Source organism: Shewanella sp. 553, from assembly GCF_059338375.1.
Genome location: NZ_CM181701.1, coordinates 2,766,740 through 2,824,410 on the forward strand (window position 1 = coordinate 2,766,740; position 57,671 = coordinate 2,824,410).

The 57,671-nt window shown below is 46.2% G+C and carries 46 protein-coding genes and 2 tRNA genes (2 of these 48 running past the window's edge); 15 read left to right on the forward strand and 33 right to left on the reverse strand.

The window, feature by feature from the left end:
* Window positions 1-369, forward strand: the 3' end of a protein-coding gene (locus AC5YBZ_RS12275) for a U32 family peptidase (protein WP_494521231.1). Its footprint begins 537 nt before the window's first position; 369 of the gene's 906 nt are visible here — the last part of the coding sequence; its start codon lies beyond the left edge, outside the window; it ends in the stop codon at window positions 367-369.
* Here the strand turns inward: AC5YBZ_RS12275 and AC5YBZ_RS12280 are convergent.
* Window positions 366-1,070, reverse strand: coding sequence for a DUF998 domain-containing protein (locus AC5YBZ_RS12280; RefSeq protein WP_494521230.1), 705 nt, complete (start codon window positions 1,068-1,070; stop codon window positions 366-368). The two genes, AC5YBZ_RS12275 and AC5YBZ_RS12280, sit on opposite strands and share 4 nt — an antisense overlap.
* A gap of 375 nt (window positions 1,071-1,445) precedes the next feature.
* Here AC5YBZ_RS12280 and AC5YBZ_RS12285 point away from each other — a divergent pair, with 375 nt between their 5' ends.
* The 3 genes from AC5YBZ_RS12285 to AC5YBZ_RS12295 all read left to right on the forward strand — a co-directional run bounded on the left by AC5YBZ_RS12285 (window position 1,446) and on the right by AC5YBZ_RS12295 (window position 5,668).
* Complete coding sequence (locus AC5YBZ_RS12285; protein ID WP_494521229.1) at window positions 1,446-2,999, forward strand: methyl-accepting chemotaxis protein; 1,554 nt, start codon at window positions 1,446-1,448, stop codon at window positions 2,997-2,999.
* 652 nt (window positions 3,000-3,651) lie between these two features.
* Window positions 3,652-4,929 (forward strand): YjiH family protein, encoded by a 1,278-nt coding sequence (locus AC5YBZ_RS12290; protein WP_494521228.1) that lies wholly within the window; start codon window positions 3,652-3,654, stop codon window positions 4,927-4,929.
* A gap of 334 nt (window positions 4,930-5,263) precedes the next feature.
* Entirely contained in the window at window positions 5,264-5,668 is a 405-nt protein-coding gene (locus tag AC5YBZ_RS12295) for a CBS domain-containing protein (RefSeq protein ID WP_494521227.1), read from the forward strand.
* 108 nt (window positions 5,669-5,776) lie between these two features.
* Here AC5YBZ_RS12295 and AC5YBZ_RS12300 read toward each other — a convergent pair whose 3' ends face one another.
* Window positions 5,777-7,135 (reverse strand): NCS2 family permease, encoded by a 1,359-nt coding sequence (locus tag AC5YBZ_RS12300; protein WP_494542965.1) that lies wholly within the window; start codon window positions 7,133-7,135, stop codon window positions 5,777-5,779.
* Window positions 7,136-7,656: 521 nt separating this feature from the next.
* Here AC5YBZ_RS12300 and torE point away from each other — a divergent pair.
* Genes torE through torD form a run of 4 tightly spaced genes read left to right on the forward strand, consistent with a single transcriptional unit; the run spans window position 7,657 to window position 12,224 of the window.
* Window positions 7,657-7,827: a trimethylamine N-oxide reductase system protein TorE gene (gene torE / locus AC5YBZ_RS12305; RefSeq protein ID WP_494521225.1), complete on the forward strand. Its 171-nt coding sequence runs from the start codon at window positions 7,657-7,659 to the stop codon at window positions 7,825-7,827.
* A gap of 39 nt (window positions 7,828-7,866) precedes the next feature.
* Window positions 7,867-9,045, forward strand: a complete 1,179-nt coding sequence (torC, locus tag AC5YBZ_RS12310) for a pentaheme c-type cytochrome TorC (RefSeq protein ID WP_494521224.1) — start codon at window positions 7,867-7,869, stop codon at window positions 9,043-9,045.
* A 13-nt stretch (window positions 9,046-9,058) separates the two neighbouring features.
* Window positions 9,059-11,545 (forward strand): trimethylamine-N-oxide reductase TorA, encoded by a 2,487-nt coding sequence (torA, locus tag AC5YBZ_RS12315; RefSeq protein ID WP_494542966.1) that lies wholly within the window; start codon window positions 9,059-9,061, stop codon window positions 11,543-11,545.
* A 28-nt stretch (window positions 11,546-11,573) separates the two neighbouring features.
* The gene (gene torD / locus AC5YBZ_RS12320) at window positions 11,574-12,224 is read left to right on the forward strand and encodes a molecular chaperone TorD (RefSeq protein WP_494521222.1); all 651 of its coding nucleotides are present in this window, start codon (window positions 11,574-11,576) and stop codon (window positions 12,222-12,224) included.
* Between the two features lie 56 nt (window positions 12,225-12,280).
* On the opposite strand, the gene AC5YBZ_RS12325 is transcribed toward torD, so the two are convergent.
* Window positions 12,281-13,504 (reverse strand): DEAD/DEAH box helicase, encoded by a 1,224-nt coding sequence (locus tag AC5YBZ_RS12325; protein WP_494523773.1) that lies wholly within the window; start codon window positions 13,502-13,504, stop codon window positions 12,281-12,283.
* 148 nt (window positions 13,505-13,652) lie between these two features.
* Window positions 13,653-16,652 carry a TMAO reductase system sensor histidine kinase/response regulator TorS gene (torS, locus tag AC5YBZ_RS12330; protein WP_494521220.1) on the reverse strand — a complete coding sequence of 1,000 codons (3,000 nt, stop codon included), beginning with the start codon at window positions 16,650-16,652 and terminating at the stop codon, window positions 13,653-13,655.
* 99 nt (window positions 16,653-16,751) lie between these two features.
* Between torS and torT the strand changes: the two genes are divergently transcribed.
* Window positions 16,752-17,840 (forward strand): TMAO reductase system periplasmic protein TorT, encoded by a 1,089-nt coding sequence (gene torT, locus AC5YBZ_RS12335; RefSeq protein WP_494542967.1) that lies wholly within the window; start codon window positions 16,752-16,754, stop codon window positions 17,838-17,840.
* Here the strand turns inward: torT and torR are convergent.
* Window positions 17,837-18,547 (reverse strand): two-component system response regulator TorR, encoded by a 711-nt coding sequence (torR, locus tag AC5YBZ_RS12340; RefSeq protein ID WP_494521598.1) that lies wholly within the window; start codon window positions 18,545-18,547, stop codon window positions 17,837-17,839. The two genes, torT and torR, sit on opposite strands and share 4 nt — an antisense overlap.
* Window positions 18,548-18,901: 354 nt before the next feature.
* Between torR and AC5YBZ_RS12345 the strand changes: the two genes are divergently transcribed.
* A complete protein-coding gene (locus AC5YBZ_RS12345; RefSeq protein ID WP_494521219.1) occupies window positions 18,902-19,270 on the forward strand; it encodes a PilZ domain-containing protein in 369 nt (122 codons plus the stop codon).
* A gap of 247 nt (window positions 19,271-19,517) precedes the next feature.
* On the forward strand, window positions 19,518-20,003 hold the full coding sequence (locus AC5YBZ_RS12350; RefSeq protein WP_494523774.1) for a mechanosensitive ion channel family protein: 486 nt from the start codon (window positions 19,518-19,520) through the stop codon (window positions 20,001-20,003).
* 247 nt (window positions 20,004-20,250) lie between these two features.
* Here the strand turns inward: AC5YBZ_RS12350 and radA are convergent, their stop codons facing one another.
* Entirely contained in the window at window positions 20,251-21,624 is a 1,374-nt protein-coding gene (gene radA / locus AC5YBZ_RS12355) for a DNA repair protein RadA (RefSeq protein WP_494521217.1), read from the reverse strand.
* 198 nt (window positions 21,625-21,822) lie between these two features.
* Between radA and AC5YBZ_RS12360 the strand changes: the two genes are divergently transcribed.
* Window positions 21,823-24,225, forward strand: coding sequence for a PilZ domain-containing protein (locus AC5YBZ_RS12360; RefSeq protein ID WP_494521216.1), 2,403 nt, complete (start codon window positions 21,823-21,825; stop codon window positions 24,223-24,225).
* Window positions 24,226-24,236: 11 nt separating this feature from the next.
* Here AC5YBZ_RS12360 and AC5YBZ_RS12365 read toward each other — a convergent pair whose 3' ends face one another.
* Both AC5YBZ_RS12365 and serB read right to left on the reverse strand, forming a co-directional pair.
* On the reverse strand, window positions 24,237-25,175 hold the full coding sequence (locus tag AC5YBZ_RS12365) for an alpha/beta fold hydrolase (protein WP_494523775.1): 939 nt from the start codon (window positions 25,173-25,175) through the stop codon (window positions 24,237-24,239).
* A gap of 268 nt (window positions 25,176-25,443) precedes the next feature.
* The gene (gene serB / locus AC5YBZ_RS12370; protein WP_494542968.1) at window positions 25,444-26,430 is read right to left on the reverse strand and encodes a phosphoserine phosphatase SerB; all 987 of its coding nucleotides are present in this window, start codon (window positions 26,428-26,430) and stop codon (window positions 25,444-25,446) included.
* 78 nt (window positions 26,431-26,508) lie between these two features.
* On the opposite strand from serB, the gene AC5YBZ_RS12375 reads away from it, so the two are divergent.
* Window positions 26,509-27,252 carry a YtjB family periplasmic protein gene (locus AC5YBZ_RS12375; protein ID WP_494521213.1) on the forward strand — a complete coding sequence of 248 codons (744 nt, stop codon included), beginning with the start codon at window positions 26,509-26,511 and terminating at the stop codon, window positions 27,250-27,252.
* A gap of 208 nt (window positions 27,253-27,460) precedes the next feature.
* Here AC5YBZ_RS12375 and deoD read toward each other — a convergent pair whose 3' ends face one another.
* The 10 genes from deoD to pnp all read right to left on the reverse strand — a co-directional run bounded on the left by deoD (window position 27,461) and on the right by pnp (window position 41,157).
* Complete coding sequence (deoD, locus tag AC5YBZ_RS12380) at window positions 27,461-28,171, reverse strand: purine-nucleoside phosphorylase (protein WP_494521212.1); 711 nt, start codon at window positions 28,169-28,171, stop codon at window positions 27,461-27,463.
* Between the two features lie 95 nt (window positions 28,172-28,266).
* A complete protein-coding gene (locus tag AC5YBZ_RS12385; RefSeq protein WP_494521211.1) occupies window positions 28,267-29,484 on the reverse strand; it encodes a phosphopentomutase in 1,218 nt (405 codons plus the stop codon).
* An 11-nt stretch (window positions 29,485-29,495) separates the two neighbouring features.
* Entirely contained in the window at window positions 29,496-30,827 is a 1,332-nt protein-coding gene (gene deoA / locus AC5YBZ_RS12390) for a thymidine phosphorylase (protein ID WP_494521210.1), read from the reverse strand.
* A gap of 177 nt (window positions 30,828-31,004) precedes the next feature.
* A complete protein-coding gene (gene deoC / locus AC5YBZ_RS12395; protein WP_494521209.1) occupies window positions 31,005-31,778 on the reverse strand; it encodes a deoxyribose-phosphate aldolase in 774 nt (257 codons plus the stop codon).
* A 457-nt stretch (window positions 31,779-32,235) separates the two neighbouring features.
* Complete coding sequence (locus AC5YBZ_RS12400; RefSeq protein WP_494521208.1) at window positions 32,236-33,150, reverse strand: nucleoside-specific channel-forming Tsx family protein; 915 nt, start codon at window positions 33,148-33,150, stop codon at window positions 32,236-32,238.
* 385 nt (window positions 33,151-33,535) lie between these two features.
* Window positions 33,536-34,795, reverse strand: coding sequence for a NupC/NupG family nucleoside CNT transporter (locus AC5YBZ_RS12405; protein WP_494521207.1), 1,260 nt, complete (start codon window positions 34,793-34,795; stop codon window positions 33,536-33,538).
* A 178-nt stretch (window positions 34,796-34,973) separates the two neighbouring features.
* Window positions 34,974-35,795: a TatD family hydrolase gene (locus AC5YBZ_RS12410; protein ID WP_494521206.1), complete on the reverse strand. Its 822-nt coding sequence runs from the start codon at window positions 35,793-35,795 to the stop codon at window positions 34,974-34,976.
* A 226-nt stretch (window positions 35,796-36,021) separates the two neighbouring features.
* Window positions 36,022-37,608, reverse strand: a complete 1,587-nt coding sequence (gene prfC / locus AC5YBZ_RS12415) for a peptide chain release factor 3 (RefSeq protein ID WP_475514531.1) — start codon at window positions 37,606-37,608, stop codon at window positions 36,022-36,024.
* Between the two features lie 426 nt (window positions 37,609-38,034).
* Entirely contained in the window at window positions 38,035-38,925 is an 891-nt protein-coding gene (gene nlpI / locus AC5YBZ_RS12420; RefSeq protein ID WP_494521205.1) for a lipoprotein NlpI, read from the reverse strand.
* A gap of 129 nt (window positions 38,926-39,054) precedes the next feature.
* Entirely contained in the window at window positions 39,055-41,157 is a 2,103-nt protein-coding gene (pnp, locus tag AC5YBZ_RS12425) for a polyribonucleotide nucleotidyltransferase (protein WP_494521204.1), read from the reverse strand.
* Between the two features lie 193 nt (window positions 41,158-41,350).
* Between pnp and AC5YBZ_RS12430 the strand changes: the two genes are divergently transcribed.
* Window positions 41,351-43,384 (forward strand): putative bifunctional diguanylate cyclase/phosphodiesterase, encoded by a 2,034-nt coding sequence (locus tag AC5YBZ_RS12430; RefSeq protein WP_494523779.1) that lies wholly within the window; start codon window positions 41,351-41,353, stop codon window positions 43,382-43,384.
* A 68-nt stretch (window positions 43,385-43,452) separates the two neighbouring features.
* On the opposite strand, the gene rpsO is transcribed toward AC5YBZ_RS12430, so the two are convergent.
* The 14 genes from rpsO to rlmE all read right to left on the reverse strand — a co-directional run bounded on the left by rpsO (window position 43,453) and on the right by rlmE (window position 56,983).
* On the reverse strand, window positions 43,453-43,722 hold the full coding sequence (rpsO, locus tag AC5YBZ_RS12435; protein WP_119978316.1) for a 30S ribosomal protein S15: 270 nt from the start codon (window positions 43,720-43,722) through the stop codon (window positions 43,453-43,455).
* Window positions 43,723-43,818: 96 nt separating this feature from the next.
* Window positions 43,819-44,766 carry a tRNA pseudouridine(55) synthase TruB gene (gene truB / locus AC5YBZ_RS12440; RefSeq protein ID WP_494523780.1) on the reverse strand — a complete coding sequence of 316 codons (948 nt, stop codon included), beginning with the start codon at window positions 44,764-44,766 and terminating at the stop codon, window positions 43,819-43,821.
* Window positions 44,766-45,188, reverse strand: a complete 423-nt coding sequence (gene rbfA / locus AC5YBZ_RS12445) for a 30S ribosome-binding factor RbfA (RefSeq protein WP_475514535.1) — start codon at window positions 45,186-45,188, stop codon at window positions 44,766-44,768. The genes truB and rbfA overlap by 1 nt, the downstream gene beginning before the upstream one ends.
* A gap of 52 nt (window positions 45,189-45,240) precedes the next feature.
* A complete protein-coding gene (gene infB, locus AC5YBZ_RS12450) occupies window positions 45,241-47,901 on the reverse strand; it encodes a translation initiation factor IF-2 (protein WP_494542969.1) in 2,661 nt (886 codons plus the stop codon).
* A 26-nt stretch (window positions 47,902-47,927) separates the two neighbouring features.
* Entirely contained in the window at window positions 47,928-49,427 is a 1,500-nt protein-coding gene (gene nusA, locus AC5YBZ_RS12455) for a transcription termination factor NusA (protein WP_494521201.1), read from the reverse strand.
* Between the two features lie 27 nt (window positions 49,428-49,454).
* Window positions 49,455-49,910 carry a ribosome maturation factor RimP gene (gene rimP, locus AC5YBZ_RS12460; RefSeq protein ID WP_110458239.1) on the reverse strand — a complete coding sequence of 152 codons (456 nt, stop codon included), beginning with the start codon at window positions 49,908-49,910 and terminating at the stop codon, window positions 49,455-49,457.
* Window positions 49,911-50,068: 158 nt separating this feature from the next.
* Window positions 50,069-50,145, reverse strand: a tRNA-Met gene (locus AC5YBZ_RS12465).
* 104 nt (window positions 50,146-50,249) lie between these two features.
* Window positions 50,250-50,335: transfer RNA gene (locus tag AC5YBZ_RS12470), tRNA-Leu, on the reverse strand.
* Window positions 50,336-50,452: 117 nt separating this feature from the next.
* The gene (gene secG, locus AC5YBZ_RS12475; protein WP_494521200.1) at window positions 50,453-50,797 is read right to left on the reverse strand and encodes a preprotein translocase subunit SecG; all 345 of its coding nucleotides are present in this window, start codon (window positions 50,795-50,797) and stop codon (window positions 50,453-50,455) included.
* Between the two features lies 1 nt (window position 50,798).
* On the reverse strand, window positions 50,799-51,581 hold the full coding sequence (gene tpiA / locus AC5YBZ_RS12480) for a triose-phosphate isomerase (RefSeq protein ID WP_110458241.1): 783 nt from the start codon (window positions 51,579-51,581) through the stop codon (window positions 50,799-50,801).
* Window positions 51,582-51,762: 181 nt separating this feature from the next.
* Complete coding sequence (glmM, locus tag AC5YBZ_RS12485) at window positions 51,763-53,094, reverse strand: phosphoglucosamine mutase (RefSeq protein WP_494542970.1); 1,332 nt, start codon at window positions 53,092-53,094, stop codon at window positions 51,763-51,765.
* A 133-nt stretch (window positions 53,095-53,227) separates the two neighbouring features.
* A complete protein-coding gene (gene folP, locus AC5YBZ_RS12490; RefSeq protein WP_494543723.1) occupies window positions 53,228-54,013 on the reverse strand; it encodes a dihydropteroate synthase in 786 nt (261 codons plus the stop codon).
* Window positions 54,014-54,301: 288 nt separating this feature from the next.
* Window positions 54,302-56,299: an ATP-dependent zinc metalloprotease FtsH gene (gene ftsH / locus AC5YBZ_RS12495; RefSeq protein ID WP_494521198.1), complete on the reverse strand. Its 1,998-nt coding sequence runs from the start codon at window positions 56,297-56,299 to the stop codon at window positions 54,302-54,304.
* 54 nt (window positions 56,300-56,353) lie between these two features.
* Window positions 56,354-56,983 (reverse strand): 23S rRNA (uridine(2552)-2'-O)-methyltransferase RlmE, encoded by a 630-nt coding sequence (gene rlmE / locus AC5YBZ_RS12500; RefSeq protein ID WP_110458245.1) that lies wholly within the window; start codon window positions 56,981-56,983, stop codon window positions 56,354-56,356.
* Between the two features lie 91 nt (window positions 56,984-57,074).
* On the opposite strand from rlmE, the gene yhbY reads away from it, so the two are divergent.
* On the forward strand, window positions 57,075-57,374 hold the full coding sequence (yhbY, locus tag AC5YBZ_RS12505) for a ribosome assembly RNA-binding protein YhbY (protein ID WP_110458246.1): 300 nt from the start codon (window positions 57,075-57,077) through the stop codon (window positions 57,372-57,374).
* A 62-nt stretch (window positions 57,375-57,436) separates the two neighbouring features.
* On the opposite strand, the gene greA is transcribed toward yhbY, so the two are convergent.
* On the reverse strand, window positions 57,437-57,671 hold the end of the coding sequence (greA, locus tag AC5YBZ_RS12510; protein WP_494542971.1) for a transcription elongation factor GreA. 242 nt of this gene lie beyond the right edge of the window; 235 of the gene's 477 nt are visible here — the last part of the coding sequence; the start codon falls outside the window, past its right edge; its stop codon occupies window positions 57,437-57,439.

Here is a 57,671-nt window from a genome sequence, read left to right on the forward strand (position 1 = left end):
CGCCAACAAGGATTAACCAAAGATAGCTGCCAAACCATCTGTATTGACTATCCGCAAGGTGTATTGGCGCAAACCCAAGAAAACCAGCCGCTGCTACGCCTTAATGGCATTCAAACTCAATCGGCCAGTTATATTGACTTGAGTGATCAGCAACAGGAGATGCAGCGCCTCGGCGTCGACTATTTTAGGGTTTCCCCTAGTAGCTTAGCTTCAATAGAGTTAGCTAATAACTTGTTTATTGACAATAAGTTAAAAACTAACCAGACAGCTAATAGCGTCAATATCACGAGTGCCGATGTCACCACTAACAATAACTTAACCTGTAATGGATACTGGTTTGGACAAGCGGGATTTGAGCAAGGGCGCTAGTCGCGCGTAGGGCGCTGAGTCCACACCAAGGCCGCGCTCCAACCAAGAAACAGCAGTAACGCTAACCACTCAACGATGGCGGGCCACCAAAATTCAGGGCGTGGCTCGATCATCATCATTCCATGGTAAAATGCTTGGCCATTATTGCTTAGGCTATTATCCACTTGAGCAAAAAAAACAAACAAACCAAACACGGCTAAACACAGCAAACTCAACACACCGCAGCCTCGATAAGCAAAACGCTTAAGGGGCTTTATTGCCAACCTTGCACCCTGCCATACATACCCCAAGTAACAAGCGATACTCAGCAGCGAACAATAAAAGAAAGACTCGATACCTAAGGTGTGTAAATGGTGCACATTGATGGGAAATAAACCTGTAATGGCCAGCGCCAACAAGGCTAATATCAGCAGTAACAGACAAGGGTACAGCAGCGGGCTGTCGCTATATTGCAATGAAAACAAACAAAACAACACCAAGCTCAAACTACCAAAAAATAACCCACCGTTAAACACTACCGCTAATTGAGAATGACCATATTGGCCCAGTTCACTTAATGAGAAATTAAAAAAGCTAAAACCATTACCATTAAAATCATTAAATCCCAACGCCGCCACTATTAAACTAAGCACATGCACAGTAATGCCCAGCATGCCAAATCTAAACCCCAATGTGGGTAATTTACGCTGTGATGAATTCATAGTCCGTTGATAATGCAATGCTGTCGTCCTACTAGGTTATATGGAATTAGAATTTTATGCCGAGCTTTGGCGCATATTTCTGATAACAATTTTAGCAACATTATTAGCCTATTCTGCGACTCGCTCACAAATAACCTTATAATATAAAAGGGTAAACGAATATACGTGACATCATCACTGAGTCAATATTTTTATTAGAGCAAGATCATAATCTTAGCATTTATTTTACGCGCCACGTCTCACTAAAAATAGATTTGTGAGGCAGCTAACAAATTGATGGCATGCCTGTTAGAATTCCCATGAATTTTTTATTACGCCACCAACCACTTCGCAAATAACAAGCTGGAGATGGCGACTTGCTGAAGACCTCCCTACATGAGCACAACTAGACATCATGATCTCCCCACCTCGATGCGCGAGGTAAAACTTGCAGATAAAGACGAGCTCATTTCGAGCACTGATACCCGTGGCGTGATCACTTACGTTAACCAAGCCTTTATCAACATCTCAGGTTACAGTGAATCAGAATTGGTGGGCCATAATCACAATCTGGTGCGTCATCCCGACATGCCTGCGGCGGCATTTGCCGATCTTTGGCAAAAACTAAAAGCCGGCCAATCTTGGCGCGGTATGGTGAAAAACCGTTGTAAAGATGGCTCATTTTACTGGGTCGATGCTTTTGTCTCCCCCTTATACGAGCAAGGCAAACTCATAGGTTATCAATCTGTAAGGGTAAAACCCGATGCAAAAAAAATCAGCAGCGCGCAGGCCCTATATGAGCAAATTAACCAAGGTAAAACGGTCAAGGATCCACTTTCATTAGTGCAAAAGCGCATCGTTTCTGCGGTGGTTACCACCCTAGGGCTGGCGATGGCGGGCTACTTCTTAGGCTGGCAGACCATTTTAGTCGGACTGGTATTGATCGGATTGAATCTGGCCATCTTTTACGATGAGGCCTTTCGGGTGCCAACGCAGTTAATGGCGATGAAACAAGAGTATGACTCGGTCAGCCGCTTTGTGTATTGCGGAAAAGACTCCTCCTCACTACTAACATTTCAGATATTGATGAAAGACGCCAAGATGCAGGGCGTGTTAGGCAAAAATCAAGATAGCGCCGATAAGATCACCGACATCACCAATCAACTGATTATTGCCGTGAATCAAACTCACAGTGGCATCGATAAAGAGCATCAAGAAATTGAGCAGATGGCCAGCGCTATGGAAGAGATGGGGGCGACCCTTAATGAGGTGGTGAGTAATATTCAGTCGACCTCAAACCATATCGATGACACTTATCAAATTTGTCACGATAATCGCACCATGATGCAGCAAAACAGCCAAGATATCGACTCGCTCACTCAAAGCGTCACCCATGTAGCAAAAAATACTCAGCAGCTGCATCAAGAAGCTCAACATGTGGCCAATGCCATGGGCGAAATCGATGCCATCGCCGAGCAAACCAACTTATTGGCACTCAATGCCGCCATTGAAGCTGCCCGAGCAGGCGAACAGGGGCGCGGCTTTGCGGTCGTTGCCGATGAAGTCAGGGCGCTATCGAGCCGCACTCAAGAATCGACAACCAGCATATCCCAAAGCGTCGACAAAATGTTCAAGATGCTCAGCGACTGGAGCGAAGAGATGCGTCAAAGCCAGCAATTGGCCGAACACTGCGCCCAGCAAACCGAATCTTCGGCGATAAAGCTGGATGAACTCTATACATCAATCAGCAGCATTCACGAATTTGCCCAGCAAAATGCCGTCGCGGCGCAGCAGCAGATGCAAGTGGTACAAGAACTAAATCAGGGAATTAATCAGATCACCCAGGCATCGAATAATAATCTGGTTGCACTACAGAGCGTTGAAGGCTCCATTTCTGAGCTGAAAATTAATGCGGATAAAGCCAAAAGCCTAAGGCAGACTTTCGGTTAACTGGCGGACAAAATCCACTAAACTTGGCGCGCGAATATCTTTATCCCGAGCGAGCATTAAGTCGATAAAAACGCAGCACTGAAACGTGCTAACTATTGACCACATACGTTATTAACCGCTCTATATTAGCCGTGTATTTACCGCAAACAGCGCCTAATCGACAGTCGATTAGGCGCAAAACTTGTCGTCATAGCCCCTTAAGTCCACAAATCAAATGCTTTAGCATCATCATGTTAGCGCCGAACTCACCCAATTAATGCCGCTCTCAACCGACAACAGCTGACGCTAGAGCAAACTTAATAAAACCAATCAACAACAAACACTTAACCCAATTGCAACCAGAAATTACATAGTGCAAAAGCGATAATTTTGAGTACAATATAAATAGTCATTAAGTGCAAATAACTATGCTATTGCAACCAGTCACAAGATTGCGCATTAAATGGTTTTACATCACTGGACTTAGGCGGTAACCTCCGTCGATTAGATGAATGGATATTCATTGTAAATAAAATTATGGATTTAATTCTTATTTCTTGCCGTTGTACAGACAGCGTAATTTAAGGCAAAAAAAGTGGCTATAAAACAAAAAACTAACATAAAAACGTTACTTACATTTCTCATCCCTTCGCTGATCGGCTTATTACTGTTTATGACACCGATTAGCTATCAAGATGCGATCACCATCCCCATCGCTATCGTATCAAAAGGATTACAAAGCTTATTAGGCGATGCACTAACCGCCATAGTGACCTTTATAGTGGTCATTACCGCTATCGCGACCATTATCTGCAAATTACTCAAGCCTAACGCTTTAAAGCAGCATCACTTTATCAATGCATTGCTTGACGTAAACCCAATGTGGGCAATCGTTCGCATCATTGGTGCGGTCTTCATTGTATTGACTTATATGGGCATAGGCCCCGAAGCGATACATTCGGGTAATACCGGCGCTTTGGTCCTCAACGACCTACTGCCCGTGCTATTTTGCGTATTTATTTTTGCCGGTATGTTATTGCCATTACTGCTTAACTTCGGCTTGCTAGAACTATTTGGCACCTTGTTAACCAAAATTATGCGCCCAGTATTTAACTTGCCAGGTCGCAGCGCCATTGATTGCATGGCCTCTTGGCTTGGCGACGGCAGCGTTGGCATATTGATGACCAGTAAACAATATGAAGCCCGCCTTTATACTCAGCGAGAAGCGGCTGTGATAGGGACTACCTTTTCGGCGGTTTCAATCACCTTCTCATTGGTGGTGATTTCGCAGGTTAAATTGGAGCACCTGTTTGCACCATTTTACTTAACCGTCTGTTTAGCAGGTGTGGTTGCAGCGATTATCGTGCCTAAGTTACCGCCACTGTGCTGGAAAAAAGATCTCTACATCGACGACACACCACGTCACCCAGACGATGAAGTCGTGCCGCACGGCAAGGGCGTGTTTGCTTGGAGCTTTGAGCAAGCAATGAACAAAGCGGCGCATGCACAAGGCGTGTCGCACACCTTAAAAGATGGCCTCAAAAATGTCATCGATATGGTATTTGGCGTGATCCCGGTCGTCATGGCTATCGGCACCATCGCATTGATGATCGCCGAATACACGCCGCTATTTAACTACCTTGGCATGCCATTCATCCCACTACTTGAGTTACTGCAAATTCCTGAAGCCACTGAGGCCTCAAAAACCATCGTAGTGGGTTTTGCGGATATGTTTATCCCCTCGATTTTGGCCAGTACTATCGAATCAGATATGACTCGCTTTATTATTGCCGCCCTGTCGGTCACCCAGCTTATCTATATGAGTGAAGTGGGCGCCTTGCTGATAGGCAGTAAGATCCCGGTCAATATTGTCGAGTTATTTGTAGTGTTTATTTTAAGAACCCTAGTGACCCTGCCTGTTATCGCGGGTGCCGCGCATCTGATTTTCTAATACATTCGACACATAAAACCTAACATCAGCCTAGGATCGCCTAGGCTGATGTCCCCTTCACCTCGATAACACGCCTCAATTTGGGCCCTGCCGTCATAGTTAAGAAACACCATGCAATGGCTAGTCTCTCAATCTGTTAACACTCTTTATCTGCCTAACGCCAACAGACTAAGGCTCAGTGTGACTGACTCATCTCCTGTTGGTGAATGACGCACAGCAACACTTGCCGCAGGTTATATCACGGTAGTAAGCCTTTGCATATTTCAGCAAAATCGTTGATTTGTTGAACGGTTAATTGTCTGTTATAAATAACATCAACATGAGGGAGTAGACTATGAGCGTCACCGTTGCCGATATTATGAGTACCCGAGTCGCCACTATCGACATGGATGACCGTCTTACCGTAGTCAAAGAGATTTTTGACAGTGCGCCGTTTCATCATCTATTGGTGATTGAAAACGATAAACTACAAGGGGTGTTATCTGAGCGAGATTACCTGCGCACATTAAGCCCCCATATTGGCGCCATCAACGCAACCGAACGTGATGCTGAAACCCTGCAGCGACGCGCACACCAAGTGATGACGCGCAACCCTATCACCACCACAACAGATTGCTCCTTACAAGCGGCGGCTCATTTGTTGTTGCAACATAATATTGGCTCACTGCCAGTATTATCTCAGGATAAGATTGTCGGCATCGTCACCTGGAAAGATCTGCTGCGCGCTTACAGCCAATAAAAAAAGACGAAAGGATATTTCGTCTTTTGGGGTCCTTTTTATGCGCTGCGCTGAGGGGCAATTCAGCTACAGCAACAAATTTAGGCAGGTTATGATATGGATAAGCGCTTAAATTGCCCAGCCACCGAGATAGAAAACCGCCAGACCGATAGTGATCGCTAACACACCCGGCTTGATGGCACGCCATTCGCCGCTGCACAGTCTGCCTATCACTAAGGTGACAAAGCCCAACATGATCCCTGTGACAATGTTACAGCTTAAAATGATAAACACTGCGCAAGTTAGTCCAGCCATAGCATCGACTTTATCGTTAAAATCAAGCTTGGTCACATTGCTCAACATCAACAATCCGACATACATTAGCGCAGGCGCTGTGGCGTAAGCAGGCACTAAATAACTCAGTGGTGCCAAGAACATCATCAGTAAAAATAGCACACCGACAATGGTCGCTGTCAGGCCAGTTTTACCACCAGCGGCGGTCCCTGCAGCCGACTCGATATACACAGCAGCGGGCGCGCCGCCCACAGCACCAGCAAAGATGCTGCTCACAGAGTCAGAGGTGAGCGCCTTACCACCACCAACAATATTATCGTCTTTATCGAGTAATTCGGCTTGACCCGCCACCGCACGGATAGTGCCTGTGGCATCAAAAATCGCTGTCATCACTAACGCGAGTACGATAGGTAATACTAAGGGGTTTAACGCCCCCATTATATCGAGCTGACCGATCAACGATTGTTCAGACATCAGATCCGGCAAAGCAAACAAGCCTTGATAGGTCACCGAAGGGTCAAACATAAGGCCAAATAGCGACAGCGCGATAATCACCAACAAAATGCCACCTGGCACACCACGGCGCTCAAGGCCAATGGTCGCCGCCAAGCCAATAACGGTCGCAAGCACAGGTAAGCTATGGATATCGCCCAACTTCACCGGTAAACCCGCATCGTTAGCGACGATAAGCTGCACACTGTTAGTGGCAATAAGCAAAAGGAATAAGCCGATACCGATACCCGTACCGTGGGCAATCCCTTTAGGCAGGTTGGTTAGTACCCACTGACGAATCCCCGTCACGCTCACTAACGTAAACACTATCCCCATTAAAAAGATGGCGCCTAACGTGACCGGAATCGAGATCCCTTGGCCTAATACCATGCTAAACGCGGTAAAAGCGGTTAATGAGATGGCACAGCCAATCGCCATTGGCAGGTTAGCCCACAGCCCCATTAACAACGAACCAAAAGCGGCGATTAAACAGGTCGCAATAAATACTGCGCCAGCATCAAAGCCAGCGGTACCAAGCATATTAGGCACCACTATGACCGAGTAAACCATGGCCAAGAAGGTGGTAAACCCGGCAATCACTTCTTGTTTTATGCTACTGCCACGGGCAGAAATAGTAAAAAAACGATCCAACATCGAACTTGTAGGTACAGCAGGGGTATCGAGAGTCTGTTCAGACTTCATAATTATTTACCTTTATTGTGCGCTTAGTTTGACAAGGTTATGGCAGTGAGGATCCCGTTCAACACTATCGGATTAAAGAACCACAGAGTACTTATGATGTACCTTATTGTGCGCGGCATAATGAGGGAACAAAAATGCAGCACCTAGCGAAGCTCGGCATAATCGAGCGCCAACACAACCTTGATTGGCGCGAATTTTACAGGAAATCTGGCGCGATAAACTAGCGCAAATTAACAAATCAGCAGATATTTATCACATAGGCCAAGGCTTCCTGTACCTGTTGTGATTAAAGCAGCTTCTGCACACCTGATCGTAGCGATTTTTTAGATGCACATGTCAATTTAATCCATTTAAAACCAGATGATTAACAGTAACAGTGGGCAATTGCTGTGATGTTCAAAATTAATTTTCATATTTTTTCATAAGTTGTCGATGTTCATTCATCCCAAGTGTGACAGCCGTTAACAACCCTCCTCTAATATTGTAGCCATAGACAAAGATCACCACTAAGAGAGCAGATCATGGCAGAGCAAGAGTTAGCGACTAAACCCAGTCAGGTGAAATCCAAAGAACTTAAGGCGCTGGGCTTCATCATTTTTTTACTGTTTCCCATTTTAACGGTCAGCGGCATAGGGGCTTATGGCTTTGTCATTTGGATGATCCAAGCGTTCGGCGGCGTCGTCTCACACTAAGTTAAATAATTACCTGATCTATTTTTTAAGGATGCTGTTATGAAGTGGTTTATTACTATCTGGCGTACGCTCAACAAGCCCGCCAAGTACCTCACCTTAGGTACCATCAGTTTATCTGCCTTTCTCATGGGCATTATTTTCTGGGGTGGTTTTAACACCGCACTGGAAATGACCAATACCGAAGCCTTTTGCATTAGCTGTCACAGCATGGAAAGTAAGCCTTACCAAGAGCTGCAACAAACGGTGCACTGGTCAAATCACTCAGGGGTGCGCGCCACCTGCCCTGACTGCCATGTACCACACAACTGGACGCGTAAAATTGCCCGTAAAATGGAAGCCTCTCACGATGTCTGGGGTTGGTTACTGCAAACGGTCAACACAGATGAAAAATTTGAAGCTAAGCGACTTGAAATGGCCAGCCGCGAATGGAAACGATTCGATCGCGATGACTCGCTAGCCTGTAAAAATTGCCACGACTATGCCTCAATGAAATGGGAAAGCATGTCAAAACTGGCGCAAAAACAGATGAAACGCGCAGCCGAAATGGATCAAAGCTGTGTCGATTGCCATAAAGGTATTGCTCACAAACTACCTGATATGGGCACCTCACGTGCACCTGAACTCATCGCCCAAGTGGGCTCTGGCGAAAGCAGCCTACAAGTGGGTGACACCTACTTCACCGCACTGACTAAACCACTCTATTTTAATGGCACCACAGATGTCGAAGCCGGCACATTGAATATCGCCACTAAAGTGACCGTACTCGAAACCCAAGGCGATCGCGTTAAAGTCGGCATCGACGGCTGGCGTAAGAAAGTGGGCGCGGGACGGGTGATCTACTTCGATTTTGGTCTCAATATCTTGTCGGCGCAACTGTCAAAAGAAGCCGCACTGGAAGAAGGCGTCATGGAGGTGTTCGAGCAGAAAGAAGATCCGATGACAGGGCTGCAATGGCAACGAGTCGAAGCCAAGATTTGGACCGAAAAAGATTTCCTCGTCAAAGATTTACAACCCCTGTGGGACTACGCACGTGAGACCTACTCCACCAGTTGTAGCGTCTGTCATACCCAACCAGACGAAGCGCATTTCGATGCCAACACTTGGCCAGGCATGTTCCAAGGCATGATAGCGTTCGTCAACATGGACCAAGACACTCAAGCGTTAGTACAAAAATACTTGCAAGAACATTCATCTACTTTCGATAAGTCGGCGCACTAAAAAGGATATCAACATGAACAGAAGAGATTTTCTTAAGGGCCTTGCAGCCACCTCTTATGTGACCCTCAGTGGTGCGTCAGTATTGGCCCCCCTTAATGCCCTCGCCAACACAGGCGCCAATGATGGCTGGTTAACAACCGGGTCGCACTTTGGTGCATTTAAGATGAAGCGTAAAAATGGCGTTATCGATCAGGTGATCCCATTTGACCGAGACCAATATCCAACCGATATGATTAACGGTATTAAAGGCTTGGTCTACAATCCATCTCGGGTTCGTTACCCTATGGTGCGCTTAGACTTTTTGCTTAACGGCCACAAGAGTGACACCAGCCAACGTGGTGATTTTCGCTTTGTACGTGTGACCTGGGATAAGGCCTTATCACTGTTTAAAGATTCACTCGATGAAGTGCAAACCAAATATGGTCCCTCAGGCCTACACGCTGGCCAAACGGGCTGGCGCGCCACAGGCCAACTGCACTCTTGTACCAGCCATATGCAACGCGCTGTGGGTATGCACGGTAACTTCATCAAAAAAATCGGTGACTACTCAACCGGAGCCGGTCAAACCATCATGCCTTATGTGCTCGGTTCGACCGAGGTTTATGCACAGGGCACCTCATGGGAGCTGATCTTACAAGAATCCAACACCATTATTTTATGGTCAAATGATCCCTATAAAAATCTGCAAGTGGGTTGGAACGCCGAGACTCATGAGTCATTTGCTTACCTTGCGCAACTTAAAGAAAAAGTGAAACAAGGCAAGATCCGAGTGATCAGCATAGATCCTGTGGTCACCAAAACCCAAAAATACTTGGGTTGTGAGCAGTTATATGTCAATCCGCAAACCGATGTCGCCTTAATGCTGGGTATCGCCCATGAGATGGTGAGCCAAAACCTGCATGATAAACAGTTTATCGAAGGCTATAGCTTAGGCTTCGATCAATTCCTCCCCTACCTTATGGGTGAGTCAGACGGCGTAGCGAAAACCCCCGAGTGGGCCAGTAAGATCACCGGCGTTAGCCAGGAGATCATCCGCGATCTGGCTAAAGTGATGACTGCGGGGCGCACCCAAATTATGATGGGTTGGTGTATTCAACGCCAACAACATGGCGAGCAACCCTATTGGATGGCCGCCGTACTCGCCACCATGATAGGCCAAATTGGCTTACCGGGCGGAGGTATCAGCTATGGTCATCACTATTCGGGTATTGGTGTGCCCTCATCGGGTGCCGCGGCGCCGGGCGCGTTTCCGCGTAACCTAGATGAAGGCCAAAAGCCGTTATTTGATAACAATGACTTTAAGGGCGCCAGTAGCACTATCCCGGTAGCACGTTGGATTGATGCCATTTTAGAGCCTGGGAAAACCATTGAAGCTAATGGTTCTAAGGTTACCTATCCAGACATTAAGATGATGGTATTTTCCGGTAATAACCCTTGGAATCACCACCAAGATCGTAACCGCATGAAACGTGCATTTCACAAACTCGAATGTGTCGTCACCATAGATACTAACTGGACAGCCACTTGCCGCTTCTCTGATATCGTGCTGCCAGCCTGTACTACCTTTGAGCGCAACGATCTAGATGTGTACGGCAGTTATGCTAATCGCGGGGTCTTGGCGATGCAAAAGATGGTTGAGCCATTGTATGAAAGCTTGTCAGATTTTGAAATTTTCACCCGCTTTGCCACTCTGATAGGCAAAGGTGAACAGTATACTCGCGGCATGAGTGAATTTGACTGGCTCAAAAAGCTGTATAACGACTGTAAGGCCGATAACGATGGTAGTTTTGCCATGCCTGACTTTGACACCTTCTGGAAGCAAGCTTATGTCCACTTTGGCGAGGGCGAACCGTGGACACGTCACGCTGACTTTAGAGACGATCCTGAAATCAATCCACTGGGTACACCTTCGGGCTTAATTGAAATATTCAGTCGTAAAATAGCGCAATATAATTACGATGATTGCCCCGGTCACCCCACCTGGATAGAAAAATCAGAGCGCAGCCATGGCGGCCCTGGTTCGGATAAACACCCGATTTGGCTGCAATCATGCCACCCTGACCATCGCTTACATTCGCAGATGTGTGAGTCAGAGCAATACCGAGAAACCTATACGGTTCAGGGTCGTGAGCCAGTGTTTATCAATCCACTCGATGCCAAGCAGCGCGGCATTAACGATGGCGATATTGTGCGGGTATTTAACGGCCGAGGTCAGTTACTGGCTGGTGCGGTGGTGTCTAACCGCTTCCCTCAAGGGGTGGTGCGTATCCAAGAAGGTGCCTGGTATGGCCCGGTCGGTAAAGATGGTAGCAAGCAAGGCGGCAACGAAATTGGCGCATTGTGCAGCTATGGTGACCCCAATACCTTGACCCTCGATATCGGTACCTCAAAATTGGCCCAAGCCTGCTCGGCCTACACCTGTTTGGTCGAATTTGAGCGCTACCAAGGTAAAGTGCCTGAGGTCAGCTCGTTTAGTGGCCCTATCGAAACGGCAATTTAAGACAATGGCCAACGCCAAGGAGACAGCAATGAATAACAGCAACGCACAGGACAATAACGTTAATCAGGGCAGAGCCATGGTCTATCGCTTACTGTCGGCATTATTTGCTAAAGAGGTCGACCAGCCACTATTGCATGAACTGACCAGTGCGCAGGCGCAAGCCTTCTTGGCACAGCTGGCAAGCGATCCACTGTTGGGCGCCGATGTGGCTAAGATCAACGCGGTATTGTTAGGTTTAACCACAGATAAAGCCCTACTGGAACTGGCTGCGGACTATTGCGGCCTGTTTTTGGTCGGCACTAAACATAGCGCCAGCCCATACGCTAGCCTGTATATGGCCAATGATAAGCAAGACGATGATGACGTACTGCTGTTTGGCGAGCAACATCAACAGATGCTCGACCATTTAGAACAGAGTCAGTTACAGGTTCAGAGTGAATTCCCTGAGCCTGCAGATCATCTGGCGGTGATCTTAGCCTATGTTGCCCATCAGGCTGAACGAGCCGATAGCACCACACAACAGGCGTTTATCAACAATTACCTTAATAGTTGGTTAAAGACGTTTAGCGACAAAGTGAGCCAGTGCGATAATGGTCAGTTTTATACCGCATTGGCCCATTTAACCACCCATTGGGTCAAGGTTGATTGTGAAACGCTAGCCGCATCACAATCGCATTAAATCAGCACAACACGAAAAAAAGCGCCGCTTCTGCGGCGCTTTTTTATAGGTACTGTTCAGCCGCGACCACGGCGTTTAGCGCGGCGTTTCTGCGCCGACTTCCCCTGCTTACCCGCCAACGGCGCCATTTTAGTCAGATCGGGCTCAAACCCTGGCAACCACTGCTGCGGCAAACGCTTGTCTAATAGGGCTTCGACCTCTTCGAGCAGTAAGGCATCCTCCTCCTCGCTATACAGGGTAATAGCCACTCCTTTTTGTCCGGCTCGCCCAGTACGGCCAATGCGATGCACATAATCTTGCGCCGCAAACGGTAACTCATAATTAACCACATGATCGAGCGAGGCAATGTCGATACCACGAGCGGCCACATCGGTCGCCACCAACACATTAATATCGCCAGCCTTAAATGCTTGCAACACTTGCTCTCGCCCGCCTTGCGACAATGAACCATGAAGTGCCCTAGCCATGATACCCGCATCAATTAAGCGCTGAGCTAACTTATCGGCAGCGATCTTTTTACGACTAAACACCAAAACCCGCTGCCACTGACCTTGACGAATAAGATGGCTGAGTAGAGCGAACTTATTATCACTATCGACCGCATAAACCCGTTGTTCTATGTCGCGCGCCGCACTATGAGGGGCGTCGACCTCGATACGTTGGGGGCTGCGCAGCAGATTGCGACTAAAGCTCAGCACACTATCGTCAAGGGTTGCTGAAAATAACAAGGTCTGGCGAGTGCTTGGCAGCTGCGCCATCACGGCGTTTATCTCATCCATAAAGCCCATATCCAACATGCGGTCAGCTTCATCAAACACCAGGTATGAGACCGCGTCCACACTCAATCCGCCGCGGCGTAGGTGGTCGAGTAACCGTCCTGGGGTTGCAACTAACAGGTCAACACCTTGATGTAATTGGCTTTGCTGAGCATCGATACTGACACCACCATACACAACGGCGCTGCGCAATGACGTCATCTGCGCAAGGGCTTGTACACTCGCTTGCACCTGCAGCGCCAGCTCGCGTGTTGGGACTAAAATGAGCGCCTTAATCGCCACGGGTGAGTGACTCCCGTCATCCTGCTGCGCCAGCAGCTGTTGCAATATCGGCAACACAAATGCGGCGGTTTTACCTGTGCCCGTTTGCGCCGAGGCGAGTATGTCTTGCTGCGCTAAAATGGCCGGGATGGCGGCGGCCTGAATCGCCGTTGGCTGAGCAAAGCCTAAGAGTGTCAGCGCGCGGAGTAATGATGGATGTAAATCTAACTGAGCAAATTGCATTCAAATCAACCTGTTGCTTGCAGATACAAGCGTAAAAACAATAAGTAACGAGTAAGAGACAATCAATAAGCGTCAAGTTTACCAGATTTACGCCCGCTGTAAGCCACCTCTCCCGTTAAGGCTGCTGCAACGCTGGCACTGTGTTTCATTACGCCTCTTTATCCAACTCAGCGGTCATGGCAGCTAACGAGGCTAGCCATAAGGCTTCTAGCTGTTGATACTGCTCAAGAGTCAAAGCAGTTCCCGCAGCCAGTTGCGCTTCGAGTAATTGGCACCGCTGCATCAACGCCAACATGCCCATGCTCGCGCTGCTGCCCTTTAACCCATGCAGCCATTTAGCGGCGTCTTCGGGTAACACGCTCAAGCGGGCAAGCTGCTCGCGGCTCGAGCTTTGAAACAAGGTAAACATCTCAACTAGGGTGGCTTTACCTATATATTGCCTATCTTCATCTAGCTGGCGCTGATTGAGTAACGGGTGCGGCAGGGTTGCATCCCCTGCTATTACCTCACTATCTTGCTGCCCGTCAGTTTGTATAACAACCTCATCAGGCGTGTGTGGTGTATCTTTAACTGCAACCACACCAATCCAACTCATCAAGGCTTGCATATTGAGCGGTTTAGCCAATACCACATCGAAACCCGCTTGCTGATAACTGACAACATCCTCGCTTTGGATCTGCGCCGTAAATGCCGCAAACGTTACCGATGATATGTTGGTGTCATTGTCAGGTTTCAATTGCCTCAGTAGTTCAAATCCCGAACCATCACCTAGCTGAATATCAAGCATAACGGCATCGAAACCACGCGCGTCAGCATAATAGCAATTGAGCGCTTGTGCACAGCTGGTCGCCAGTACGGCCTCATGCCCTAAATGGGCTAAAAAGCCTTGCGCCACCATGGCATTAACCTTGTTGTCCTCAACGACAAGCACTCGCTGCTTTAACACGGTTTTGATGATTTCGCCGCTGGCCTCAACCGCCGGCTCACAGTTAATAAATGGCACACTAAAACCAAATACACTGCCTTTATCTTGCTCGCTTTGCACCCATAATGTGGTGTGCTCGCTCGCGGCGTGTTCGCTTGCGCCTTGATTCATCACCTCCACCAGCTCTTTACTGATGGCTAACCCTAGCCCGGTTCCGCGCGAGCGACCTTGATTTGGCAAGTCACTATACACTTTAAAAAGTTGTGCTTTCCCCTCATCACTGATGCCAACGCCAGTATCGGCCACCTCAAAATAGAGCCGATTTTCCTGTGCGCGGACTCGTAAGATGATCCCACCCTCGGGAGTGAACTTGATGGCATTGCCCAATAAGTTAAACAACACTTGGCGCAGTTTAGGCCCATCAAGCAACGTCCAATCAGGCACATTGTCACTCTCGAGCCTGAGAGCTAAACCAGATAATCCGGCGCCGGCTAACATAATGGCCACGATATCGTCGAGCAGCGCAGGCAAGGCGACCGGACGCGGTTCATTATTAAACTGACCTTGCTCTAAACGTGAAAAATCCAAAATATCATTTAATACCGTTTGCAGCAGCGTGCCGCTGTATTGCGACAAGGCCAACATCTGTTTTTGCGCCGTGGGCAGCGGTGATTGTCCCAGCAAGGTTAAAGTGCCTAATAATCCATTGAGCGGCGTGCGAATTTCATGGCTCATCGTGGCTAAGAATAGCGATTTGGCTTTACTGGCTTCCTCGGCTATCACCCTTGCCGCGCTATGCCCTTTGGCCTCGGCATCGAGCTGGCGGTTCGCCTCGGCGAGCTGCTGAGTTCTAGCTTGAATGGTCTTTTCCAGCGAGGCTTTATGCTGAATAAGCTCAGCTTGCAGCTTCTGATTATGCCGCGTCTTTTGCTTAAACACTTCGATAGCGGATGCCATGGCGGTGAGTTCGTCATCACCGTGTGGGTCTAACGCGACCGAGGTATCACCGCGACTGAGGCGAGACAGCGCATAGGTCGCCTCATTTAAACGCAGCGCAATACCACGGTAAATCACCCGATAGACCACCAGCAGCATTAAGATCAACATCAATAAGCCCGTACTCCATAACCCGGCTTTAGCCCAAGACAGTTGCTGTAAAAATTGCTGCCGCGCCTCGGCGGCTTTAGCCTGCTGTGCCTGCATGGCCTCGTCAACCGCACTATTTAACTGCGCCAGTTTTTCCGTCAAATTGAATAGCTGCTGATTTTGCTGCGCTAATACTTGACCATAGTTTTGCTGCAACGCGAGCCCTTGGCTCACACCGCGTAAAATGGTTAACTCTTTATCTAGTTCCACGGCGCGCCTAGGATCGCGTATCAACCCCTTTAAGAGCTCCAGCGGCATCATATTTATCTGCGTGAATGGCAACATCTGCGCCGAATCCGCCAGTGTTATAGGCTCAACTTGATACACTTTACGCGTTGTAGGCACCAGATTGGACATGCTGGTCAGCACCTTATTTAAGCCTAGTTGCTGCTCGGGTGACTGAAGTAACTGTCCCACCAGAGCGATATGATGCACTAAGGCTAAGGCACGATTAAGTCGTTCTTGAATATCGAGATCTTGCTCTATTATGGTATCAAGCAGGTGTGCCGTTTGTAACTCCCCCACGACTTGTGGATAGGCCAAACTTAGCTTGGCCAATACCGCCGAGTCCACAATGGCCAGCTCAGCCTCTAGCAGCTCAATGGCACGGCTGGCGGCGTCTGTTAGTGCTTGCCCCTGCTCACTTAGTTTTTTAGCCAAAATTAAACGCTCACCCACTTGACGGCCTAATTGCGATAAATCACGTAAAATGTCGCCCGCGGCAAGCTCTAAAAGGCGATCGTCTTCGACATTTAACGTCTTTAAGCGCGCAATAGCCCCCAGTAAGTTACTGCCTTCTAATGATAACTTTCGACCTAAAAATGCTCGCTGCGTTTCCTCTTCAACCTGCTTTAAACCTTGAGCGTTATCCAGTAAGGCATTGGAAGACTGCATTAATTGGCGCGCAGCTTCGGAGGCTGGTAATGCCTCTTCATAGAGGTATTGGTCAGCCTCTTTAACCCAATAAAGCGATACACTGCCTAGGGTAACGAGCAATAATAACAGCAAACCTAGTAGGCTAAACGCAACCATTAAACGGCCAACTAAGCTTTTGCTTGATAACGATAACGCGCCCACAACACTCCTCAAACTGTTACACTACAATGATAAACGTTACGCCATGGCGTAGATAGCTACGGCGACCATGAGCTATTCTCTATCGATGAGCATTACCTTATGAGCAGCCTAACAAAAACCTTACTTCATCTCATATTAATGTTGATATGGTTAAGTTATTCGGCAACTGCGGCCAATCATAGGCCATGGATACTCGAACAGCGCAGTCCCTTTAATGCCAAGCTGCAACAGACAAGCATTCTTGAACACACCGCTTTATTATCGTCTAAAAAACCTTGGCGCGTCTGTGTGTTAGTGCCGCACCTTAAAGATGCCTATTGGATAGGCATAGATTATGGACTCGTCACCCAAGCCACACAACTGGGTATCGAACTCGAATTATTTGAAGCGGGTAGTTATTACGATAAAGACCGCCAATTGGCACAACTTGAACACTGCATGCAATCCCCTTTCGACGCCGTATTACTGGGTAGTGTCGATCCGCTATTGCTGCGAGGTTACCAAGGACCGGTCAATAAGCCGATTATTGCGCTCGTCAATCGCCTCGACAGTGAGTTGGTAACCACTCGCATAGGGGTCAACTGGTATCAGATGGGCTGGACTGGCGGCGACTATATCCGGCAATTGTTGACCAAAGCCCCATCGAAGACCAACATACGTTTGGCACTGCTCACAGGCCCCGAAAAAGTGGGCGGCACCACTTGGGTAGAGCAAGGCGTTATTGACGCTCTAGCCGATAGCCCAGTGACCATATCATCGAATCGCCATGCCGATAATAATCGCAATTTATACCGAGACCAACTGCATCATTTACTCAAAGACCATATGCCTGACTTTATTCTAGGCAGCGCGGTGGCCATTGAAGCGGCGATAGGCGCATTGCAACAGCAACAACTCGATACCAAGGTCACTCTAGTCAGCAGCTACCTATCGCCCGCGATCCTTAGAGGGCTTTATCGACACAAAGTGGCTTTTAGCGCCGATGATCAGGTGGTATTACAGGGAAAACTCGCCATCGATATAGTGGTGCGAGAACTACAAGGCGCCGCAGCCTTTGGTGATATCGGTCCTAAAATTATCGGTTTACACCAAGAGGTACCCTCAGCTAATCAACTGCGTCACAGTTTGGCCCCTGCCGACTTTTATCCCATCTATCGGGTTACAGCGCTGAAGCACGTCGACAACTAGTTGTCGACTTTGGCAGAGAACAGATACCCTTCACCATGGACAGTCACAAACAACTCTGGATGCAGTTTATTGCGCAGCCGACGAATAATGACATCTATGGTCCTGTCATTCACATCTTGATTACGATGGCTGGTTTGCTGCATCAAGCGCTCGCGCGATAGCACTTGCTGAGGGTGTAACGAAAACGCAACTAATAGCTCAAACTCGGCTTTAGTGAGTTTGATGATCTCATCGCCGCACTTTAATTTACGACTGTTGAGTTCTAAGGTGTAGCCCTCGAACTCCATCACATCATCTTTACACTCTAACTGGGCAATGGTCTCTTGCTGGGCTTTTTTAACTAATGACATACGCCAAAGCAGGTTTTTGACTCGTACCAGTAGTTCACGTAACTCAAAGGGCTTGGTCACATAATCATCGGCCCCCATTTCGAGGCCGATGATCTTGTCAATGGCTTCATCACGCCCGGTCACTAAGATGATCCCCACATCGGAGCGACTTCTGAGCTCGCGCGCTAAACTCAAGCCATCAACACCGGGAAGGTTAATGTCTAACATAACTAAATCAACATGTTGACTCGAAAATTGCTGCCACATCTGCTCGCCATCTTCAGCCTCAATCACCCGATAGCCCTCTTTCTCAAAATAGCCTTTTAACCGAGCACGAATGACCGCCTCGTCATCAACCACCAGCACTGTATTAATCATAAGAGAATGAGCCATTTGCCCGCCCTAAATCGGTTTATCGCCTGATAACGACATTATTCATAATTTTTCATATATGCATATAAGCATATTAGTAATATTGTAAAACTGCGAACCTAAGCAAGAAGCGTTTTGAATCCCCTCAGGCAATACACTGTCGTTAATATCGACATGCCCCACAAAATGCGCCTAACCTAAGCGTTGACTAAATCAACTAAACAGCGTTGACTAAATCAACTAAACAAATGAAAAATATCGATATAAAACAAGATTTTTACAGCTAGCCCATGTTAGCTTATGCTTAGTTAGTAGGCTAAAGCCAGCCAGTGCAATGTTTAAGGCAGTTAAGGACAGATAATGAATGAACGACGCCAATTTTCGCGGATCTTATATGAAGCGAAAGCAACACTCACTCAGGGACAGACCACCTGGCCAACCACAATCCATGATCTCAGCCTCAATGGCGCTCTTGTAGAACAACCAGACGGGTTGTCGCTGAACGACCAGCCACTGCAATTAAGCTTTACCTTAGGCGACTCAGATATGGTGGTGTCGATGGAAACCCAATTGAGCCATCGACAAGATGATCTCCTGGGGTTGTCTTGCCTGTTTATCGACCTCGACAGCATCAGTCACTTACGGCGAATGTTAGAACTTAACTTGGGGGATGCTGAACTACTCAATCGTGAACTTAAACTGTTTGTTAAAGTGCACGAGCAAACTTAAATCGTGAGTAGCAGCCTCAGGTGAATGCCTTAGCCCAGTTGAAGGGTACAAAAACATAAGTGTTCAGCCCATAATTAAAGTGAGTGATTGAGTGAGTGAGCTCCGTAAGGCGCCTTGGCAATTCGCTATTGAGTGATAATACAAGATTAAAAATCACTTTAGTGTTTTGCTTAAGCCATTTACACTGTGCATTAGGGTTACTTCGCCAGCATTAGCTGGCATTATTTTAATAAAATGAGCAGATTAAATGAGCCAACAGATCATCTTCGCCCTCCTGGTTTTTGCCGCATTTTTTGTATTAAGTCTAGCCATTGATAAGCTACTAAAAAAAATCGAGACTCGGTTCGATTCGACCGCGTCTGAATCGTTTCGATTAATCTCTAACTCGCAAAAAGCCATGTTACTTTTTATTGGTAGCATATTAGCCCTGTCAAAGATGGGCTTTGATGTAGGCGCGTTAGTGGCAGGCTTAGGATTAACAGGCTTTGCGCTTGGCTTCGCCTTAAAAGATGCGATATCAAACTTAGTCGCCGGGATAATGATAGTACTTTATAAACCCATAAGAATGGGCAATACCATTGAGGTAACGGGCTCTAAAGGTACAGTGATTGACTTGAACTTACGTTATATCACCATTAAAGGAGATGGGGTGACTCACTTAATTCCTAATTCGCTGATTTTAAGTAATAAGTTGTCGATTATTGAGCCGCAAGCCAGCTGCGAATCTAAATAGCCTCTCTCTGAATAGCCATAGCCAAAGTAGCCCTGTAGTGACGATTATCACATCGACGTCACTACACTGCTGGAATTCACCCTCTTGCGAGCTCAGCCCAGTTATCGAGCTCAGTTTCAATTAGGACTAGCTTATCCGGTAACTGCGCATCACTTTGATGTCACGCGCAATCACTTAAGCGACTCGCCCCCTCTTTGCCTAGGATAATCTGCAAATCAATTGATATAAGCAGTTATGTGATAAACCACTAGTTAATCAACTCAAGCAATTCATGAATGGTTTTTATCGGGTGGATCTTAGCTCCTAAACCTTCCATCGACTTATGGTAATTTCGAAACGGAATATAGATCTCGGTAAACCCATGTTGCACCGCCTCTTTCACCCGTGGAACACCACTGTCAATGGGACGAACATCGCCATTGAGGCTCAACTCACCCATGATGCAGGTGGTTCTGGGCACCACAAAATCATTTAAGCTGCTCAGCAAGGCGGCTACCAGCGCTAAATCGATACAGGTTTCTGACTCATCGATTTTTAATCCGCCGACGAGATTAAAGTAGGTATCATGAAAAATCTTAGTGCGAGTATGCTTACGCAATATGCCGGTGAGCATCTTAATGCGGTTCATATTCAAACCGACACACACCCGCTGGGGGAATTCGCCCTCTGTTTCTGTCGTTAAACATTGTATCTCTAACAACAAGTTACGATTACCCTTGCGGATACAGGTAATGGCAGCGCCCGGCGAGTCGGTCGTGGAGCCCGACAGAAAGATTTCGCTGGGATTATCCACGCTTATCATACCGCGCTCGGTCATCTTAAAAATACCCACGGTATCGACATCACCAAAACGGTTTTTATTGGCCCTGAGGGTACGTACCTGCCCATCATTGCACTCTAAATGGGTTAGACAGTCGACAATGTGGATCAGGGTTTGCGGCCCTGCCGTTTCATTGTTTTTATTCACATGTGCCACCAAAAACATGGTGACGTTATTTTGCTTACAATACTGTGTCAGCGCCTGAGCACTACTTTTGACTTGCGAGGGCGAGCCTGGACTGCCATTGGCTAAGTCGGTCACCACCGCCTGAATAGAGTCGATCACCGCAAACTTTACTTGCTTGGCCTCAAGCTCGGCAATAATCGACTCAACACTGGTTTCAGCCATCAGGTATAAGTTATCTTCATTGCAGTTTAACTTGAGACGATTAACCCGGTTTTTAAACTGCGACAGCGACTCTTCTGCTGTGCAGTAGAGTGACGGCATAAACTGCGACATACGTGACACCAGATCGGACAATATGGTGGTTTTACCCGCACCAGGATCGCCTGAAATGATATTCACTGAGCCCGTGGTTAGGCCGCCACATAACACTCGGTCAAGTTCTCCGATGCCGGTGAGCATTTTTTTGGCTTCAAACTCCTCCACTTCACTGAGTTTTTTCGAGCCACCGCCCACCGCACCGGCGTAACCCGATACCGACGTTTTAGCCGATTTACTTGGAGCTAATCGCACCTCGGTAATGGTATTCCACTCTTGGCAGGCACTGCATTGCCCCTGCCAACGGGGAAAGTCTTGCCCACACTCGTTACACACATACGCTGTTTTATTCTTAGCCATAATCAATTCTAATGTCGTATTTCGATATAAATCGGTCGCACTGGCCGACCCTAATGCCTTACACTGTTTCAATAATCATCAGTGCTCGCGCCAAAAGTTTTGTTGTTAATAAACAGAAGACTATCAAGTTTTTCGACTAATTGCCGATACCATATTAGCCGTCACTGAATCATTTCGTACTCTAAAAAGATACCGCCGATGAGTTTTGAGCAACACAACGCATTAATCGAACAATTAAAACCTTTACTCATGGAAGCTAATTTCAATGAGCTGTTCGATAATTTGACCGCGCAAGAGTCGAACTCTACGCGTTTCTTACTCAAGATGGAACTCAAACGATTAGCCTCATTATGCACCCGCATCATCGATTTAAGAGACAAGTCAGAATTACCCTGTGAGCTGTTTATCTGCGGCGAACAGAGCCACTATATCGACACCCCAGCCAAAAACAATTTTATCCAAGCGCTAGCTCTGTATCAGGGCCATTATACCCTTGGCGTCTATGAGCAGGTAATGAGCGCACACAAATTAAGACGCCAAAAATCTCGTCATAGAGTCGAGAAAGAGGTGGTATTAACCCCTTATATTGCTACTGGAGCAGTATTAGGCAGTTATTTTAGCCGCAGCGAAGAGCGCATGAACTACTCTATGCGCATCGGGGTCATTCAAGCGCCCTTAAGCGAGTTAAGCGGCATTACTGTGGATCTCTCCGTGGGTGGCGCCCGGATCCGATTACCGCTAGATCATGGGCTCAATACAGATAAACCACTGCGAGTAAAACTATTAGAACTCAGTGACGAGTACTATTTTCAAGATTTACAGCAAGGGGTTGACTATCAAGTGGTCGATGTCGAGAGTAATCACGAATACAGTTGGTTACGCCTTAAGCGTATCAGTGGTAGCGATGCCCTTTCCGAGATGCTCAGCAAGCTGATCCACAGCTATAAATTTCGCTACAAGGTCGATATCAACGATATTTGGGTGGCCGCCAATGGGCTTGGGTTTGAGCGACACTACTTACCGCATTTACCACACCTACCCTTATATGTTGAGCGCCACTGCGGGCAATATAGAGTCACCCATAAATTACTCAGTCGTGACAACCAGCGCTTACATCACTTCTTTATCGATGAAAAAGAGATTAGCCAGCTGTCGGGTATGCTGACACCATCACGGCTTAATGCTTTGATTGCTCAGCCCGATAATGAAGCTCATGCACTGTTTTTTTGCTTTACCTTTCAAACTCAAGGCAATATCTTTTTTTACTCAGCTACTTTAGCTGAGCTGCTAGAGCAAGATCTACTGGGGCTATTTATTCACTTTGGCGCGAGCAAATCCAGTTGGCGTATTTTTAAGATCGTCAGTCACGAAGTCGATCATCAAACTTCTTATAAATCGAGTATTTTACCTGGTGATAGCAGCCATTATTCAGCGCTAACTGAGGCACAACTTAAGCGTTTTAGCCATGTGTTACAGCTGATCGATTTAACCAATGAAAAGATGCTAGCACGTTACCGTCAGTGGCAACCTCAGGGACGAGAAGTCAATCAACTCAAGCCCTTTGGCCAACAGAAAATCACCGAAAACCAGATTAAGCTCTTATCGCTACAATTTACCGAAAGGCGCAATGAAGCGCGGTTTTCGTTTAAAACTCAGGTCGCCATTACCCAAGGTCAACTATCGGTATCCGGCTTTACCTTAGACATTTCGGGTAAAGGCTTACAGGTTAACTTAAATGATCCCACCGACTTTGATAGCAGTGAACCCTTGCTATTAAGCTTTCCCAAGTTACAACCTCTGGCAGGTAAAGCCAATTTGTCACAACTACCATACCGATTAATTCGTACCCGTAAAAATGGCATCACTCTGCATTTAGCGGCCATAATCGGTCACACTCAACATGTCGGCGTTGCCTTTTTAAACCGATTAATCGAAACCAATCGCGATAAACTTAAAAAGTTAACTGAAGCCAATGGTGACATGAAAGAGTTATCCGACGGGTTAAAAAACTTACTCATGCGCAAATTAGCGTCGGTGCCTTATTTTATCGAAAAAACTCAAAAATCAGCCATGCTAAATGTGCTTGGTGTAAGTAAACATACTAATGAAATTGCCGATTTGTTTGCCGCCACCACGCAACAATCGCTGCAATATGATCTGGCCAGCTTACTGGATAACGGCCGTCTTAAACGTGATTTAATCGATCCCTTACGCCAAATGAAGCCCCAAGATGGCTTGGATTTTTTTGAAGTATTCGTGCAAGTGTCAAGACAATCGCAGGGGCGAATAAAGCTCAAGTGCGTTACTGCCGCTGAGATAGGCGATGAGACGGCTCAAATTCATTTTATCCGCCAAAGCCATAACTTAGGTAAGTTTATGGCACTGCGGATCTATCGAGGCGCGACAGCAAAACCAGATCTAACTTACATTAAGCGCGAACTGGAACACATTAGCGTGCACGCACATCACAAGGCCACGCAGATAGAACAATTGATGTGGCGGATCATCGGCGTCGGTGAGTTTCTCGATATTACCGCCGAAGTGTTACTACGCTACCCTAACCACTATCATGAGCTGACTCGCCCCTTAAAACACTCATAGCCTAGAATGCCTTAACGACAAGGCTTATCAACGCCATTGGCACGCTGATACCAGCTCAGCACCTGCAAAAAGTGATCACCGCGGGCATCTTTGTGGGTGAGCATGTCAGCATGGCCATAATCATGCCGATAGCCGTTGGCTTTAGATAACAAAGTATAGTTAACATCATGACAGTGACATTCGGCGATCATCCGCTGCACATCGGCAGGATTGCCCAATACTGCATCGCCCAAACCAGCAATAAACCAGGCTTTTGGCCAACCTTTGCAAGACCCTAACTGCTTAGCCGCTCTCGCATAATTAAAGCCATCATCATGATCTATCCACTCACCTTGCACCCAATCGATACTTTGTGCTAGCGACGCCTTACTCTCGTTATCCATCCCCATGCGCCAACGATCCGCGGCCAGATACCCATGGCCTTTAGCGATGGCAGGTGCAAGGGTATTCCACGCCACATCGACCATCAACCACTTCTTAAATGAGCGAACTTTGATAGCACGCTTACTACCAAAAGTGAGTAATGAGGCCACACTGTGCTGAAAAAAATCGAAACGGGCAATCGCGCTAGCCATTAATACTCCGCCCCACGAATGACCACACCAATGCACTTTGCCCGCATCTGGATGCTGAGACAAAATATAATGCTGCACTAAGGGTAACTGTTCACGGATCACCTCACCTTGACCATGGTTAGCACCTGCGGCGAGCTTGGGTGTACTTAAGCCTCTGCCCAAAGTGTCCAGCACATACACCACAAACCCAGCTTGAGCTAAATACCCCCCTAATCCTTTGCCGCTATCGCTGTAGAACACCCGTCCATTCGACATAGCGCCATGGAGCATCAATATGGGTGGCTTACGCATATCGGCATCGGCTCGTTTAAGCTGCCTAAGGTGTAATTGACCTTGACGATAGGGAATATAAAGTGATTGCTGTATAAGTTTCAAAATGGCATCAACTAAAAATAAATTTAAACTAAACTACTGACAAATAAGATATAAAACAAGAGCATTAAGGGTCACAATACTGCGGGGACTCGATAAGTAAACACCTGTTTAAAAAAATCAACTTATAGATCAGTCAATAAATCTCTGATTAAAACGGTGAGCTTGCAATAAATAATGTGAGCGCTAACCAACAATTCCAGCGTTTATCAGCATGTTGGAGGAATGATAGGGACGATACTCAGTCGCAGCGCCCCGGTCTTATTCACTATTACTCGCTAAGATCGAGCAACATATAGGGTAAAACACGCAAATCTAAATGCGCTATAGCGGCATCGGCGGCAAGACGTAATTTAGGTTTGGCATGAAATGCGATGCCAAAGTCGGCCATTTGCACCATAGGAATGTCGTTGGCACCGTCACCAATGGCGCAGCGCTGACCTACAGTGATACCCCACTCCTCGGCGCAGCGCACTACTGTATCGGCCTTAAACTGAGCATCGACTACCGTGCCGCGCACCTCACCTTTAAGGGTACCAGACTCAATGACCAACTCATTAGCGTAAGCGGCATCTAACGCAAGTAAGTCTTTCAGGTGGCCAACAAAGGGGGTAAAGCCCCCAGAGGCTAACACCAAACGCCATTGGCGCGCTTGCAACAGGGTAATCATGGCTTCAAGACCGGGCATCAGAGGCAGCGCCGTGCATAACTTATCTATAATGCTGGCATCGGCTCCGGCGAGCTGGCTGACGCGAGCGCGTAAGCTTTGCTCGAAATCAAGCTCGCCCAACATGGCTCGCTCGGTCACCTCTGCCACCGCCGCACCGACCCCCGCCATCTTGGCCAGCTCATCGATACATTCGATTTCAATGGCGGTGGAATCCATGTCCATCACCAATAAACCGGGGAGATCTAATCTAACTGGCTGCTCAGGCATCTCAATCACCTCAAGCTTAGGCAAGGCGGATAAGAGAGCACGCTGCAATTCAGTTAAGGGCGAGTTTAAACCCAGCTCAACACACCAAAGCCCTAACGGACGCAGGATCGTCGCCATACTGACGAGTGAAGTCAGCTCCATAAGGTTATCGGTGAGCTGCGCCTCAAGGGCTACGGCGTCATAAACCAAACGAACTCGATGAGTATCATCAGGGACTTCAGCCTCGCTATGGCGGACAAACCGTTTGCCTTGATATTCAAACTGATCGCTGGTCTCTTCATATAGCCACGAAAACAGTGAATTTTGGTGCTGACTTTCCATTGGTATCGCATCTCCGGCTATCGGGTTTAACCATAATCAATTATGATTAATCAAACCCTTATCATCTTCAGGTACACAGTGTTTTTTATTAAAGGACTCAAAAAAACCCAGCGGCTATCGCGGTTACTGCAAATTGGCATTGCGCTGGCGCTTATGGTGGGCCTATTTCAATTATGGGAAACAAGCCTACTACAAGGTCAGCAGCTTCTAAAGTCCCAAACGCAAAAGATGGCGCGATTACTAGTACAGCAAACTGCTTATGGCGCTGGACCTGCATTACAATTACAAAATGATGAACAACTTCAGTGGTTAACCAGTGCATTAGTATTGGATCCTAAAGTCATGTCTGCTGCAATTTATAGTGAACAAGGCCAGCGGCTCTCATTTGCCCAAAGCGTCACCAAGCAGGATTTAGATCCCGACGCCGAAGAGTTAAAGGCCTTGTTAGCCGACTACCCACCTTACGTTGAAGCTGTGCTACAGGGGGATAAAAATTTAGGCTATGTAGAAGTACGATTAGTGCCTGAACTGTTTTTTAACGAAATTAAAGAGGCGCATCAGCTCAATATGGAGCAGCAACAGATGATGTTAATCATCGCTGGGCTGATTGGCATGTTGTTATCACGGGCGCTTTCGTTTAAGCGAGCTCAATTTGATCGCTTAAAGCGTAAAAGCAAGCTAGATAAGAAACTGGTTGCCGCTCTGACGGTAGAGCAGGCAGAAGCACAGTCAAACACTAAATCGTTAGCTGGACCTGCCACTGATTCAGCCAAAGAGTCTATGCCAGATAAGGATAAAACACCGGCAAGCAAATCCGATTAAAGTCCCCTCAGCTTGATTAAAGTCAGATTAACGATATGACAAGCAATCATGCCTAGATAGAGTCAAACTAAGTCAATCCGTTAATATGCTGATATGAAAACAATATGGGTACAGAAAATAGATATCAGCCCATCAATTACACAGTTGCTTTTATATGGGCCACAAAAAACGGGCCCTAAGGCCCGTTTTAAAATAATGGGTAAGCCAATTACAGAGTAATTGCAGCTTCCAATGTCATTTCAATCATTTCGTTAAAAGTGGTTTGACGCTCATCTGAAGAGGTTTTCTCACCGGTACGGATATGATCTGATACGGTAACCACACATAACGCCTTAGCACCGAACTCTTTAGCAACGCCATATAGACCAGCGGCTTCCATTTCGACACCTAGTACGTCCATTTTTTCCATTACGTCAAACATTTCTGGATCTGGCGTATAGAATAAATCAGCAGAGAACACGTTACCAACGCGGTACTTGGTACCACGAGCATCGGCAGCTTTAACCACAGCGCTCAATAGGCTGTAATCACAAATTGCAGCGAAGTCTTGGTTTTTGAAACGCAGACGGTTAGTTTGCGAGTCAGTACAAGCACCCATACCGATGATCACATCACGCACTTTAACGTCGGTGCTGATCGCGCCACAGGTACCAACACGGATTAGGTTTTTAACACCGTAATCTTTAATTAATTCAGTGGCATAGATTGAGCATGAAGGAATACCCATGCCAGAACCCATCACTGAAATACGCACGCCTTTGTAAGTACCAGTGAACCCTAGCATGTTACGCACGTCAGTTACTTGCTCAACATTCTCAAGGAAAGTTTCAGCAATGTATTTAGCACGTAGTGGATCGCCTGGGAATAACACGGTATCTGCAAATGCACCGTCTACTGCATTAATATGTGGTGTAGCCATCTATTTAACCCCTATTTTTTTAGACTTAAGTCTTTCTAGTACTGGCGGAAAATCAGCTCCGCCAAATCAATAATTCTAGACCATTTACAGGTAGATTAACCTACAAATGATGTGCCATATTCCATCGGTTCAAGCTCAAAGTAACTTGCGATACTCTGGCCAATATCGGCAAAACTGTTACGCAGTCCAAGCGAGCCTGCGGCCAACCCGGCGCCATAAGCTAATACCGGTACGCGCTCACGAGTGTGATCACTGCCAGGCCAAGTCGGATCACAACCATGATCGGCGGTCAGCAGCAATAAATCATCAGCATCTAGCAATGCCAATATTTCAGGTAAACGGCTGTCAAAATACTCCAGTGCACGAGCGTAGCCAGCAATATCGCGGCGATGACCATAATGAGAGTCAAAATCAACAAAGTTGGTAAAGACTAGAGTCCGATCGCCCGCCAGCTTAACTTGCTCAAGTGTCGCATCGAATAGGGCTTCTAACCCAGTCGCTTTCACTTTTTGAGTAATGCCACAGTGAGCATAGATATCGGCAATCTTACCGACACTGACCACTTCGCCGCCTGACTCTTTCAATTTATCCAGTACGGTTTTTGCTGGCGGCTCAACCGCGTAATCACGACGATTACCGGTGCGAGCAAAATCACTAGGGCCTGAGCCAACAAAGGGGCGCGCAATAACACGGCCAATATTATATGGCTCAAGTTCTTCACGGGCGATAATACACAGCTCATACAGTTTTTCGAGACCAAAGGTCTCTTCATGGCAGGCAATTTGAAATACCGAGTCGGCTGAGGTGTAAAAAATGGGCATACCTGAACGCATATGCTCTTCACCCAGCTCTTCTAAAATTGCGGTGCCAGAAGCGTGACAATTACCTAAATAATCGCTCAGACCTGCTCTTGCCAAAATTTTATCAGTCAGCTCTTGCGGAAAAGAGTTGGTTAGATCGCTGAAGTAGCCCCACTCATAAAGCACAGGCACGCCCGCCATTTCCCAATGGCCACTGGGAGTATCTTTACCCGAACTTAATTCATCGGCATGGCCATAAGCCCCAATGATCTCAACGTCATCGCTGAAACCTTGTGGCATGTTGCCCGTGCTCTCTTTAGCCGCTAACGCTAAACCCAGTTTAGCAAGGTTTGGCAACTTTAATGGCCCTTCGCGACCATCGTTGGCTTTACCTTCGGCGCACGCTTTAGCGATATTACCAAAGGTGTCTGAGCCCACATCACCAAACGCTTGTGCATCTGATGCTGCACCGACGCCGAATGAGTCAAGCATCATAATTACTGTTCTTTTCATCGTTTACTCTCCTAGAGATCAGATTGACGAATGTAACGATAGATCTCTGGTGTTTTTTCTGGCGCGCTATCGCCAATATGAATCGCATTTTGTACGGCCTGCGCCGCGGCATCAAATGCATCTTCCGATTGTGCATGGATCATGGCGAGGGGTTTATCGGCCGTGATCTCATCACCTAATGCACACACTTGGGTTAACCCGACACTGTAATCAAGTTTATCCCCTGGTTTACGCCGCCCACCACCTAAGGTCACTACCGCTAAACCCAGTTCGCGAGTGTCCATTGCCGCAGCAAATCCGCTGCGGTTAGCATACACAGGGCGAATAATGGCTGATTGTGGCAGATAGTTAGCGTAATTTTCGATAAAGTCGCTTGGGCCACCAAGACCTGAGATCATCCGGCCAAAAATTTCGGCGGCTTTGCCGTTATCTAGCACGCGATTAAGCATGTCACGCGCTTGGGCTTCACTGGCTGCAAGGCCACCGAGTTGCAACATCTCGGCGCACAGTCCCATAGTGACAGCATATAGACGGGGATTACGATAGGCACCGGTTAAGAAATCAACCGCCTCTTTCACCTCAACAGCATTACCCGCACAAGACGCCAAGACTTGGTTCATGTCGGTTAGTAATGCAGTGGTCTTTGTCCCTGCGCCGTTGGCAACGGCAGTGATAGAGCGCGCTAATTCTTCAGATGCTTCGTAGGTCGGCATGAAAGCGCCGCTGCCCACTTTGACATCCATCGCGAGTGCATCAAGGCTGCAGGCCAATTTTTTCGACAAGATAGAAGCGGTGATAAGCGAGATAGATTCAACCGTGGCGGTATTATCACGAATAGAATAAAAGCGCTTATCGGCAGGGACTAAGTCACCCGTTTGACCAATAATGGCAACGCCAACGTCTTTAACCACCTGACGAAACAGCTGACTGTCGGGTTCAGTTTGGTAACCCGGAATTGCATCAAACTTATCTAGCGTGCCACCGGTGTGACCAAGTCCTCGGCCCGATATCATCGGCACATAACCACCACACGCGGCGGCCATGGGGCCAAGCATGAGGCTTATCACATCACCGACACCGCCGGTACTGTGTTTATCAATAATCGGGCCATTTAGCCCTAAGCTATCCCAATTGAGCACGGTACCAGAGTCACGCATCGCCGTAGTGAGGGCTATACGCTCATCCATATTCATGTCATTAAAATAAACCGCCATGCCTAGAGCCGCGATCTGCCCCTCTGACACACTATTATCAGTGATCCCTTTAACGAAAAACTGGATTTCTGCGGTGGTTAATGCTTCGCCATTACGTTTTTTACGAATAATTTCTTGTGCTAAAAACATGGTGCTGCCTCCAAGTTTGTCGTTACGTTATGTTATAACGACAAGCTCTTTTATAAGACGCCATGCCAGTCTACAGATAAGGTAAAACACTGGCTGAAATGGCGTCTTCAATTAGATTTAGATCACACTTAATTTAAACGCTAACTCACTAAACTGATTAAGCCTTAGCTTAAAGTTTTAGTAACCTTGCGGCCCTTTAGGGGCATCGCCTAACTCTAAAGTATGTAGCAAGTTAGTGAGTAGGCTAGATGCACCAAAGCGGAATGTCTCAGGGCTGACCCAATCATCACCGAGTATGCGGGCAGCAAGGCCTAAGAACTCGGCAGCGGCAGCGGCATCACGCACACCACCGGCAGGCTTAAAGCCCACTTTAGGGTTCTTTTCGCTGATCACTGTCATCATGATTTCTGCCGCTTCTAAGGTGGCATTCACTGCAACTTTACCTGTTGAGGTCTTGATAAAGTCAGCGCCAGCGTCGATAGACAGCTCTGATGCACGGCGAATTAATGCTGGATCTTGCAACACACCCGATTCGATAATGACTTTTAGTAAGACATCGTCACCGCACTCTTCTTTACAGGCTTTAACAAGTTCAAAACCTATGGTTTCGTTGCCTTCCATTAACGCGCGGTAAGGGAATACTACATCCACTTCATCGGCGCCATAAGCCACTGCCGCGCGGGTTTCGAGTACCGCAATAGCAATGTCATCGTTGCCGTGAGGGAAATTAGTCACTGTGGCGATTTTAATCTCTTCACAGCCCATATCATTGAGGGTTTTGCGCGCAATAGGAATGAAGCGAGGATAGATACAGATAGCGGCGGTATTGCCTGCAGGGGTCTGCGCTTTATGACAAAGCTCAATCACTTTTTGATCGGTATCGTCGTCATTTAACGTGGTCAAGTCCATCAATTGAATGGCTTGTTGTGCTGCTTTTTTTAAATCGCTCATAATAGCTCTCCGAGACGTAATTTATTAATTGAAAATAATAAAAAGAGATCGACGTATGACAGCGCCTAAGAGTTGGCAATTGTGATTATTGTTATGGCCGGGTCTTCAGCGTTGGCATAAAACAAGACCATCCCCATTACACAGAGGTGGCATATGTTTTACACATTCAGGAGTTCATTGCCGCACACTATGTTGCGATCCATCCTGAAACAAGGTAACGACTTGAATCCTTGAAGACCGGGAAGGGGAACGAGTTATTATCACTGTAGAGTAGTGTTCCTGCCTTTCCGCGAAAAATCCATTTTAGCGCGTAAAACGACTAACCTTTATCTAAACAAGCTCTATCAATATAGTCCATGCTTAAGTAAAAATTAACCTATCTCGTAAGATGTCGCTCCTTTACAAGATAATAATTTGGAGCCGCGTTGGCGGCCCCAAATACTTACTTATTCTATTCTTAGAACTTGTAAGTTGCGCTGAAGTAGTGACCCCAACCAGTAGTGTCTAATCCGCCCCAGAATTCATTAGCGAATGCTTGGTTATTTAGACCATATACTTTGTTGTAGTACTTAGCACCATAACCCACAGCGTAGCGGTCTGAATGCCAGTATAGGCCTAGGAAAAGATTACCACCATCGGTAGAGTTGTTATATTCGCCAGTATAGTCATTGAAGCCGCTAAGCTCTTCGTCCATAGCAAACTGCCAATCAATATAACCTTGGAAAGATAGGAAGCTCTTGTTTTCGAAGAAGTAGAAAGGCTTGAACCAGTTAGCAGAGAACTGGTAACCGTTCCAATCTTTGCTATTGATGTCGTAAGTGGCGTACAGGTTCATGCCCGTTTTGCCCAACCATGGAACCATCACATCAGCACCAATACCCCAGAAAGACATGTTCACATCACCTTTAGTGTATGCTGCAAACTCATTAAAGTCTTTATCAGAAGCAGTGTATGAACCAGTGATTCCACCGCCGCCCCAGTTAAATAGAGTAGAGAAGTAAATTTCTTGCACAGGACCGAAAGACAGATCTTTGCCTGTGATCGCATCAATAGAGAAACGAGGAGCAAACTTCATGAAGATTTTGCTTGCGTTATCTACTTTGTCACCTGAACTGGTGTTAGCTAGGTTGAATACGTCAACGTAACCGTAAAGATCAACAACGCCAGAACGTCCGCCGAATTCCATCTCAAGGTAATCATGCTGTGCATCTGAACCATCAGCGATTGGATGCTCATCGATTGAGTACATCGCATTGAACTGCATCCACTTGTAATCGCTACCGTGTAGGTCTGAGCGATCAGCAGCAAACGCTGTACCTGACATTGCAGCTACGGCTGTAGCAGCTAAAGCTAAAGTTTTAACGTTTTTCATCATCAACCCCATTATTTTATGGTTTTACTGCTCTTAAAGAGTCAGTGCTTCTTTTTGTTTCGCGCCGCATTTTACCCAAATGGTATTAAATCACAATACAATTAACGTAAAAATGCGAACACAATTTCCTAACATAAAAACAAACTACAATGATTGGTCATGGTTGCTAAATATTGACCCTATTTACAACCTGACTGACCTGAGTTCGCTGGCTTAGCACCCTCATAAATCTGCCGCCTGCAGCAACAGACACATGACTCGCTAGTACAATGTTAATTAATAACGCTGTTTTGCTTGTTGTGAAAAATGGTGTAGTTAACGCTGACTCTGCCCTGCCGGGCAGAGTCATCATTCAGGGGCATCCCCCCAAGGAATTACCTGAGATTTATAACGCCAGGAATAGACCCGCAAGCGTTGCACTCATCAAGTTTGCTAGTGAACCAGCAATCACCGCACGGAAACCTAGCTTAGCAAGGTCGTGACGACGGCTTGGCGCCATAGAACCAAGACCACCAAGTAAGATAGCGATTGAAGATAAGTTAGCGAAGCCACATAGTGCGAACGAGATGATAGCTTTAGTTCTATCCGTCATCACAGCATTAGTTGCTTCGACTAATAAACCGCCATCAGCGACATCTTTTAGGTATGGAGCGAAGTTTAGGTATGCAACGAATTCGTTAACCACAATCTTCTGACCGATGAAAGAACCAGCAACTAAAGCCTCGTTCCAAGGTACACCGATAAGGAATGCAAGTGGCATAAACACATAGCCTAAAATTAGCTCTAGGGTAATCCCCTCTAAGCCAAACAGACCCGTTACACCACCAATGATGCCGTTAAGCATGGCTATCAGCCCCACGAAGGCAAGTAGCATAGCACCGACGTTTAGAGCTAAATGCATACCCGATGAAGCACCTGCAGCAGCAGCATCTAACACGTTAGCTGGCTTATCTGGATCATCTGGAAGCTCATCCATTTCGTTAACCGTTTTATCGGTTTCTGGATGCATAAGCTTAGCCATTAACAGACCACCTGGAGCCGCCATGAAAGAGGCAGCAACAAGATACTGAATAGGCACACCCATTTGCGCATAACCGGCTAATACCGAACCCGCAATAGAGGCTAGACCACCAACCATGATGGCAAACAGCTCAGATTGAGTCATCGTCGCGATAAACGGACGAACCACTAGTGGCGCTTCAGTTTGACCAACGAAAATGTTTGCTGTCGCAGACATAGACTCAGTACGGCTAGTACCCAGTGCTTTTTGTAGCGCGCCACCGATAATACGGATGATCCACTGCATGATGCCTAGGTAGTAAAGTACTGCGATAAGTGAAGAGAAGAATACGATAACAGGTAGCACGTTAACCGCGAAAATAAAACCAACTTTGAAGTTAGCTAAATCGCCGAAAAGGAAGCTAATACCGTCTTGTGCGTAACTAATAACGCTTGATACGCCATTAGATACTGTTTGAAGAATATCTTTACCGACTGGAACATATAACACGAAACCTGCGAAGAACGCCTGAATAGCAAGCGCGCCAAACACAGTGCGGAAGTTAATAGCTTTTTTGTTATTCGATAACAAAAAACCTATTGCAAGTAGGGTGACCACCCCTACCAAGCTCATTAAAATATCCATTAACCATCACCCTATTGTTAATAATTTTTAATTATGTTGTTAACCAACCTTTTTTCAACTCCAGATTATACCCGAGCGATTAGCTAAAATCGTCGTTTTGATCAAATTTTTGAAGTTTTATTTCAATACGTTAGGCGATAAATTTGATGCGAGCCACATCTGTTTTTTAAAAATCAAATTAGAGGTCAAAGAGTTGCATGGTATTTTGAAACACTTGTTCTGAAACTAGAACGCGAGATTTTTTCTGTAATCTTGCAATTTCTTCGATCAGCAAATGCAACATTAAGTTCGATTCGTTGATATTATCGGCAACATCAGGATTTCCCTGCAGTGAGGCAAGTGCAAGATCCGTTTCAATCACTAAAGAAGCTAAGGGAACATTGACAATGGACTCCCGCAATTTTTTGGCTGTTTTATTTAATAACAAATGACCGATCCCAAGCTTCATACCACAATCAAGATACTGCTGCGCCAATTGAGTACTGCCATAAAAGCCATGGATCACTCCCGCTTTTTTTAATGGATAACGTTTAAGTAAATGCAGTACTTCATTATGAGCTTTGACACTGTGGACTATCACAGGTAGGTCAAAACGCTGCGCCAAGCTTAACTGCGCCTCGAAACAAGCTATTTGCATATGCCATGTGTCACGATATCCGCCATCGAGACCACATTCACCAATCGCCACTAAGCGTTTGTCTTGCTTATTTTTTATGAGTAATTGTTCAAGTTGGGCTATTTCTGTAGACCAATGTTGATTGCAATACCAAGGATGAATACCCAAGGCGTAGCTGCAATCATACTGCTGTGCCACGGCATATTGTTTAGCCCAATGAGCCGCAGATACGCCGGGGATCACCGCATGTTGTAAACCTTGTTGCTGCATGTGTAACATCAACACGTCACGTTTTGCATCGAACTGCTCAAAGTCCAAATGGATATGGCTGTCAATAACGAACATAGAGGGCGCTTTGGCATCGAAGATAAGATGATCAACCATCAGCTTAAGCCTCCTGCTCTAATTTACGGTTAAAACAGTGAACACTATAAAGGTGACTAAACTTACATTTCACTTACACCCCCTCTCTTGCTACAAGCATGTTTCAATAACGATTTAACATTCCGCTAGCAAAGCCAGTCTATTTAGGTACAAAAAAAAGCAGACGGATCTGCTTTTTTATCTATGGTGCTAAGCTCAATCATATCGAGCCACACTTCAGTGCCATTTAGTTTTCGCGTGTTTTTGCAAACTCAATGTCTGGATAACGTTCCATCGACAAGTTGAGGTTAACCATAGTGGGTGCGATATAGGTTAAGTTATCACCTCCATCGAGGGCTAAGTTATTGCTACACTTACGCTTAAAATCATCCAGCTTTTTGTGATCGTCACAATAAACCCAGCGCGCCGTTGCTACGCTGATCGCTTCGTAAATGGCTTCCACCTTGTATTCGCTCTTTAAGCGCTGTACAACCACTTCGAACTGTAGCACACCGACAGCGCCGACGATTAAATCGTTAGTGTCTAAGGGTCTAAACACCTGTACAGCCCCCTCTTCAGACAGTTGCACTAAGCCTTTTAACAGTTGTTTCTGCTTTAACGGATCTTTTAAGCGAATACGGCGGAACATTTCCGGGGCAAAGTTAGGGATGCCGGTATAGCGAAACTTATCACCTTGAGTGAAGGTATCACCAATTCGGATAGTACCGTGGTTATGCAAGCCAATAATGTCGCCAGGGTAAGCCGCCTCAGCGCGATTACGATCGCCAGCCATAAAGGTCAAGGCATCACTGACGTTGACATCTTTACCTATACGCACGTGATGCATTTTCATGCCTTGTTCGTAACGTCCAGTACAGATACGCATAAAGGCTACACGGTCACGATGTTTCGGATCCATGTTGGCTTGAATCTTAAACACAAAACCACTGAACTTTGGCTCTTCAGGGTCCATGACTCTGACATCAGTTTCTCGAGGCTGAGGACGCGGAGCCCACTGCACGATACCGTCAAGTATATGGTCAACACCAAAGTTACCCAATGCGGTACCAAAGAAAACCGGAGTCAGCTCACCTTTTAGGAAGGCATCTAAATCAAACTCATTAGAGGCGCCTAACACGAGTTCCATCTCATCACGGATCTCTTGCGCATAGCTGCCAATGGCTTGGTCTAGCTCCGGATTATTTAACCCTTTTATGACGCGCGAGTCTTGGATCGTATGTCCCATACCATTTTGATACAGAATCACCTCATCACGCAGCAGGTGATACACCCCTTTAAACTCTTTACCCGCGCCTATAGGCCAAGTGATAGGAGCACAAGCAATATTAAGCACATCTTCAACTTCGTCCATCAACTCAATCGGATCTCGAATATCACGGTCGAGCTTGTTCATAAAGGTGACAATTGGTGTATCACGTAGACGCGTCACTTCCATTAATTTGATAGTACGTTGCTCGACACCTTTAGCCGAATCGATCACCATCAAACAGGAATCAACGGCGGTCAAGGTACGATAAGTATCTTCCGAGAAGTCTTCGTGACCAGGGGTATCGAGCAGGTTCACCAAGGCATCACGATAAGGAAATTGCATCACAGAGGTGGTGATGGAAATACCACGGTCTTTTTCCATCTCCATCCAGTCTGATTTAGCATGCTGGCCTGATTTTTTGCCTTTTACCGTACCGGCTTTTTGCAAAGCGTTGCCGAACAGCAGTACCTTTTCAGTAATGGTGGTCTTACCGGCATCGGGGTGAGAGATAATAGCGAATGTTCTTCGCTTATTGATTTCGTTAAGGAAAGTCTGGTCAGCCATTAAAAGTTCTTTTTAGGTTGTACACGAAATTGAGCACGCGTTGCTGTAACCCAAAGGGGCGACTGCGTTAACCAATCCGTTAGGTGAATAATCATTGGCGTCTATTTTCACCGATTTAGGCGTTTTAAACAATCAATGCGGTGCAGATAGATGGGGCTTTTTTACTAAACACGAAGCTTAAGATGTGATCTAGAGTGTAACACTAACACGAAACCTCAATCATAAAGACAAAGATTTAACGTCATATTGAGTAAGGTGATAATTAATCAAATATGCTTTACCTTATCCCATGACCAACCAAACATTCGAAAGTAAAGCTTATAGTGAAAGGATCCCGCAAGCCACAGAGAGAAAAAAGCCTTGAATGACGGATTATTCACCCCGCCTAAACAAGGCCATTAATTGCCTGCAACCCCATTAGAGTGCTCACTCTTCATTTAAGCTTTGACCTATCCTAGCTAGCTCAACTCTGGCATATCTATGTTCAACAAAATCATAAATATTGGTGGCCAACGCCAAACGGTAGTAATTAGCGGCATCATTATAACGCTGCTGTTGCTGCGCAACTTTAGCAATATAAAAATAAGCTTCACATAAGCGCTCAGCATATTCATTAGGGTGGGTTAACCCCTGCTTAGCTAAATTAAAAACTTGCTCCCGATCGATGTCGTCTAAATAATAGTCGATGATAATTGTCGACCAGGCGCTATCGGCTAATAATTTACGATGGGTTCGCAAATTATTTTTGGCTCGCTCAATATCGATTTTTGCTTCGGTGATGTATAGCCATAATGCACGATAACCATCTTGGTTATCACCGTTATAAAAACTCTGCATATCGGTCAGCGCTAATTCATTGCGCTCGCCGTAGTAAAGTGCAATACCACGATTCAAATAGGCATAATCATAATCGGGGGAGAGTTCTAATACCGCATCGAAAGCCTCATAGGCACTCTCAAATTCACCCTCTTGAGTATAATAAATACCAAGAAAATTATAGGCATCGGCTAAGTTTGGCTGTAGCTTTAACGCTTGATGAAAATCAATACGGCTTAAAATGCGTAAACCAACACTATCGTAAATCACGCCACGATCATAATGAAAGCGCGCACGTTGCTCTATGGTCAGTTCAGCTGAAGCCAAGATGTCATTAAGGCGGGCAAGGGTCACTTCTAACTTATAATCGGGCATCACTGGCGCAACGATCAGTTGGCCATGCGCTGCACTTTGTCCTAGTTGAGTCGATACACATCCTGTCAGCAGCATGCTAAGAGCAGCCATCACCGCGACTGTCTTTGTGCGCAATTGATAAGTCATCCATTTAACCTTATTTGCTTCGCAATAGCACCAATCATAGCAATCCCTAATAGCAAGGGCTATCTGCATTTTTAAAATCCCAATAAAAAAGGAGACCTAAGGGTCTCCTTTGATTCATTAGCGAATAAATTACTCGCTTGCAGCTTCTGCTTTAGGCTGGGCTTCTTTCATTGAAAGACGCACACGACCTTGGCGATCCACTTCCATTACCTTCACTTTTACGTCTTGACCGACTTCAAGGAAGTCAGACACGTTCGCGACACGCTCTTCAGCGATTTGCGAAATGTGTACTAAGCCGTCTTTACCTGGAAGAATGGTAACAAAGGCACCAAAATCAACGATACGAACCACTTTACCGTTATAGACAGTACCCACTTCAACTTCAGCAGTGATCTCTTGAATACGACGAATCGCTTCTTGAGTCGCTTCACCGTTTGAAGAGGCAATTTTAACCGTACCGTCATCTTCAAGCTCAATAGTCGTGCCAGTCTCTTCAGTTAGTGCACGGATAGTTGCGCCACCTTTACCAATCACATCACGGATCTTCTCAGGGTTGATCTTGATAGTGGTGATACGTGGAGCGTGATCAGAGATATCGTCACGATGTGAACCAATCGCTTGATCCATCACGTTGAGGATATGTACACGAGCACCATAAGCTTGTTGCAATGCAATTTGCATGATTTCTTGTGTGATACCTTCAATCTTGATATCCATCTGCAATGCAGTGATACCGTCGCGAGTACCTGCCACTTTAAAGTCCATGTCACCTAAGTGATCTTCATCGCCTAGAATGTCAGAAAGCACGACGAAGTCATCACCTTCTTTAACAAGGCCCATAGCAATACCAGCAACAGATGTCTTGATTGGAACACCCGCATCCATTAAGGCTAAAGAGGTACCACAAACAGAAGCCATTGAACTCGAACCGTTAGATTCAGTAATTTCTGATACGACACGAACACTGTATGGGAACTCTTCAGCAGATGGCATAACCGCATTAATGCCGCGCCATGCTAGCTTACCGTGGCCGATTTCACGACGCTTTGGTGAACCAACCATACCTGTTTCACCAACAGAATATGGAGGGAAGTTATAATGCAGCATAAAGCGGTTAGTATACTCGCCCATAATGCTATCGACTTTCTGTGCATCGCGCTCGGTACCTAAAGTACAGGTTACTAATGCCTGAGTCTCACCACGGGTAAACAGTGCACTACCGTGAGTACGAGGCAATACGCCAGCCATAACGCTTAGCGCACGAACCATATCTGGTTCACGTCCATCTATACGCGGGTTGCCAGCGATAATACGGTTACGTACGACGCTCTTTTCTAAGCTGCCCAGTAACTTGTCTAGCTCACGTAAATCAACGTTGGCATCTTCTTCAACTAATTTAGCGACAGTCGCTTGTTTTAATGCATTCACCGCATCACGGCGCTCATGCTTAGCAGTGATTTGGTATGCTGCCGTCATTTCTGCTTCAGCTAATGCCTTAATCTTGGCAACTAAGTCTTCATCCGCTTTTGGCGCAGTCCAATCCCAAGCGGGCTTACCGGCTTCGGCTTTTAGATCGCTAATGGCATCGATAACTAATTGCTGTTGTTGATGACCATAAACCACACCACCAAGCATAACCTCTTCTGGTAGTGCATCGGCTTCTGATTCAACCATCAGGACGGCACCTTGAGTACCAGCAACAATCAAATCTAATTGGCTATCGACAAGTTGACTAACGTCAGGGTTCAATACGTACTCGCCATTGATATAACCAACACGAGCAGCACCCAAAGGTCCATTAAACGGCAAGCCTGAGATAGCAAGCGCCGCAGAGGTACCAATCATAGAAATAACGTCAGGATTGATTTCAGGATCGACAGAAAGTACTGTGATAATTACCTGAACTTCATTCTTGAAGCCATTTGGAAATAGTGGACGGATTGGACGGTCAATAAGACGTGCAATCAGTGTTTCGTTTTCAGAAGGGCGACCTTCACGCTTGAAAAATCCACCTGGGATCTTACCTGCTGCGTATGTCTTTTCCTGATAATTAACGGTTAGCGGGAAAAAGTCACGACCTGGCTCTTCAGCTTTCTTTCCGACAACAGTGACTAGTACTGTTGTATCTCCCATACTTGCTAAAACAGCAGCGTCAGCTTGACGTGCAATAACCCCAGTCTCTAATGTGACTGTATGTTGACCATATTCAAAACTTTTTACGATTGGATTCACGTGAACCATTCCTTAATTTAATAACCTTATTTTCCCGTGTAAGTATACTTCAAGTCTATTCAATAGATAAAGAGCCCATGTGGATGACAAAGCCGAATCTTTTCTCTAAAGTGGCAAGTTACCTGAGTTTCTGCAATATCTAACGGCTTTATTTGTAATATACTGTAATGAGTCGCCAAAATAGGAATGGCAAATGAGCGCGAGTTTCAAGTCATTAACATGGAAACAGACAACCTTAGTGGTTTTTTCGGCGTTATTTTTTGCCATAGCCATCTTCATCGTCGAAATCGCATTAGTCAGTATTTCAGCCAGACAGCAGTTACTTGAAGCACAATATGAATTGCTCAATTCTGTTGAGCAACCTGCAGCTAATGCCGTATGGGCATTAGACGATCACTTAGCTAAGCAGACCTTAACCGGAGTCTTAAAAGTCGAGCATGTTGCGCAGGCCACGATTGAGCTCGATGACGGCATACAATTTGTGTCTATGACCAACTCTTCCAGTGATAGCGCAGTCATAGGTCTACTGAGCGATAGATTGTTTAGTGACTTAAAACAAACCTCACGATTATTGTACCGTCCTACAGCTTCTGGCGTAGCCATCTCTCCCGAAGTCATTGGCACCTTGGTTGTGCATTACAACACCGAGCAGTTGAGCGATTCACTACTATCTCAGCTAAGATTTAGTTTTTTTGCCACCTTACTCAGAGCCTTGCTCGTGACCTTAGTGCTCTCGGTGCTATTTCACCGTTTTTTAACTAAGCCAATAGCCCAAATAAGCGAAGCCATTGATAAAATTGATCCTGAATCCCCAGATGAAAATCTCCTGCCGATGTCGCCAGAACATAAAGATGATGAACTAGGCTTAGTGACCTCTAAATTTAATCAAATCCTCATTCAGTTTGGTCAAACACAAAATAAACTCCGTAAGATGGCGACTCGCGATCCCCTTACCGGACTCTCTAATCGTACCTTACTACTTGAGACCATCGCAATATCGATACAACGCGCCCGGGTGCATCAACAAGCGTTTAGTTTATTGTTTATCGATCTGGATCGTTTTAAAAATATTAACGATTCACTGGGGCACGCTATGGGCGACCAATTTCTTGCCAGAATCGCAAGAGTCTTAGAGCGTGTGATGGGCGATACTGGAACAGTGGCACGTCTTGGTGGCGACGAATTTGTCATTTTAGCCAACGAAGCACACACACCAGATCAAGCCGCTGACTTAGTCGACACGCTATTAATCGAACTGAATATTCCACTGCAACTTAACGAGCATACGATTCATCCAGCCGCCTCAATAGGTATCGCACTCTACCCAGATGACGGCTTGACCGCTGAAGACCTGATTCGCCATGCAGATATCGCCATGTACAGCGCCAAGGCCTCAGGCACCAATCAATGGGCGTTCTTTAAGCAGCAGATGACCGATCGCGCAGCGGTGCGGTTAAGAACCGAAGCATCTCTACACGATGCCTTAAAAAACAATGAGTTTTTGCTACACTTTCAGCCTAAATTTAATATAAAAACCGGCGAAGTTGTTGCCTGTGAAGCGCTAATTCGTTGGAAGAAAGAGGGACGATTAATTAGTCCTATGGCCTTTATTCCCATCGCCGAAGAAACGGGCATCATCATCCCTCTTGGACGCTGGGTGATCGAAGAGGCCTGTAAAACTATCAAGCATTGGCAACGCCGCTACAACGTAGCAATCCCTGTTGCCGTCAATGTGGCCTCACAGCAATTTGCCGATCCCAGTCTAGTACCGGATATTAAACAACTCTCCTTAAGGTACCAAATAGATCCAAACTTGCTCGAGCTTGAGATAACAGAAACCTCATTGATGAATGATATCGAATTGGCCATCAATAAACTTCAGCAACTCAAATCGGCAGGTTTTAGTATTGCTGTGGATGACTTTGGTATTGGTTATTCATCTTTGTCGTACCTTAAACATCTGCCTATTACCACCATGAAAATTGATCGTTGTTTTGTTAACGATTTGCCCCATGAAAGCCCAATCGCCTCGACAATCTTAATGTTAGGCCAGCAGCTTAATTTACACATTGTAGCGGAGGGGATTGAAAATGAAGCCCAATTAGATTGGTTAAAGCAGATGAATTGTGAAATCGGTCAGGGGTTTTACTACAGCCAACCACTGCCGCTAGATGAGTTTGAAGCTAAATATATTGCGCCAAATACCGCGACAATCAGCCAAATCTAAACACTATAAATAAAAGAAAAAAAAGGAGGCTAAGCCTCCTTTAATTACTAACGAACACTAATGTAATATTAGCGACGTAGACCTAGCTTTTTGATCAGCTCTTGGTAGCGAACGTTTTCAGTACGCTTAAGGTAAGCTAGAAGCTTACGACGTGAGCTAACCATACGAAGCAAACCACGACGTGAGTGATGATCATGGATGTGCTCTTTGAAGTGACCTTGCAGATGGTTGATCTGTGCAGTCAAAAGAGCTACTTGAACTTCAGTTGAACCAGTGTCATTCTCACAACGACCGAAATCAGCCAAAATTTGTGCTTTTACTTCTGTACTTAGTGACATTTTTATCTCCAAAAATTATATAAATACTTTAGCCGATCACTAACTCAGCCAAAGAGAGCGCGATATAGTAACGATTTAACCCATCACTTGCAAGCACTAAGCCTGTTCATCACGCAAAACGATCAAGCGTTTGGGTGCTAGTAAGCCATCATCATTCATTTCGCCAATACCGACAAACCTTCGTTCATCCCCAATGGTAATTCGCACTAATTGGTCAATGGGTAAATTGGCTACTTGAACCGGATTACCATTCATGAGGTAATGCGCTAACTCGTCAGACACATTGATCTCTTTAAAGCCACTAACCGCAGTATCCATTGGTAGTAATAACGGATCGAGTAGTTCTTTTGGTGGGCGCTGCTCACTTTCAGCTTGGGCTAATAATGCCTCTAGCTGTTCAAGCGTGACCATTTTGTCATAAGGGTAACCTGCCACACCAGTGCGGCGCAGCATGATGACATGAGCACCGCAACCGAGCATTTCACCTAAATCATCGGTAATGGTACGAATGTAGGTACCTTTAGAACAATGGATCTCTAGGGTTAGCTCATCACCATCTAGCTTAATAAAATTAAGCTCATATACAGTAATGGGCCGTGCCTCCCTTGGTACTTCAATCCCTTCACGCGCATACTTGTACAGTGGTTGGCCTTGATACTTCAATGCCGAAAACATTGAAGGCACTTGCATGGTCTCACCGCGAAAAGACTGTAACGCCTCTTCAAGTTGTGCCTGAGTAAAGTTAAGTGGACGCGTTTGCACCACTTCACCATCAGAGTCACTGGTATCGGTGCGTACGCCCAGTTTCGCCGTGACTAAATAACGCTTATCGGCATCAAGTAAATGCTGCGAAAACTTGGTCGCTTCACCAAGACAGATGGGTAACATTCCGGTAGCTAATGGATCTAAAGCTCCGGTATGTCCCGCTTTAGCGGCATTGTATATACGCTTAACACGCTGCAATGCAAAGTTGGAGCTCATCCCAGTGTCTTTATCGAGTAGCACTATGCCGTCGATAAACCGACCTTTAGGTTTACGCGCCATTACTTATCACCTTGCTCATGTTCATCAGTGTCAGCTACATCAGAGCCATGCTCTTTCGCTTTAGCCTGATCAGAGCTGATCACTTGGCTCACCAAGTTAGACATACGCATACCTTCAACTAGCGATGCATCGTAGATGAATCGAATTTCAGGCATTACACGCAGCTTCATACGGCCGGCGACCAATGAACGAACATACCCAGCTGCGGTTTCTAATGCAGCCAGCTTCTCCTCGACCACAGCCTTGTCCTCTTCAAAGAAGGTAACATAGACTTTGGCGTAGCTGAGGTCGCGAGACACATCAACGTCATTGACGGTAACCATACCAATACGCGGATCTTTAATATCACGCTGTAACACTTGAGCAAGCTCTTGCTGGAGCTGCTGAGCAATACGACGAGTACGACTAAATTCTTTTGCCATAATTATTGCCATCTCTTAACTAAAAAAGGCGGCTTGCGCCGCCCCTTTTCGATTATAAGGTTCGAGCGATTTCGATCGTTTCGAAGACCTCTATCTGATCGCCAACTCTGACGTCATTATAGTTCTTCACACCGATACCACACTCCATGCCATTACGCACTTCGCTAACATCGTCTTTAAAGCGACGCAGTGACTCAAGTTCACCTTCGTAAATAACCACGTTATCACGCAGTACACGAATTGGCGCGCTACGCTTAATGGTACCTTCGGTCACCATACAGCCAGCAATAGCACCAATCTTAGGCGACTTAAACACATCGCGAACTTCAGCAAGACCAATGATCTCTTGCTTAAATTCTGGCGCTAACATGCCGCCCATTGCAGCGCGAACTTCATCAATAAGATGATAAATAACGCTGTAATAACGTAGGTCAACACTTTCGCTGTCGATAGTCTTACGCGCTTGTGCATCGGCACGAACGTTAAAGCCAACCATAATCGCGTTAGATGCTGCAGCAAGTGATGCGTCAGTCTCGGTCAATCCACCCACACCGCTAGCAATGATGTTAACTTTAACTTCATCAGTAGACAGCTTGTTAAGTGAATCAGAAATCGCTTCAAGTGAACCTTGTACATCGGCCTTAAGCACGATGTTAAGCTCCTGAACTTCACCTTCTGTCATGTTAGCAAACATGTTTTCAAGCTTAGACTTCTGCTGACGAGCAAGTTTCACATCGCGGAACTTACCTTGACGGTACAGTGCAACTTCACGCGCCTTTCGTTCATCACGTACAACGGTTGCTTCGTCACCAGCTGATGGTACACCTGACAAACCTAAGATCTCGACAGGAATCGATGGACCCGCTTCAGTGATAGCATTACCGTTCTCATCTTTCATCGCACGGACTTTACCGTACTCAAGACCACACAGAACAACATCACCTTGTCTTAGGGTACCTTCTTGAACCAGTACAGTAGCCACAGGGCCACGGCCTTTATCAAGCTTAGATTCCACAACAACACCAGCTGCCATACCTTCACGAACCGCTTTAAGCTCTAATACTTCGGCTTCCAGCAAGATACCTTCAAGTAATTCGTCGATACCTTCACCAGTCTTAGCAGACACGTGACAGAACATGTTGTTTCCGCCCCAATCTTCAGACATTACGCCGTGCTGAGATAACTCAGACTTAACGCGATCCGGATCGGCCTCTGGCTTATCAATTTTGTTCACTGCAACGATAAGCGGAACACCACCGGCTTTAGCGTGTTGAATCGCTTCAATCGTTTGTGGCATCACACCATCATCTGCTGCAACCACCAAAATAACAATATCGGTTGCCTTAGCACCACGAGCACGCATAGCGGTAAACGCCGCGTGACCAGGAGTATCTAAGAAAGTGATCATGCCATTTTCGGTTTCAACGTGGTAAGCACCGATATGCTGGGTAATACCACCCGCTTCACCTGAGGCCACTTTCGCACGACGAATATAGTCGAGTAGCGATGTTTTACCGTGGTCAACGTGGCCCATAATGGTCACAACAGGCGCACGTGGCTCCAGCTTAACGTTTCCATCACGGTCTGCAAGTACTTGATGCTCTAGCTCGTTTTCACGAGTTAGCACAACCTTGTGACCCATCTCTTCGGCAACCATCTGCGCTGTTTCTTGATCGAGCACTTGGTTAATCGTAACCATAGAACCCATCTTCATCATCTGCTTGATGATTTCGGTGGCTTTAACGGCCATCTTCTGAGCTAGCTCAGCAACCGTTACGGTTTCACCAATGCTGACATCGCGGCTAACAGCAGCGACAGGCTTGTTAAAGCCATGATCCATTGACTCAGGCGCATTACGCTGATTACGGCCATTACGGTCACGTCCGCCACGAGTATCTTTACCGCCACGTTTTTTATTGGTTGCAGCTTTGCCGCCAGCAGGTTTACGTGCACGACGTCCGCGTTTTTCAGCGTTCATGTCGGCGGTATCTTCTGCAGCACGAGCTTCGGTAGACGTAGTGACATGGTGGTCACCGGTCTTTTCAGACTCTTTACGCAGACGTTCTTCTTCCGCCCAACGCTTCTCGTTTTCTTCTGCTAATCGACGTGCTTCTTCAGCAGCCGCTTTGGCTTCTTCATCGAGTTTTTGTTTTGCTGCTGCTTCTTTTGCTGCTAACAAACGCGCCTCTTCAAGTTTGGCTGCTTTCTCTTCAGCTGTTTCTGGCACTGCTGGCTTAGCTTCAGCGGCTTTTTTAGCTTTGGCTTCAGCTTCGGCTTTTGCCTTAGCTTTTGCGGCTGCATCGGCTTCAGCCTTAGCTTTAGCTTCTGCAGCGGCTTTTGCCTTAGCTTCTGCTTCTGCCGCAGCTTGGGCTTCAGCTTCTGCCTTGGCTTTAGCTTCTGCTTCAGCTTCTACAGCTGGGTCACGCTTAACAAAGGTACGTTTTTTACGCACTTCAACTTTAACGTCTTTAGATTGACCACCACTGCCTGCAACACTGAGTGTTGACACAGATTTACGCTGTAATGTCATCTTCGTTGGCGTTGCATCGCCACCATGCTGTTTCTTCAAGAAATCAAGCAGTTGCTGCTTTTCTTGTTCTGAAACAGTATCGCTTTTACTTTTCTTAATACCAGCCTCGGAAAATTGCTCAACTAATCGTTCAGCACTTTTGCCAACTTCTACCGCCAGTTTTTCTACTGTAGTTTCTGCCATCTGTAAAATCCCCTCTGTTGATCGACTTATGCTTCTTCGCCAAACCAACAGATATTGCGGGCTGCCATGATGAGCTCACCAGCCTTTTGTTCTGTTAATTCTTCAATCTCGATCAAATCATCAATGCCTTGTTCGGCTAAATCTTCAAGCGTAATTACGCCTTTACTTGCCAGCACATACGCCAAATGACGTTCTAAACCTTCTAGGGCAAGTAAATCTTCGCTCGGCTCAGCACCATCAAGTGCTTCTTCGGACGCCAGAGCCCGTGTAGAGATAGCGGCTTTTGCACGCTCTCTCAATGATTCAACGATATCTTCGTCGAATCCGTCGATGTCCAGTAGCTCACTTTCTGGTACATAAGCAATCTCCTCTAATGAGGTGAAACCTTCATCAGCAAGTACCTGAGCAAAATCTTCATCGACATCCAATGCGCTAACAAACAAGTTAACAACCTTCGCGCTTTCCGCTTGGTGTTTAGCTTGCATATCAGCCACTGTCATTACGTTTAGCTCCCATCCCGATAACTGGGTTGCTAGACGTACGTTTTGACCATTACGACCAATAGCTTGTGCCAATGAATCTGCTTCAACAGCAATATCCATTGAGTGGTTATCTTCATCAACGATGATAGAAGCCACATCAGCTGGTGCCATGGCATTAATCACAAACTGTGCTGGATTATCATCCCAAAGCACAATATCAACACGCTCGCCACCTAACTCATTAGAAACGGCTTGTACACGTGCGCCACGCATACCAACGCATGCACCGATTGGATCGATACGACGGTCGTTGGATTTAACGGCGATTTTTGCACGCGAGCCTGGATCACGAGCAGCGCCCATGATTTCAATCATTTCATCTGCAATTTCAGGCACTTCAACACGGAACAGCTCCATGAGCATTTCCGGTTTTGTACGCGTTAAAAACAGCTGAGCACCACGCGCTTCTGGGCGTACGGCATAAAGTAATGCACGAACGCGGTCACCAGGACGGAAGCTTTCGCGGGAAATCAAGTCTTCTTTAAATAACACTGCATCAGCATTGTTACCTAAATCAACCACGACACTCTCACGGTTACTCTTCTTCACGACACCGGTGATCAACTCGCCTTCTTTCTCACGAAATTGATCCACGATTTGAGCACGTTCAGCTTCACGTACTTTTTGTACGATCACTTGTTTGGCTGTTTGGGTCGTAATACGGTCAAATACCACAGATTCGATCTCATCTTCGATATATTCACCGACTTGGATCTCTGGGTCTTCGTATTTCGCCGCTTCTAATGTAATTTCTCGAAACGGATTTTCTAACGCTTCACCATTATCGTCAACCACCATCCAGCGACGGAAAGTTTCATAAGCACCCGTTTTACGGTCGATAGCGACACGAACTTCAATATCGCCTTCATACTTTTTCTTGGTTGCTGTGGCGAGCGCTATTTCTAACGCTTCAAAAATCTTTTCGCGTGGCACGGCTTTCTCATTTGAAACCGCCTCAGCGACTAGCAGAATCTCTTTATTCATCCTCTTGCCTCGTTCACCTTGAATCCATCAAAACTTAGCGATTAAGTTGCCTTTGCGGATGTTATCCAGGGCAATAATCAGTTCGTTGCCATCGACAGCTAGAGTGAGCATCTGCCCCTCTACACCCACGACGGTACCTTTTAAATTGCGACTACCAGCAACAGGCATAGTCAATTGAACCTTTACGGTTTCACCGATGTAGAGCGCATATTGCGCCGCATTAAATAGTGGTCTATCTACACCTGGAGAAGAAACTTCTAATGTGTATTCGGTTGAAATGGGGTCTTCGACATCGAGTACGGCACTGACTTGACGACTTACGTCGGCACAATCGTCAATAAAGATGCCTTTTTCATTGTCAATATAAACACGCAAGATTGAATGTTTACCCGCATGTACGAATTCAATACCCCAAAGACTGTGGCCTAATGCTTCAACTGGTGCGATAAGCATCTGTTCCAGTTTACTTTCTAAAGTTGCCAAGGTTACCCCCCGAAAAACAAAAAAGGGCCTAAAGCCCCAGTATGACATCGCTAAATAGCGATATTTTAAAAGTCCAGATAACAAAAAACCCCGTAATCACGAGGTCATAGCATTCAGAACCTGTAGCAGTAATGAAGAGTATCTTCATTACTGGGAGCTGGTTGCGGGGGCCGGATTTGAACCGACGACCTTCGGGTTATGAGCCCGACGAGCTACCAAACTGCTCCACCCCGCGTCAACTGCTGCAATTATATGGATAGTCACCCATATTTGCAATAATAAAGCGGCTTAGTTAGCGACTTTATTTAACTCAGACCGATGATAAAACCAATCTAAATTTGGTGCGGATGGGGGGACTTGAACCCCCACGAGCATAGCTCACCACCCCCTCAAGATGGCGTGTCTACCAATTCCACCACATCCGCATGTGATTGTTACACTTTACTATTTTACCTCTACTATCTGGCAGTGAGGACTACCAAGAGACTTAATAGTGACACCCATATTTCACGGTGTCTTGACTTAACCAGTTAGGCTGAGTCTTAGTCAGGAATTTTGTCTTCTGACTGAGTTTGGCTTTCCGTTGCTTCGGTAACTTGCTCAGTCACTGCCGCAGCATCTGTGCCTAAATCTTTCCACGACTCTTCGCTTTTAGCATGGTTTGCACTTAAGTTACCTATGGTTAGACTTAATGCAAAAAATGCGATTGCCAATATGGCAGTAGAACGTGTTAAAAAGTTACCCGACCCTGAAGATCCGAATAACGTTGCTGAAGCACCGGCACCAAAAGAGGCCCCCATATCAGCACCTTTACCCTGCTGGATTAGAATTAGGCCAACTAGACCTAGTGCAACCAACAAGTATATAACCATTAAAACTTCGTACATATTATGCGCTCATTGCTATCGAACATAAACTTAAAAACTCGGTAGAGTTTAAGCTTGCACCGCCTATCAGTCCACCATCTACATCAGGTTGAGCAAATAGATCTGCTGCATTACTCGGCGTTACGCTACCACCGTACAAAATCCTGATATTCTCTCCAATAAATGGAGAAACTTCAGAGAGACGCTTGCGTATAAACGCATGTACTTCTTGTGCCTGCTCTGGCGTAGCGCTCTTACCTGTTCCTACTGCCCATAAAGGTTCGTAGGCGATAATTGCGTTATCAAAAGCCATGGTACCATTTTTTTCAATGACTATGTCTAGCTCTTCAGCAATCACTTCAAAAGTGCGTCTTGCTTCACGAGCTGGACCTGACTCACCAACACATAAGATTGGGGTCAAACCGTGCTTCTGAGCTGCAGCAAATTTCTCTGCTACGATATCACTAGTTTCGCCGTACATACGGCGACGTTCGGAGTGACCGATAATCACATATCGACATCCTGAATCTTTTAGCATTTGCCCTGACACTTCACCAGTATAAGCACCGAAGTCATGTTGACTTACGTTTTGCGCGCCCATTCTGACTAGACAACCATTTAAAGCTTCTTTATTAGCATCAAGCTGCTGCCGCACACTTTCAAGAAATATACTTGGCGGACATAAGACTACTTCCGCAGAATCGTTTTGAAGCTTGGTAGCGAATTTATTAAATAGCTCTTGCGCTAATTGCGCTGTGCCATTCATTTTCCAGTTACCAGCGACCATTGGGCGTCTTAGTGCCATCACTGTCTCCTTCTGAAAGCGGCGTGAATAATAGCGAACCACTTGTGAACTTACAATACCTAAATAACGAATTTTTACGATAAACGCGCCACTCGGCTACTTTTTATCCTTAACGGAGAGTAAACGAACAGGATTTAACCATGAAAGATTAAATCCTATTGATCTTACGCGTAAAAACTAATTAGACCAATGCCCTGATAGCATCGGCAATCGTATTTGCGTGACGGGTCACATCACTGGCAACATCGCCCTCAACCATCACACGGATCAGTGGCTCGGTACCCGACTTGCGTAGCAGCACTCGGCCACGCTCGCCTAGCAATTGTTCTACCTCAGTCTTAGCCACTAACACACTGTCAGCCTTGAGCGGATCATGACTCCCATCGAAGCGAACATTAACCAGCACTTGCGGTAGCATTTTAATGCCTTCGGTCAATTCTTCCAATGTCGCCTGTTTACGGCACATTGCGGCCAAGACTAAAATACCCGCAATGATACCGTCCCCCGTAGTACCATGATCTAAATTCAAAATATGACCTGAATTTTCACCGCCAATGCGCCATTGGTTCTTTTTTAGCAGTTCCATCACATAGCGGTCGCCAACTTTCGAGCGGGCAAAGGCGATGCCTCGCGCCTTAAGGGCAAGATCTAAGCCTAGATTTGACATTAAAGTGCCGACAACACCACCTTTAAGTACGCCTCGGTCCTGTGCATCACAGGCCAAAATATACAAGATCTCGTCGCCATCGATCACCTTTCCATGGCGGTTAACCATCATAATGCGATCGCCATCACCATCGAGTGCGATACCCAGATCGGCTTGTTCTGCGATGACGGTTTCACGTATTTTACCCATCGACGTGGCGCCCACCTCGTGATTGATATTGGTACCATTAGGTGAGGCGCCAATCACGACAACGTCGGCACCAAGCTCACGAAAAACATTAGGAGCAATATGATAAGTGGCGCCATGGGCGCAATCGACCACTATTTTAAGCCCTTTAAGGGTATGCTCAGCGGGAAAATTACCTTTACAATATTCAATATATCGACCGGGGGCATCTTCGATACGCGACACTTTACCTAGTAGATGAGATTCAACACACACCAACGGCTTTTCTAGTTCTGCTTCAATTTCAAGCTCGATGGCATCATCTAATTTGCTACCATCATTGGAAAAGAACTTAATGCCGTTATCATAATAGGGGTTGTGTGACGCACTGATCACTACGCCCGCTTCGGCTCTAAAGGTACGGGTTAAATACGCGACTGCTGGCGTCGGCATCGGGCCCATGAGCATCACATTTAATCCGGCAGCAGACAAACCCGCTTCCATCGCCGATTCAAATAGGTATCCTGAAATTCGCGTATCCTTACCTATAATCACCTTGTTGGTACCAGAGCGCGACAATACTCTGCCCGCCGCCCAGCCTAGCTTTAACGCCAACTCAGGTGTCATTTTACCTGAGCCGACCTTGCCTCGAATGCCATCGGTGCCAAAAAATTTTCTCACAATATTAACCCCTTGAGTCCTTTCTTAAGACTTCATTTTTTACAATATCAACAAATAAGCATGATTGATTAAGCGACCCAAAAGTATCGATACTTAATCACGAATGCTGTATTTTATCGCTTATCAAGCTCACTTAAAGTGCTTTATAGTGCTCCATTGCCTGCATAACGGCAATCATGTCTACCGTCTCTTTTACATCATGCACTCGCAGAATATGTGCACCACGCTGCAGACTCAGCATACCCGCAGCTAAACTCCCCGCTAATCGCTGCTCGACACTTGCTGATAATAATTGGCCGATCATACTCTTACGCGATAACCCTATCAGCAGTGGCAATTCAAAATGCTTAAACTCAGCCAAACGATTCAGTAACTCGTAATTGTGTGCCAAGCTTTTTCCGAATCCGAAACCTGGATCTAGAATAATGTGTGAGCGAGGTATTGAAGCATCAATACAGGCTTGAATACGTTCAGCAAAAAATTGAGTAACATCAGCAATAACATCGTGATAGTGAGGCAATTCTTGCATAGTACGAGGCTGACCTTGCATATGCATTAAACATACAGGGACACCAAGCGCTGCAGCCGTTGTTAACGCGCCCGGTTCTTGCAGTGCCCTGACATCATTAATGAGATCTGCTCCAGCTTTAACCCCCTGCGCCATCACCTGCGCTTTACTGGTATCGACTGAGATCCATACATCGTGACGGGCATGAATATATTCTACCAGTGGGATCACTCTATCTAGCTCTTCTTGTAAAGAAACCTCTGCCGCACCAGGGCGGGTAGACTCGCCGCCAATATCAATAATGTCGGCACCAGCAGCAATCATCTGCTCGGCATGCTGGCAAGCATGTTCAAAATGCGAGTACCTGCCGCCATCAGAAAAAGAATCTGGTGTGGTATTTAATATCCCCATGACTCTAGGTTGGGTTAAATCTAATGTTTTCTGTCTACTAACTAATTGCAAAAGAGGATCCTCGATATTGTGACCATTTCTACGCAGAGTAACGTTAATGGTCACAGGAAATGACACTTATCAAATTGTACAGCGAGTAAGTAAATAACGACTCTAAAAATAACTTAGCCGCTAATTTGACCAAACCTACTCACTATTACGCCAGACTCATAACCCATAGGTGGCTCGAAACAAGAAAACCCCTTGCGGGGTTTTCTGTTAGTAACGGTTGATTATTAAGGCATTGACTTATTTAGTCACTGGCGATTCATCAACATTTTTAGCGTCACCTTGTTCAGTAACATCAGTTGGCGTTACTGAATCATCTTGATCTTCTGCAGATGTTGTATCATCGGTAGCCGTTGCCGTGTCGCTGGCGGCTTTTTTGCCACCTTTGTCACCACCGTTACTGCCATTCTCATCCAAATTCCAATCGGCTGGCTGACGAACTTCACGACGTGCCATAAGATCTTCTATTTGCGTTGAATCAAGTGTTTCATACTTCATTAACGCATCTTTCATGGCATGAAGAATGTCTATGTTATCGGTCAAGAATTTTTTGGCTCTGTCATAGTTAGCGTCGATCAGCATTTTGACTTCATCATCGATGATCTTAGCCGTCTCATCAGACATATGCTGTGACTTACCCATGCTACGACCTAAGAACACTTCGTTCTCATCTTCCGCATATAGGACTGGACCCAACTTTTCAGAGAAGCCCCACTGAGTCACCATATTACGGGCGATAGAGGTTGCATACTTAATGTCTTGTGATGCACCAGTAGAGACTCGCTCGCTGCCATAAATCAACTCTTCGGCAAGACGGCCACCATAAGCGACTGAAATCTGGCTCTCTAACTTTCTGCGACTCTGGCTGATTGCATCGGCTTCGGGGAGGAAGAAAGTCACACCTAACGCACGGCCACGAGGAATAATGGTCACCTTATGCACAGGATCATGCTCTGGTACTAAACAGCCCACAATAGCGTGACCCGCTTCGTGATAGGCGGTCATCTCTTTCTCTTCTTCCGACATCACCATGGTGCGGCGCTCTGCGCCCATCATGATCTTGTCTTTAGCGCTTTCAAACTCTTCCATACCAACTACGCGGCGGTTGCCTCGTGCAGCAAAGAGCGCTGCTTCGTTAACAAGGTTGGCCAGATCCGCACCAGAGAAACCTGGTGTACCACGAGCAATCACACTCGCTTTAACATCATCGGCTAATGGTACTTTACGCATATGCACTTTAAGAATTTGCTCACGACCACGCACATCAGGCAAACCAACAACCACCTGACGGTCAAAACGACCTGGACGCAATAGCGCTGCATCGAGTACGTCTGGACGGTTAGTCGCCGCGATAACGATAATACCTTCATTACCTTCAAAACCATCCATCTCAACGAGCATCTGGTTTAGTGTTTGCTCACGCTCATCGTGCCCACCACCAACGCCAGCGCCACGCTGACGACCGACAGCATCAATCTCATCGATAAAGATGATACAAGGCGCTGATTTCTTGGCTTGTTCAAACATGTCACGCACACGTGATGCACCGACACCAACAAACATCTCAACGAAATCTGAACCTGAAATAGTAAAGAAAGGTACTTTCGCCTCACCAGCAATTGCTTTAGCCAGTAGGGTTTTACCTGTACCAGGAGGCCCAACTAGCAGCACGCCCGTTGGAATACGGCCACCTAGTTTTTGGAATTTAGTTGGCTCTCTGAGGTAATCAACCAGCTCTTTAACGTCTTCTTTAGCTTCGTCACAACCAGCAACGTCACCAAAAGTCGTTTTAATCTGATCTTCACTCATCAATTTGGCTTTACTCTTACCAAACGACATCGCGCCCTTACCGCCACCGCCTTGCATCTGGCGCATGAAGAATATCCACACCCCGATAAGCAGTAACATTGGGAACCAAGAAATAAAGATCTGAGTCAAGAAGCCGGATTCCTCCGCCTCTTGGCCTTTCATTATCACCCCTTTGCGATCAAGGTCGTTAATCAGATCTTGGTCATACATCGGCATGATGGTGGTAAATTTTTCGCCGGTTTTTTTAGTCCCTTCGATAGTACGTTGATCACTTTTGATCTCGACAGTATTAATTTGTCCGGAACGCACATCGTCCAAGAATGTTGAATAATCCATCTTCAACGAATTTGATGAAGAGGGGGAGTAGCCCTGAAACACTGACATCAACACTACGGCGATGACAACCCAGAGAATTAAATTTTTTGCCATATCACTCAAAATTACTAGACCTCATAAAGTCTTGCGGTTACTGACGTTAGGTTACTACAACTTGTATCCTGTCGCCACAAGATAGACTTCACGCGAACGCGGTCGCGAAGAGTCTGGCTTACGTGTTTTAACGGTTGTGAAAGCTTCTTTAACCGTTTTCATATAATCGTCAAAGCCCTCCCCCTGAAAGACTTTGACCGCGAAACTGCCGTTAGGTGCCAACACTTGATGACACATATCTAATGCAAGTTCGACCAAATACATGGCCCGCGGCTGATCGACACCGCCTGTACCACTCATATTGGGCGCCATATCAGATAGCACAACATCAACTTTAGCATCACCGACACGTTCAAGTAAGGCCTCGAGCACTTTATCTTCTCGAAAGTCTCCTTGTAAAAAATCGACCCCAACGATTGGGTCCATAGGTAAAATGTCACAGGCGATGACTTTACCCTTATCGCCAGCTAGCTTAACCGCAATTTGCGACCAACCTCCTGGCGCAGCACCTAAATCAACCACTGTCATTCCCGGACGGATTAATTTATCTTTCTGCTGAATCTCTTCAAGTTTAAACGCGGCACGCGAACGTAAGCCCCGCTTTTGCGATAATTTAACATAGTGATCATCGAAATGTTCCTGCATCCAGCGCGAGGAACTTGCTGTTCGTTTTTTACCTGACATTTAAAATCCGTAACAAATATGAGTTACACAAAGGCTATATGAGGGTAGAATAGCGTTTTTTCAACAGTAACTCAGCATAAAGTTGGTAGAAATGAACTTAACAACCAAACAAAAACAGCACTTAAAAGGCTTAGCACATAACCTAAAGCCTGTTGTACAGCTTGGTTCCAATGGTCTGACTGAAGGTGTACTGGCTGAAATTGATAATGCACTCTCTCATCATGAATTAATCAAAGTGAAAGTAGCCTCTGGAGACAGAGAGCTAAAAAATGCAGTCGTTGACGCCATTGTACGCGAAACTCAAGCTGAAAAGGTTCAGCTTATCGGTCACGTATTGGTCCTTTTCCGTCAATCTCCAGAAATGAAGATTGCCATCCCTAGAGCAAAGTAAATTCATTTTGCTTAATAAAAAAGCCGCTATCCATTAGCGGCTTTTTTGTATCACCTGGTCGACTAGATATATTCAACTTTGATGATTTCAAAATCACTGGTGCCACCCGGCGTGGTGATTGAGATTTCATCATTGACATTTTTACCTATCAAACCACGGGCGATAGGTGAGCTAACCGACAACAAATTTTGTTTAATATTAGCTTCATCTTCGCCCACGATGCGATAGGTGAACTCTTCTTCGGTATCAATATTTAAGATAGTCACTGTCGCACCAAAAATCACTCGGACCGTATTT

What these genes read in the sequence shown, in the direction of transcription:
- AC5YBZ_RS12285 (WP_494521229.1), top strand. Translation starts at nt 1,446, where the DNA reads ATGAGCACAACTAGACATCATGATCTCCCCACCTCGATGCGCGAGGTA.
- AC5YBZ_RS12400 (WP_494521208.1), bottom strand. Translation starts at nt 33,150, where the DNA reads ATGAAAAACGTTAAAACTTTAGCTTTAGCTGCTACAGCCGTAGCTGCA.
- AC5YBZ_RS12430 (WP_494523779.1), top strand. Translation starts at nt 41,351, where the DNA reads ATGAGCGCGAGTTTCAAGTCATTAACATGGAAACAGACAACCTTAGTG.
- yhbY (WP_110458246.1), top strand. Translation starts at nt 57,075, where the DNA reads ATGAACTTAACAACCAAACAAAAACAGCACTTAAAAGGCTTAGCACAT.
- torR (WP_494521598.1), bottom strand. Translation starts at nt 18,547, where the DNA reads ATGATTAATACAGTGCTGGTGGTTGATGACGAGGCGGTCATTCGTGCT.
- torD (WP_494521222.1), top strand. Translation starts at nt 11,574, where the DNA reads ATGAATAACAGCAACGCACAGGACAATAACGTTAATCAGGGCAGAGCC.
- nusA (WP_494521201.1), bottom strand. Translation starts at nt 49,427, where the DNA reads ATGAATAAAGAGATTCTGCTAGTCGCTGAGGCGGTTTCAAATGAGAAA.
- infB (WP_494542969.1), bottom strand. Translation starts at nt 47,901, where the DNA reads ATGGCAGAAACTACAGTAGAAAAACTGGCGGTAGAAGTTGGCAAAAGT.
- prfC (WP_475514531.1), bottom strand. Translation starts at nt 37,608, where the DNA reads ATGGCTGACCAGACTTTCCTTAACGAAATCAATAAGCGAAGAACATTC.
- secG (WP_494521200.1), bottom strand. Translation starts at nt 50,797, where the DNA reads ATGTACGAAGTTTTAATGGTTATATACTTGTTGGTTGCACTAGGTCTA.
- AC5YBZ_RS12345 (WP_494521219.1), top strand. Translation starts at nt 18,902, where the DNA reads ATGAATGAACGACGCCAATTTTCGCGGATCTTATATGAAGCGAAAGCA.
- AC5YBZ_RS12405 (WP_494521207.1), bottom strand. Translation starts at nt 34,795, where the DNA reads ATGGATATTTTAATGAGCTTGGTAGGGGTGGTCACCCTACTTGCAATA.
- deoA (WP_494521210.1), bottom strand. Translation starts at nt 30,827, where the DNA reads ATGTTTTTAGCACAAGAAATTATTCGTAAAAAACGTAATGGCGAAGCA.
- torC (WP_494521224.1), top strand. Translation starts at nt 7,867, where the DNA reads ATGAAGTGGTTTATTACTATCTGGCGTACGCTCAACAAGCCCGCCAAG.
- nlpI (WP_494521205.1), bottom strand. Translation starts at nt 38,925, where the DNA reads ATGACTTATCAATTGCGCACAAAGACAGTCGCGGTGATGGCTGCTCTT.
- deoC (WP_494521209.1), bottom strand. Translation starts at nt 31,778, where the DNA reads ATGAGCGATTTAAAAAAAGCAGCACAACAAGCCATTCAATTGATGGAC.
- rpsO (WP_119978316.1), bottom strand. Translation starts at nt 43,722, where the DNA reads ATGTCACTAAGTACAGAAGTAAAAGCACAAATTTTGGCTGATTTCGGT.
- rlmE (WP_110458245.1), bottom strand. Translation starts at nt 56,983, where the DNA reads ATGTCAGGTAAAAAACGAACAGCAAGTTCCTCGCGCTGGATGCAGGAA.
- AC5YBZ_RS12300 (WP_494542965.1), bottom strand. Translation starts at nt 7,135, where the DNA reads ATGAAGTCTGAACAGACTCTCGATACCCCTGCTGTACCTACAAGTTCG.
- radA (WP_494521217.1), bottom strand. Translation starts at nt 21,624, where the DNA reads ATGGCTAAGAATAAAACAGCGTATGTGTGTAACGAGTGTGGGCAAGAC.
- AC5YBZ_RS12410 (WP_494521206.1), bottom strand. Translation starts at nt 35,795, where the DNA reads ATGGTTGATCATCTTATCTTCGATGCCAAAGCGCCCTCTATGTTCGTT.
- deoD (WP_494521212.1), bottom strand. Translation starts at nt 28,171, where the DNA reads ATGGCTACACCACATATTAATGCAGTAGACGGTGCATTTGCAGATACC.
- AC5YBZ_RS12295 (WP_494521227.1), top strand. Translation starts at nt 5,264, where the DNA reads ATGAGCGTCACCGTTGCCGATATTATGAGTACCCGAGTCGCCACTATC.
- ftsH (WP_494521198.1), bottom strand. Translation starts at nt 56,299, where the DNA reads ATGGCAAAAAATTTAATTCTCTGGGTTGTCATCGCCGTAGTGTTGATG.
- tpiA (WP_110458241.1), bottom strand. Translation starts at nt 51,581, where the DNA reads ATGGCACTAAGACGCCCAATGGTCGCTGGTAACTGGAAAATGAATGGC.
- AC5YBZ_RS12350 (WP_494523774.1), top strand. Translation starts at nt 19,518, where the DNA reads ATGAGCCAACAGATCATCTTCGCCCTCCTGGTTTTTGCCGCATTTTTT.
- truB (WP_494523780.1), bottom strand. Translation starts at nt 44,766, where the DNA reads ATGGCGCGTAAACCTAAAGGTCGGTTTATCGACGGCATAGTGCTACTC.
- torA (WP_494542966.1), top strand. Translation starts at nt 9,059, where the DNA reads ATGAACAGAAGAGATTTTCTTAAGGGCCTTGCAGCCACCTCTTATGTG.
- torT (WP_494542967.1), top strand. Translation starts at nt 16,752, where the DNA reads ATGAGCAGCCTAACAAAAACCTTACTTCATCTCATATTAATGTTGATA.
- AC5YBZ_RS12280 (WP_494521230.1), bottom strand. Translation starts at nt 1,070, where the DNA reads ATGAATTCATCACAGCGTAAATTACCCACATTGGGGTTTAGATTTGGC.
- torE (WP_494521225.1), top strand. Translation starts at nt 7,657, where the DNA reads ATGGCAGAGCAAGAGTTAGCGACTAAACCCAGTCAGGTGAAATCCAAA.
- AC5YBZ_RS12385 (WP_494521211.1), bottom strand. Translation starts at nt 29,484, where the DNA reads ATGAAAAGAACAGTAATTATGATGCTTGACTCATTCGGCGTCGGTGCA.
- folP (WP_494543723.1), bottom strand. Translation starts at nt 54,013, where the DNA reads ATGGGGATATTAAATACCACACCAGATTCTTTTTCTGATGGCGGCAGG.
- AC5YBZ_RS12360 (WP_494521216.1), top strand. Translation starts at nt 21,823, where the DNA reads ATGAGTTTTGAGCAACACAACGCATTAATCGAACAATTAAAACCTTTA.
- AC5YBZ_RS12325 (WP_494523773.1), bottom strand. Translation starts at nt 13,504, where the DNA reads ATGCAATTTGCTCAGTTAGATTTACATCCATCATTACTCCGCGCGCTG.
- serB (WP_494542968.1), bottom strand. Translation starts at nt 26,430, where the DNA reads ATGGAAAGTCAGCACCAAAATTCACTGTTTTCGTGGCTATATGAAGAG.
- rbfA (WP_475514535.1), bottom strand. Translation starts at nt 45,188, where the DNA reads ATGGCAAAAGAATTTAGTCGTACTCGTCGTATTGCTCAGCAGCTCCAG.
- AC5YBZ_RS12290 (WP_494521228.1), top strand. Translation starts at nt 3,652, where the DNA reads ATGACACCGATTAGCTATCAAGATGCGATCACCATCCCCATCGCTATC.